Source organism: Pseudomonas sp. NFPP24 (assembly GCF_900112095.1).
GTDB classification, from domain to species: Bacteria; Pseudomonadota; Gammaproteobacteria; order Pseudomonadales; family Pseudomonadaceae; genus Aquipseudomonas; species Aquipseudomonas extremorientalis.
In genome coordinates this window covers 1-45,263 of the sequence record NZ_FOKD01000022.1, presented here as the reverse complement: position 1 = coordinate 45,263, position 45,263 = coordinate 1, and the positions used below count along the sequence as shown (strand labels likewise).

Sequence of the window (45,263 nt, the reverse complement as noted above, 5' to 3'; positions counted from 1 at the left end):
TATCCAGGCGAAGCGGCCCGTCGTCGGTCAGAACCGTCTTGCTGCTTTTGCCATTGCGCTGATTGGTCGACTCCTCAGGGCGCTCCGCGCCCTGAGGGTAACCAAGGTGGTGACCCAGCTCGGCGCCTAGCGCACGCTCGATCAGAGCCTTCTTGAACGCCATGGACGCGTCTTGAATGGCTTCGGCGCTCATCGGGCCTTTAACAAACTGCTCGATCAGCTCTTGGGGAATCGAGGGCAACTCCCTCGCTGTTGCATTGGCGGACTTCTTTTTGGTCGGCATACATGCACCTCTAGCTACATGTTATGCCCGAACACAAAATTTCTGACAGTCTCCTACGCAGCCCAACAGGAGCAAGCTCCCTCGCCACAGGCAAACCTAGACATACTCGGCCCTCCGTGAGTTGGGCCTTACCTCCAGCACACTTACCGGAACACGTGAGCCTTCGGACGCGAGTCGGTTGCGTCCTTTGAGAGAGCAACCCCAGCCACTAACTGGTGTTGCAAAAAAACCGCCCTACCAAGGCGGTTTTTTATTGCCCGCGATTTACCCCTCAGCCCTCGCCTTCCTCAACAAACACCAGCCGATTCCCAAACGGATCCTTGATGCTCATCTCCCGCGATCCCCAAGGCGTTTCCTCAACCCCTGGCTTGGCATACCGATAATCCTTGCCAACCAACTGCTGCTGATACGCGTCCACCCCTTGTGCCTGAATCCGCACCGCCGCGCCCGGCGACGCATCGCCATGGTGCTCAGTCAAATGCAACACGCATTCACCCAGCGATACCTGCAGGTACAACGGAAAATTCGCCTCGAAACGATGCTGCCAATCCACCTTGAACCCCAAAAAGTCCACGTAGAACTCCAACGCCTTGGCCTCGTCGAAAATCCGCAGGATGGGGGTGACTTTTCCTAAGTGCATGGCAATCGCTCCGTTCATAAGAGCGCCCACTATAGAGACGAAAATCCCCGACGCAAATCCCCACTGCGCGCCAGGAAACGACCCGGCCGCTGACCGTTCGCCTGCCCGTCGCTGTAGCTCAATACACCGTTGACCCACACCCCATCAATGCCTTCCGCCGCCCGCTGCGGTTGCTTGAAGTCCGCCACATCGCGCACGCGCAACGGGTCGAACAGCACCAGGTCGGCCCAGTGCCCTTCGCGGATTTCACCGCGCTCGGCCAAACCAAATCGCGCCGCCGACAAGCCGGTCATTTTGTGCACGGCGGTGTGCAACGGGAACAACCCGACATCCCGGCTGAAATGCCCCAGCACCCTTGGAAATGCGCCCCACAAACGCGGATGCGGGAACGGATCTTCCGGCAGCCCATCCGAACCGACCATCGACAGCGGATGCGCCAGGATGCGTCGCACATCCGCTTCATCCATTCCGTAATACACCGCCCCCGCCGGTTGCAGGCGACGCGCTGCGTCCATCAGCGAAACATCCCACTCAGCGGCGATATCCTGCAGGTCGCGCCCGCCCATCTCCGGGTAAGGCGTCGACCAGGTGATGGTGATGCGAAACGCGTCAGTCACCTGCTTGAGATCCAGGGTCGAAGAACTCGCGGCATAGGGATAACAATCACAGCCTACCGGGTGGGTTTTCGCCGCCCGCTCCAGCGATGCCAACAGTTGCGGACTGCGCCCCCAATTCCCGGCGCCGGCACATTTGAGATGGGAAATGATCACCGGGGCCTGGGCATGCCGACCGATCAAAAACGCCTCATCCATCGCCTCCAGCACCGGCTCGAATTCACTGCGCAAATGGGTGGTGTACACCGCGCCAAAATCCGTCAGTGCTTCACTGAGTTGCAGCACCTCATCGGTCTCGGCATTGAACGCGCTGGCGTAGGCCAGGCCTGTGGATAACCCCAGGGCGCCGGCTTCGAGGCTCTCTTGCAGTTGCATGCGCATGGCAGCGATTTCATCCGCTGAAGCGCTGCGATGCAGGTCTTGCATATGATTGCTGCGCAGTGCCGTGTGACCGATCAGTGCGGCAACGTTGACCGCCGGGTGAGCCTGTTCGACCGCCGCTCGATAGTCACTGAAACGCGGGTACACAAACGCCGAAGCGCTGCCCAGCAGGTTCATCGGATCGGGCGGATCACCGCGCAACGTCACCGGCGACGCGCTGATGCCACAGTTACCGACGATCACCGTCGTTACACCCTGGCTAAGCTTGGGCAGCATCTGCGGATGGCGGATCACCACCGTGTCATCGTGGGTGTGCACGTCGATAAAACCCGGCGCCAGCACACGGCCCGCAGCTTCGATTTCATGTTCGGCCACAGCCGTCGACAAATCGCCAATCGCCTCGATACGCCCGTCACGCACCCCCACATCAGCCACATAGCCTGGGGTGTTGCTGCCATCGATGATCAATGCCTGGCGTATCAGCGTGTCGTACTTCATATCAGTCTCCAAGCGGCAGGCTGTCAGGGCCGCCGCGATAATCGTCCAGGGCCAGCTTGATCCGGCGCAGGCGTTCCTGGTTGTCGTCCGGCGAGACCAGGGCCAGCTCGGTGGCGAGCAGATCGATGGCCAGCAGCATGCCGTAGCGGGCAGCGGTGGGCTTGTAGATAAAACTGGTTTCGGCCGGCTGCAGCGGCAGCAGCACATCGGCCAATTGGGCCAAGGGCGAGTCGGCCAGGGTGATGGCGACGATGCGCGCGTCGTAGTTGCGCGCCAACGCCACCACGTCCAGCAGTTCGGGGGTGAGGCCAGTCAAGGAACACACAATCAACGCATGCTCAGGCCCCAGCGTCGCCGCCGTGACCCGCATCATCACCGGGTCGTGGCAGGCCGCAATCGGATAGCCCAGGCGCACCAGGCGCACCTGCAACTCATCGCTGCACAGGCTCGACGGCCCGCCCATGCCAAACGCATGGATCATCCGCGCCTTGCCCAGCAGGCCCACCGCATCGACGAAACTGGCCTGATTGAAACCGGAGAGATGCTGACGCAACGTCGCCTCGATATCCCCCAGGATCTGCCGATGAAACGCCGACTGCTCCGGCAACCCCGCCGGGTCGAGGAAGCGACTGCCGACGCCGCTGGCCTGGGCCAACTGGAGGCGCAAGTCACGTAAATCCCGGCACCCCACACTGCGCGCAAACCGCGACAAGGTGGCCGTGCTGACCTCGGCCCGTTGCGACAATGCTTCCAGGCTGGCCGATGCGGCAAACCCCACGTCATCGAGCATCAGCTTGGCGATACGCCCTTCGCCGGCGCTGAAGGCGTCCTGGCGGGCGCGGATCTGGTAGAGGATGTCCATGGGCTCTCCGGGTTACAAGATGCAGGACAGACCATAGGTCAGACCGAAGGCGACCAGGGAAATCAAAGTCTCCAACACGGTCCAGGTCTTGAAGGTCTGGATCACCGTCATATTGAAGTATTCCTTGATCAGCCAGAAGCCGCCGTCGTTAACATGGGAAAAGATCACCGAACCCGCACCGGTGGCCAGCACCAGTAGTTCAGGGTGTGGATAACCCAGGCCCAGGGCGACCGGCGCTACAACACCGGATGCGGTGGTCATGGCGACGGTGGCCGAGCCCGTGGCAATTCGCATCAGCGCGGCGAACAGCCAACCCATCACCAACGGCGACAGGTGAAAGGCATGGGCCAGGCCGAGAATTTCGTGGGTCACACCTGCGTCCACCAGGATGCGGTTCAACCCGCCGCCCGCGCCCACCAGCAAGGTGATGCTGGCGGTCGGCGCCAGGCATTCATTGGTGAACTTGAGGATCGATTCGCGGTTGAAGCCCTGTGCGATACCCAAGGTCCAGAAGCTCACCAACGTCGCCACCAGCAGCGCAATCACCGAGTTGCCGATAAACAGCAGGAACTGATTGAAACCGGTGCCCGGTGTGGAAATCACGTTGGCCCAGCCACCGATCATCATCAACACTACCGGCAACAGGATAGTGCCCATGGTCAGGGTAAAGCTGGGCAAGCGGGTACGCGGTTCACGCTCGATGAACTGGCGCTCCAGCGGATTTTCCGCCGGCAGGTGAATACGCGGCACGATGAATTTGGCGTAGACGGGCCCTGCGATGATTGCCGTCGGGATACCGATCAGGATGGCGTAGAGCACGGTCTGCCCCACCGACGCGTTATACGCCAGCACCGCCATCATCGCCGCCGGGTGCGGCGGCACCAGGGCATGCACCACCGACAGGCCGGCGACCATCGGCAAACCCACCATCAGGATGGACACGCCCACCCGCCGCGCCACGGTAAAGGCAATCGGCACCAGCAACACAAAACCCACCTCGAAAAACAGCGGCAGCCCCACCAGGAACGCGATGCACACCATGGCCCAGTGCGCGTTGCGCTCGCCAAAACGGCTGATCAGTGTGCGCGCCACCTGCTCGGCACCGCCGGACTCGGCCATCATCTTGCCGAGCATGGTGCCCAGCGCCACCACCAGGGCGATATGCCCAAGGGTCTTGCCTACGCCCGCTTCGTAGGACCCCATGATGGTGTCCGCCGGCATCCCGGCCATCAGCGCCAGGCCGATGGACACCAGGGTGATGACGATAAACGGGTTGAGTCGGTAACGTGCAATCAGCACGATCAAAGCAATGATGGCAATGGCAGCGTATGCCAATAGCCCGAAGCCCGGTGATGCGGCCATGCGGTACTCCTCGGAAAGGGTCACGTCGAATTGGTTGTGAAACTCATAAATCATTACCGAGGAGTATTTTCAATTTTTATGAAAATAACTTTCGCCCACAGATAAGCGCTGTCGCGTTGGGATATGCCCGACAGGGGTGAATGAAAATTCGAGGGGTGTTCTTACATGAAGATCAGAGGATGCCGGAAACTCGAACGCTGCCGTTGAGTCATAGAATGCGCAACCCTTCATGACCAGGAAACCGACCATGATTCGCACATCCCTCGCCGCCGGCGCCCTGCTCCTCGCCCTCAGCGGCACCGCTTCTGCCGCCGACAACCCAGCGCTGAAGAAGTGCATGGACAGCGCCAACACGACCGCCGACATGGTCACGTGCAATACCAAGGAAGCCAAGGTGCAGGACACCCGCCTGAACCGCGCCTACAAGACCGCCCTCGCCGCCCAGGAAGGCCCGCGCAAGCAGCAACTGCAAGACGTGCAACGCCTGTGGATAAAGTACCGTGACGCCAATTGCGCCTTCGCCGGTTCCGCCACCGGCGGCACCATCGACCAGGTCAACGGTTCCGGCTGCATACTCGACATGACCCAGACCCGTGCCCAGGAGCTGGAAGACCTGGTCGGGCCTTGATCACTTACTCATGATGGACCCGCGCACGCTTGAGCAGCTTCTTGCAACGCTCCGACAGATGCAGCACCCGCAGGTGCTTGCCAGCCTTGCTGTAACGCTCGCGCAGGGTCATGAGCGCGGCAATCGCTGAGTAATCGACAAAGCTCAGGTGACGGCAATCCAGCGTCACCTGGGCCGGGTCGTTGGCCGGGTCGAATTGATTCAAAAACGGCGTGGTCGAGGCGAAAAACAAGGTGCCGTGCAGGCGGTAGAGCTTGCTGCCATCGGCCTCCAGATACTCATCGGCATACAGCTCCCGCGCTTGCTGCCAGGCGAAATTCAACGCCGCAATCACGATCCCGCACAGCACGGCGGTAGCCAGATCGGTGAACACCGTGATCACCGTCACTGCAAGAATCACCAGCACGTCATTGAACGGCACCTTGTTGATCACCCGCAGCGAGGCCCAGGCAAAGGTCTGCTGGGACACCACGAACATCACGCCCACCAGCGCCGCCAGCGGAATGCGCTCGATGAACGGCGACAGGAACAGGATGAACAGCAGGATCATCACCCCGGCAAACACCCCGGACAAACGCCCGCGCCCACCGGAGCTGAGGTTGATCACGGTCTGCCCGATCATCGCGCAGCCGCCCATGCCGCCGAACAGACCGGAGACCATGTTGGCCGCGCCGAGGGCCACGCTTTCACGGTCGGGGTAGCCACGGGTCTCGGTGATTTCGTCGGTGAGGTTCAGCGTCAGCAGGGTTTCCAGCAGGCCGACCATCGCCATCAGGAACGCGTACGGCGCGATGATGCCGAGGGTGTCCAGTGTCCACGGAATCTGCGGCAGCGCGAAAGTCGGCAGGCCGCCGGCGATATGCGCCATGTCGCCGAGGGTGCGGGTAGGCAGGCCGAGCAGGTATACCGCCAGCCCCACGCCGAGGATCGCCACCAACGCAGGCGGCACGGCGCGGGTGATGCGCGGCAGCAGGTAGACGATGGCCATGGTCACCAGCACAAGGCCGGTCATCACGTACAGCGGCGTGCCGCTGAGCCAGGTTTCACCGTTTTTGAAATGCTCCAACTGCGCCAGGGCAATGATGATCGCCAGGCCGTTGACGAAGCCGAGCATCACCGGGTGCGGCACCATGCGCACCAGCTTGCCCAGGCGCAGCACGCCGAACGCGACCATGATCAGCCCGCCCAGTACCACCGTGGCCAGCAGATACTCCACACCGTGTTGCACCACCAGGGCGACGATCACCACCGCCATCGAGCCGGCCGCACCGGACACCATGCCTGGCCGGCCGCCGAACAACGCGGTGAGGGTGCAGATGATGAAAGCGCCGTAGAGCCCCATCAACGGGTTGAGGTGGGCCACCAGGGCAAAGGCGATGCATTCGGGCAGCAACGCAAAAGACGTGGTGAGGCCGGCCAGGGCATCGGCGCGCAGACGGGTGAGGTTCATGGAGTACCAGGGTAATGCGGGGGATAAGGCGGGGAATGGTACGGAATTGAGGGAGATGGGGCTAGTCTCGGAGACCGAGTCGTGCCAATCGGGGGCAAGCCCCCTCCCACAGTTGACCGAGTTCCAACTGTGGAGTGCAGTCTAGTGTGGGAGGGGGCTTGCCCCCGATAGCAACACTTGCAGATCACGTGAACATCACACCATTGCGTTGCGAATCCACTCCACCACCGACGTACGCTTCGGCGCCCAGCCCAGCAGTTCACGCGCATGCTTGCCACGCACCCGGCTATTGGAGCCCAGGCCATAGTTGGCCATTTCATAGCCCCACTCGGCTTCAGCCTCGGCCAATGGCCAATCCTGCGGTTTGCCCAGGTCCAGCGCTTCGGCAATGGCAGTGGTCATGTCGATAAACGCGGCCTCGCCACTTTCCACGAAGTAGAAGGTACCGGGCACATTCTTGGTCAGCGCCAACAGGTACAGCGCCACCACGTCTTCAATGTGCACGTTGGACCAGATGTTCTGCCCGCTACCCACATGGCGTACTACACCACTCTTGCGTGCCTGCTTGAGCAGACGCGGTAGTTGCACGCTGTCGCGCTTCACGCCCAGGCTGTGGCCGTAGATCAAGGTGTTGCAGATCACCGCCGAGTTCACGCCGTCTTTGGCAGCCGCCAGAACCAGGTTGTCGATGGCCACACGAGCCGCCTTGTCGACCGTCGGTTCCGGCAGGTTGTCTTCGAAGTAGATGACATCGCTGGCCTTGCCGCCCGATGCATCCCCGACAATGCTCGAACCACTGGTGTGCAGGAACGGCTTGTTCGAGCCCTTCAACGCCGCGAGCAGGGTTTCCACGGCGGCACGGTGGTCGCTGCTGGCGGCGTTGATCACCGCATCGGCCTTTTGCGCTTGCTCGGTCAATACAGCCGCGTCATCCAGGGTGCCGATCATTGGGTTGATGCCCAGCGCGGTCATCTCGGCCGCCTGCTCGGCGCTGCGCACCAGGCCGGTAACGGTGTGGCCGGCCTTGACCAGGCCGGTGGCAATGGAACCGCCGATAAAACCTGCTGCGCCGGTAATGAATACATTCATGGAGGACTCTCCTGACTGGGTAAGTGATGAACCCAGTATCAAGCACTCATCCCTGACGAATAAGCCCCTACCGCCCAATTCACTCTTGCGCGCAGCTCACGAATCAGCAGGCATACCGCGCCAGCTTGGCCTGGATAAAGTCCAGGAAACATTGGATACGCAATGCCAGCTGCGAGTTGCGGTAGAACACTGCGTGGATCGGCTGGCGATAACCGCTGTTGAACGCCTCCAGCACCGGCACCAGGCGCCCGGCCTCGATATCGTCGATGGTCATGAAGTTCGACAGGCAACAGATGCCCTGTCCTTCCAGCGCCAACTGGCGCACGGTTTCGCCGCTGGACGCCGCCACGCCGGGCTGGATCAGCCAGCGATCGCCCTCCACATGGCGCAGCGGCCAGTGGTTGAGGGTTTCGGTCTGGGTGAACCCCAACAGCGTGTGATCGGCCAGCTCGGCCACCGTGGTGGGCACGCCGTATTGCTTGAGGTAGTCGGGGCTGGCGAGGATATGCAGCGGCGTACAGCCAAGAGACCGCGCATGCAGGGTGGAGTCGGCCAGGACGCCGATACGGATGGCGATGTCGGTGCTCTGCTCCAGCAGGTCGATGATCAAGTCATCGCTGTTCAGCTCCAGCTGGATGTCCGGGTAGAGGCCGCGAAATTCGGCGATGTAGGGCACGATCCCATGCAGCATGAACGGCACGGCAGCGTTGATGCGCAGGCGCCCCGCCGGTTTCTGCTGGCGTGATGACAGGCGCTCCTCCAACTCTTCCATCTGCGCCAGGATCACCTTGGCCTGCTCGAAGAAGTACTTGCCCTCTTCGGTCAGGTCCATGCGTCGTGTGGTGCGGTTGATCAGCGTGGTGTCAAGCTTGGCTTCCAGGCGCGACAAGGTGCGGCTGACAGCCGAGGGCGTCTGCCCGACTTGCTCGGCGGCGGCGGAAATCGAACCGCATTCAATCACGCTGACGAAGATCTGCAGCTCATCGGACCGGGCTTTCACAGGCGCTCCTCGTTATCGGTTCAGCGCAGCTTACACCGAGAAATTGAACACCTGCGCCAGATGCTGCTCGTAGCGCGCTACATCAGCGTCGATGGCCGGGCGTTTCATCACGTCCACGCACAGGAACGTCGGCAGGCCGGTCATGCCGAGGAACTCGTTGGCCTTGTGGAACGGAAAGTACACCGCGTCCACCCCCTTGGCTTCGAAGAAGTCGGTCGGGTCATCGAAGGCTTGCTGCGGCGCGTTCCAGGTCAGCGAGAGCATGTACTGCTTGCCGTGGATCAGGCCACCGCTGCCGTACTTCTGCGAGGCATCGGAACGGGTGCGACCGTCGCTGGCGTACAGGCTGCCGTGGCCTTCGGTGAAGACTTCGTCGATGTACTTCTTGACGATCCACGGCGCGCCCATCCACCAGCCGGGCATTTGGTAGATGATCACATCGGCCCAGAGGAATTTGGCCACTTCTTCGGCCACGTCGTAGCCTTCGTCGATGTGGGTGACCTTGACGTCGATGCCCGCACGGTCCAACGCCGCCACGGCGGTGTCATGCAGGGTGGTGTTGTAGCGGCCATCGGAGTGGGCGAATTTCTTGCCGCCGTTGAGCAGGAGGACTTTTTTCATGGGAGGGTATCCAGAGGGGTTAACAATGTCTGCCGGCAGGCTATCGACATCGGCCCCTCGGAATAAGCGGTGATGCGGCAAAATACATTTGACCAAAAGGCACGAATTACCTGCGCATTGTTAACCACTGATCAGCAGATGGGCGCCCAGCAACGCCATGCCGATGAAAAATACGCGCTTGAACAACACCGCACTGATGCGCTGACGCACCGCCTGGCCCAACCACATGCCCAGCAGCGCCGGCACCAATGCCAACAATGAAGCATTGATCTCCCCACCTCCGAGCGTGCCGTCCAACGCCATGCCGGCAGCGAGCGCCAGGGTCGACACGGTGAAGGACAGCCCCAGCGCCTGCACCAACTGATTGCGGTCCAAGCCCAGGGCTTGCAGATAGGGCACGGCGGGGATCACAAACACACCGGTCGCCGAGGTGATGATGCCGGTGATAACACCACACAAAGGGCCCAACCAGCATTCGGTTCGAGGCTTCACCTTGAACGTGGGCAGGAACAGCCCGCTCAGTGCATACGCTAGCAACGCCCCGCCCAACGCATGGCCTACCCATCGCCCTCCACTCAGGCCCAGCCACAGCGTGCCAAGCCCGGTACCGATAAAGATCAGCAACAGCATCGGCCACAGGCGTTTGAGCAACGCATTCAGATGGCCGCCGAACGCCAGTTGCCACAGGTTGGTGATCGTCGATGGGATGATCAGCAACGCTGCAGCCTGCGCCGGTAACATAGCCAGACCGAGCAAGCCCATGGAGACTGTCGGCAAGCCCAGGCCAATCACACCCTTGACGGTGCCGGCGAGCATGAAGGTGCCGATCACCAGCAGTGTCAGGGCTGGGCCGATATCTTGGTAAAACGCGAGGAATGTATTCATGGGGTGATAGTGCGGTTTTTCGATGAGGCCGAAAATTCGCCATATACTGAGGCAGACTCTTGTTTTGCCAGAGGCTGGCGCCATGCATTTTGACCTGATAGACCTGCGCCTTTACCTGCATATCTTCGACACAGGCAATATCACCGCCGGAGCAGCCCGCAGCCACTTGTCCCTCGCGGCGGCCAGCGCCCGCATCCGAGCGATGGAGGCTTCGCTGGGCATCGAGTTTCTTGAACGTGGCCGCCGTGGCGTTACCCCAACGCCCGCAGGCAAGGCCCTGGCCCGCCACGCCCGCCTGTTGCTGCAACAGGCCGAGCATCTGCGCCAGGACCTCGCGGAATACGCCAACGGCATCAAGGGCCAGGTGCGCCTGCTGTGCAACACCACGGCCCTCAGCGAATACCTGCCGGAGTTGCTGGCGGACTTTTTGCGTGAACACCCCAACCTCGACATCGACTTGCAGGAACTGCCAAGCCTGCGCATCACCCAGGCCTTGCGCCAGGGCACAGCGGACCTCGGGATCATTTCCGACGCGGTAGACACCCACGGCCTGCAGACCCTGCCCTTTCGCGATGACCCGCTGGTGCTGATCACCCCGCAGGATCATCCGTTCACCGCAGGGAGCTTTATCGATAGCCTGCAACACGACTTTGTGGGCCTTGCCTCCCACAGCGCGTTGACGGTTTACCTCGAAGAACAGGCATTGCACGCGGGTTTTCGCCTGCAAACACGCATCCGCGCCGAGGGGTTTGATGGGGTGATCCGCATGGTCGCGCGCGGCGCCGGCCTGGGTATCGTGCCCCAGGCGGCACTGGAGCGCTGGCCGCTGGAATCCAGCTTCAAGGTCCACCCCCTGCAAGAAGAGTGGGCCTGCCGGAAGCTGCTGTTATGCGCGCGCTCGTTCGAACTCCTGCCCGGTTACGCCAAGGCCTTGTTCGACGCCTTGGCCCTGCCCTTGCGGAAAAACCCGTAATACACCGCCGACAAGATCAGCAGGAACGGCACGCCAAACACCAGCGTCATCTTGAACGCCTCGGTTAAATACGTGGTGATCATCACCGCGCCCATCAGCACCAGGCCCAGCAGGGTGCTGTAGGGAAAAAATCGCAGTTGGAACGACAGCGTCGGCCCACCGTGACGCTGGCGGTAGCGACGGAAGAACAGGTGCGTAAGGAAGATCATGAACCAGGTGAAGATCGCGCCGAACATCGAGATCGCCATCATCAAGGTGAACGAGCTTTGCGGGTATACCACGTTGAGCAACGTCGCCAGGGCGATGCCCGAACTGGACAGCAGCAACGCATTCAGCGGAATGCCGCTCTTGCTCAAGGCGCCCATGGCCTTGGGCGCGAAGCCGGCACGGGACAGGCTGAACATCATGCGGGTGGTGATGTAGAGCTGGCTGTTCATGGCCGACAACGCTGCGATCAAAATCACGAAATTCATCACCCCGGTGGCGCCGGGAATGCCGATGGTCTGCATCACCGTGACGAAGGGGCTCTGGGTCTGCCCGGCCTGGTTCCACGGCACGATGGCCAGCATCAGCGCCAGGGTCAGCAGGTAAAACACCACCAGGCGCACGATGGTCGCACGGAAGGCTTTCTTCACCGCCTGTTCCGGGTCGGCCGCTTCACCGGCGGCCACGGCGATCATCTCCACGCTCAGGTAGCTGAAGATCGACACGATCACGGCGATCCACATGCCACTCAGGCCATGGGGGAAAAAGCCGTCGTGGGCCGTGTAGTTCTGCACGCCGTACTCCGGGTTGCCGGAGCCGAACACCACGTACACGGCGAGGAGGATGAAGCCGACGATGGCGCTGATCTTGATCGTCGAGAACCAGTATTCGAAGTTGCCGAAGGTCTTCACGCTGATGGCGTTGAGCAGGATCAGCACACTGGAAAACGATACGATCCACACCCATTCCGGCACGTTGGCGAACCAGTACTTCATGTACATCGCGACCGCCGTAACCTCCGCACCCACCGCCAGCACAATCGCCGCCCAGTAGGCGTAGCGCACCAGGAAACCGGCCAGCGGGCTGATGTAGAACTCGGCATAAGCGCCGAACGAGCCCGAGGTGGAATGCGCCACCGTCATCTCCGCCAGGCAGCCCATCAATAACAAGGTGATCAACGCGCCGATGGCATAGCTCACCAGCACACTGGGCCCGGCATACCCAATGGCATAGGCACTGCCCATGAACAGCCCGGTGCCAATGGCGCCGCCGATGGCGATCATGCTCATCTGGCCGGAAGTGAGCTGGCGCCGCAGGCCCAGTTCGCGGTGGGTGATCTCGGCAAAGCCGGTGTCTGGCGTGGTCATGTGGTGTGCCCCATTATTATTGTGATTGCACTATTTATTAACTGTTGTCACAAATTCCCTGTGGGAGGGGGCAAGCCCCCTCCCACATCTTTATCTGCGTTGTGGTCAGGTCACGCTGTTGCGGACTTTGAATTGCGGTTGGTCCCAGGTGCGGTTGTCGAGGATTTCGCCCAGGATTTCCACAGCGTCAAACACCTCGGTAAAGCTTGTGTACAACGGCGTAAACCCAAAGCGCATGATGCGCGGCTCGCGGTAGTCGCCGATCACGCCACGGGCGATCAAGGCCTGGATCACTGCGTAGCCTTCGGGGTGTTCAAAGCTCACATGACTGCCGCGCCGGGCGTGTTCACGCGGGGTGATCAGCACCAGTTCATGAGCAGCGCAACGTGCTTCGACCAATGCGATAAACAGATCAGTCAACGCCAGGGACTTGCTGCGCAGACTCGCCATATCGGTCTGGGCGAAAATCTCCAGCCCGCATTCCACCATCGCCAGCGAGGTGATCGGTTGGGTGCCGCACAGGTAACGCGCGATACCCGCACTCGGCGCGTAGTTCGATTCCATGGCGAACTGCCGGGTGTGGCCGAACCAGCCCGACAACGGCTGGCGCACCACATCCACCAACGCCGGGTTGACCCACACAAACGCCTGGGAGCCCGGGCCGCCGTTGAGGTACTTGTAGGTGCAGCCAATCGCATAATCGGCACCGGCCTGATGCAGGTCGATGGGCACCGCGCCCGCCGAGTGCGCCAGGTCCCAGATACTCAGCGCGCCGCACTCATGGCTCAGGGCGGTCAGCGCCTGCATGTCGTACATGTAGCCGGTCTTGTAGTTGACGTGGGTGAGCATCACCACCGCCACGTCCTGGTCGATGGCCTGGGGCAATTCGTCCGGACTGTTCACCAGGCGCAGGGCATAGCCCTGTTGCAGCAGCTCGGCCAGGCCTTCGGCGATATACAGGTCGGTCGGAAAGTTGCTCGCCTCGCTGACGATCACCTTGCGGTGCGGTTGGCGTTGACGCTGTACGGTCAACGCGGCGCTGAGCACCTTGAACAGGTTGATCGAGGTGGTATCGGTGATCACCACTTCACCGTGGCCCGCGCCGATCAACGGCGCCAGGCGGTTACCCAGGCGCTGGGACAGGTCCGCCCAGCCGGCGCTGTTCCAACTACGGATCAGGCCATTACCCCATTCTTCGGCAATCACTGCCTGGGCTCGTGCCAACGCCGTCACCGGGCGTGCGCCGAGGGAGTTGCCGTCGAGATAGATCACGCCCTCCGGCAACGCAAACTGGCGGCGCAGTGGCGCCAGCGGATCTTGTTCGTCGAGGGCTAGGCAGTGGCTTCGCTTGGTCATGGGCTGTCCTGGTTTTTATAGGTAAGAATGGACCAAATAATGAACGAACTTTTAGAGAATTTTCGTGCAAAGTGGCGGGCAACAGGCTAATTAAGCTGTAGGAAATTCGAATTTAACCCCCAAACACGCGGATTTATTCTAACCATGATTCTCGACGCCACCGACCTGCGCCTCCTGCATTTCCTGCAGCAGGATGGCCGCATCAGCAACCAGGAACTGGCCGAAAAAGTCGCGCTGTCGCCGTCCGCGTGCCTGCGCCGTCTGCGCCTGCTGGAGAGCGAGGGCATCATCAGCGGTTACCGTGCGGTGCTGAATGCGGAGCAGTTGGGGATTGAGCTGGAGGCCATCGTGCACCTGTCGTTGCGCCAGGATGTGGAGGATTGGCACGAGACGTTCATCAAGAAGGTGCAGGGCTGGCCGGAGGTCGCCAGCGCCTACGTGATCACTGGCGCCAGCAACTATGTGCTGCGGGTGCAGGCGCGCAACCTCAAGCACTTTTCGGACTTTATCGTGAACCATCTGAACCGCACGGCGGGGGTGATGGATATCCGTTCGGAGATTGTGTTGCAGAAGATCAAGGATCGGGATGAGGTGCTGGACTTGGTCGTACGCAAATAACCACGCCACCACAATACCCTGTGGGAGGGGGCTTGCCCCCGATAGCAATGGTTCAGCCAATTAATATATTGGCTTCACCGCCGCCATCGGGGGCAAGCCCCCTCCCACATTTTGAATCGCGTTTAATCTTCCAGAGCGCGGACTCGTTGCATGCGTTTCTGCTCCACCGGCGCATCCGCTACCTGCAACGCAAAGTCAAAATCAATCTGCGCAAACCGCCCCTCCACGCCAAACTCCCGCGCCAGTTGCGGGTCGTCACTGAAGCGAATCTCGGCGATCAACTCATCCCGCGTCGCATAGGCAAAGTCGTCATGCAGGTACGGGTCATCCGACAGGTTGATCTGTGTGGTCAGGTGCCGGTGCCCCGGCGCCGAAATAAAGAAGTGGATATGCGCCGGCCGCTGCCCGTGGCGCCCGAGCAGATCCAGCAGTTGCTGGGTCGGCCCGGTCGGTGGGCAACCGTAGCCCGACGGCACGATACTGCGGAACCGGTAGTTGCCCTGGGCATCGGTCTCGATGCGTCGGCGCAGGTTGAACTCCGATTGCGTCGGGTCGAACCACGAGTAAGTACCGCCCGTATTGGCCTGCCACACGTCCACAATCGCCCCGGCCAGCGGTTTGCCGTTGGTATCGCGCACCTGCCCGCGCATGAACAGCGGCACCGCATCGTCCTTGCCATCATCCAGCCGCGCCTCGTACTTGCTCAACGGCGCCCCGGCCACATACAGCGGGCCTTCAATGGTGCGCGGCGTGCCGCCGGATTTGCCGGCTTCCTCGTCGGCAGCGTCCATCAGCAAATCCAGGTAATGCTCAAGGCCCAGCCCGGCGGCGAGCAATCCGGCTTCCTGGTGCTTGCCCAGCTCGTTGAGGTAGTTGACCGCCTTCCAGAACTCTTCCGGGGTCACTTCCAGGTCTTCGATGATGTTCACGGTGTCGCGCAGGATCCGGTAGATCAGCGCCTTGGTGCGCGGGTTGCCAGCGTCGTTGAGGTTGCCGCTGGCTTCTTCGAGAAACTGTTGGGCATAGGCAGTCTGGGACAGTCGGATGGACATGGTGCATTCCTCATCTTGTAGTTATTGGTCTGGAAACCGGCCTAGCGGTCGTCGTCATGGATCGACGACGGGTGCCGGCACAGGGCGTTCACTTCGATGGCCATATAGGGGAACAGCGGCAGTTGCATCAGCAGGTCATGCAGCGCCTGCACGCTGTCGACATCGAACACGCTGTAGTTGGCGTAGTGCCCGGCGATGCGCCACAGGTGACGCCATTTGCCTTCCTGTTGCAGGCGCTGCGCCAGCGCCTTTTCATCGGCCTTGAGGCGGGCTGCGCGCTCGGGGTTCATGTCGAGCGGCAGGTTCACGGTCATTTTTACGTGGAACAACATGGCAGGCGCCTCTTAGTGTTTGTCACGACGCAAGAACGCCAGGCGCTCTTCATCGATGGCCAGGCCCAGGCCCGGTGCGGTGGAGATATGCAGCTGGAAGTCGCGGTACACCGGCGGCTCGGTGAGGATGTCTTCGGTAAGCAGCAACGGGCCGAACAGCTCGGTGCCCCACGCCAGTTTGTTCAGCGTAAGGAAGGCATGCGCCGACGCCAGGGTGCCGATGCCGCCTTCGAGCATGGTGCCGCCGTACAGGCCGATACCCGCCGCTTCGGCAATCGCGGCGGTGCGCAGCACGGCACGTGGGCCGCCGTTCTTGGCGATCTTGAGGGCGAACACCGACGCCGCGCCTTCGCGGGCCAGGTTGAACGCGTCCTCGACGCACTCGATGGATTCATCCGCCATGATCGGCGCCGGGCTCGACAGGTTGAGCCGTGCCATGCCGCCACGGTTATTGCGCGAGATGGGCTGTTCGATCAGGTCGATGCCGTTGTCGCCGAGCACCTGGCACGCCCGCAGTGCCACCGCTTCGTCCCAGGCCTGGTTGACGTCGACGCGCACGCTGGCGCGGTCGCCCAGGGCCTTTTTGATCGCGATCACATGGGCCAGGTCCTGGCTGACCTCACCGGCGCCGATCTTCAACTTGAAGAGGCGGTGGCGGCGCAGGTCGAGCATCTTTTCGGCCTCGGCAATGTCCTGCTCGGTGTTGCCGCTGGCCAGGGTCCAGGCCACCGGCAGCGCGTCGCGCACACGCCCACCGAGCAGTTCGCTGACCGGCAGGTGCAGGCGTTTGCCGAGAGCGTCGAGCAACGCGCTTTCGATACCGGACTTGGCAAAGGTGTTGCCACGGATGCTGCGCTCCAGGCGCAACATGGCAGCGTTGATATTACTGGCGTCCTGGCCGATCAGCAGCGGCGCGAAGTGGCGGTCGATGTTGACCTTGATGCTGTCGGGGCTTTCATTGCCATAGCTCAAGCCGCCAATGGTGGTGGCTTCGCCGATGCCTTCGATACCGTCGGCGCAGCGCAGGCGGATGATCACCAGGGTCTGGTTTTGCAGGGTGTGCATCGCCAGCTTGTGCGGGCGAATGGTGGGGAGGTCGACGATGATCGTGTCGATCGACTCGATGGCGCAAATCGGCATGGCTATACCCGTTGGGTTCTTTATAGGTTTTAGCCGATTCTGTGCCGTATTTTTCAAGGCTTCCAATATAGAATGGGTCTCGCACAATACCCTGAAGGTATGAAAGGAGCCGTCATGGAACTGCGTCACCTGCGCTACTTCCAGGTGCTGGGAGAGACCCTCAACTTCACCCGCGCCGCCGAACGCCTGCACATCGCCCAGCCGCCATTGAGTCGGCAGATCCAGCAATTGGAGGATGAACTGGGCGTCATTTTGCTTGAACGTGGCCGACCGCTGCGGCTGACCGAGGCCGGGCGGTTTTTTTATGAACACGCCAACGTGCTGCTGGAGCAATTGAACAAGGTCTGTGACAACACCCGGCGTATCGGCCAGGGCGAGAAGACATGGCTGGGCATCGGTTTTGCGCCGTCGACCCTGTACGGCGTGCTGCCCGAATTGATCCGCCGATTGCGTACCCATGAGGCGCTGGAGCTGGAGTTGGGGCTGTCGGAGATGACCACTTTGCAGCAGGTCGAAGCGCTCAAGGCCGGGCGCATCGACGTGGGGTTCGGGCGAATTCGCATCGATGACCCGGCCATCGTCCAGCGCGTGCTGGTGGAGGACCGGCTGGTCGCCGTGCTGCCTGCCGGTCACCCGTTGCTCGATGCGCCCGCCACCCTCGCCCAACTGGCCGCCGAACCTTTTGTGCTCTACCCCGGCAACCCACGCCCCAGCTACGCCGACCATGTGATCGCGCTGTTCGACGCCCATGGCTTGAGCCTCAAGGTGGCGCAGTGGACCAACGAGTTGCAGACCGCCATTGGCCTGGTCGGCGCCGGCATGGGCGTGACGCTGGTGCCCGCCTCGGTGCAAGTGCTGCACCGCGCGGACATCGGCTATACACCCGTTGTGGAGGCCACGGCGACGTCGCCGATCATCCTCAGCCGACGGGTGAATGACCAGTCGCCAGGGCTGAATCATTGCCTGCAACTGGTGGAAGAGCTCATCTGATTTATCCCAAACACTACAAACCCCTGTGGGAGCTGGCTTGCCTGCGATAGCGGTGGGTCAGCTGGCACATCATCTGACTGACACATCGCTATCGCAGGCAAGCCAGCTCCCACATTTGGATCTTCATTGTATTCAAAGGCTGCGCAGGCGCTTGCGCTGCAGGGTTTGGCTAGGGGACTCGTCGAACAATTTTCGATACTCCGCCGAAAACCGCCCCAGGTGGGTAAAGCCCCAGCCCAGGGCGATCTCAGAGATGGTACGGGTAGAGCCGTGTTCAAGGATTTCCTGGCGCACGACGCCCAGCCGGTATTTCTTCAAATAGGCCATCGGCGACAGCGCAAAGTATTTGCGAAAGGCATCGAACAGCTTGAACCGCGACACCCCCGCAGCGGCCTCCAGGTCCTCCAGGTGCACCGCTTCCCGAGCGTTGTCATGGATGTACTGCCGCGCACGGATCAGATAATGCGGCAGTTTCACGCCCAGGACATCGCGCAGTTCTTCGGAGTAGTTGTTCGGCTGGGCCAGGATCAGGCCCTTGATCAGCGAGCTTTCCAGGTCGCGGGTAAAAGCGGCCTGCTCGTATAACTCGCTGCCATGCTCAAGCTCGGCGATGAAGTAGCGCGCCATGCGCCACCACGACGCCGAAGCGCCGTCCACTGCGTCCATCACCGACTCAAAGCGCAGCGGCGCCTCAATCGGCCGTTGCAGCAAACCTTCCAGCGATTCACTCATCGCCGCCCGCGTGATCACCACCTGCAACTTTCGGCAATCGCCGGAGATCGCCAGCACCTGATGCTCATTGGGCGAGATGATCACGCCCTGGTCGCGGTTGGAACTCAGGCGCTCACCGTTCTTGCTCAACTCCTGTTCGCCCACCAGCGGCAGGCTCAGGCTGTAGCTGCTGAAATGCTCGGCGTCTTCGATGTCGATGGTCACGTCGGTGCCGTACTCGATCACCCCCAGGGTGGTGGCGCGGGACTTGAACACGTTGGCGCTGTGGTGAAAGCGCAGGCGCTCCGGCGTATTGGTGGCCAGGCGATGGGGCCCGCAAATGCCCGACATCCAGCTGCGGGCGCCTTCCAGGTCGAAGCGTTGAATCGTTTGGCTGCTCATCAGGGTGCACCCACGGCGGTTAGGCTGTTGCGCGCTCTGGCGGCGCGTCGTTGTTGTTCGACAGCAATTAATGCGCCACGCCGGCGCAATGGCCAGCGGGTGGATAGCAAGGGTCGACTAAGTGGATAAGACCCCGGCTTTTGCGACCACTGCCCTGCAAGACAGTAGCGCATCCCGTCACCGCTGCGCACCGGGTTGGGTATTTGCTGCCCAATTATCCGGCGCAGGTTCCCCCACTAAGCGGATAGCCCGCGTCCTGCCGCGCTGCCTCTAATAAACCACCGATCAGCCCCTATCAAAAAGGTGCCTCCCATGAGTGGTGCAAGAAGCGTCGAGCAGTGGAAAACGTTTATCGAAGGTTGCCTGGACTTTCGCCCGGTGGATGAAGTATTCCGCATCGCCCGCGACATGTTCACCGAGCCGGAACTGTTCGATCTGGAGATGGAACTGATCTTCGAAAAGAACTGGATCTACGCCTGCCACGAAAGCGAACTGGCCAACAACCACGACTTCGTGACCCTGCGCGCCGGGCGCCAGCCGATGATCATCACCCGCGATGGCGAAGGCCGCCTCAATGCGTTGATCAACGCCTGCCAGCACCGCGGCACCACGCTGACGCGGGTCGGCAAAGGCAACCAATCCACGTTCACCTGCCCGTTCCATGCCTGGTGCTACAAGAGCGATGGCCGGCTGGTGAAGGTCAAGGCGCCGGGGGAATACCCGGACGGTTTCGACAAGGCCACGCGCGGCCTGAAAAAGGCGCGCATCGAGAGCTACAAGGGCTTTGTGTTTATCAGCCTGGACGTAAATGGCAGCGACAGCCTGGAGGATTTCCTCGGCGACGCCAAAGTGTTCTTCGACATGATGGTCGCGCAGTCCGCCACCGGCGAACTGGAAGTACTGCCGGGCAAATCCGCCTACACCTACGACGGCAACTGGAAGCTGCAGAACGAAAACGGCCTGGACGGTTATCACGTCAGCACCGTGCACTACAACTATGTGGCCACCGTGCAGCATCGCCAGCAGGTGAACACCGAGAACGGCACAGGGGCCGGCAGCACCCTGGACTACAGCAAACTCGGCGCCGGCGACGCCAATACCGATGACGGCTGGTTCGCCTTCCACAATGGCCACAGTGTGCTGTTCAGCGACATGCCCAACCCCAGCGTGCGCTCCGGCTACGCCACCATCATGCCGCGCCTGGTGCGGGAGCACGGCCAGCAGAAGGCCGAGTGGATGATGCACCGCCTGCGCAACCTGAATATCTACCCGAGCCTGTTCTTCCTCGACCAGATCAGCTCGCAGCTGCGCATCATCCGCCCGGTGGCGTGGAACAAGACCGAGATCATCAGCCAATGCCTGGGGGTCAAGGGCGAGTCCGACGCCGATCGCGAGAACCGCATCCGCCAGTTCGAAGACTTCTTCAACGTGTCGGGCATGGGCACGCCGGATGACCTGGTGGAGTTCCGCGAAGCCCAGCGCGGGTTCCAAGGCCGGCTTGAACGCTGGAGCGACATCTCACGCGGCAGCCACCGCTGGGCAACCGGGCCCACGCCGAACAGCGAAGCCATCGGCATCCAGCCGGCCATGACCGGCACAGAATTCACCCATGAAGGCCTCTACGTTAACCAGCACCGCAACTGGCAGCAGTTCCTGCTCAACGGCCTCGATCAACAAGCGCTGAAACTGCGGGAGGTGAAATGATGAATGCCCCATTGCAGTACCGCATCGAACAGTTCTTCTACCGCAAGTCCGAGCTGTGCGACGCCCAGGACTGGGACGCCTATGTGCAGTTGTTCGACCCGCAGAGTGAGTTCCACTTGCCGCAGTGGGACTCGGAACACGTCTACACCCGCGACCCCAAGCGCGAAATGTCGCTGATCTACTACGCGAACCGTTCGGGCCTGGAAGACCGCGTGTTCCGTTTGCGCACCGGCAAGGCGGCGTCGGCCACACCGATGCCGCGCACGCTGCACATGATCAACAACGTGCGCGTTGCCGAGCAGGCGGATGGCACGCTGGAGGTGCGACTGAATTGGCACACGCTGTTCTATCGCCTGGCCACGTCGGAGCAGTTTTACGGCCACGCCACCTATACCCTCAAACCGGAAGGCGACAGCTGGTTGATCACCCGCAAGCATGCGCTGCTGCTCAACGACACCATTAACTCGGTGCTGGATTTCTATCACCTCTGACCACGGCTAAATCACCGAGATGCTGTTGTGGTGAGAGTGCTTGTTGTGGCGAGCGGGCTTGCCCCGCGTTGGGCTGCGTAGCTGCCCCTCTGGAAGACACCGGGTTTTCAGCTGGAAAAATGCGGTGGTCTTATTGGGGCTGCTTCGCAGCCCAACGCGGGGCAAGCCCGCTCGCCACAAGTTATGCGCACGTTATAAATATGCGGAGAGCAACACATGAATCACAAAGTGGCCTTCAGTTTTGCCGACGGCAAGACGCTGTTCTTCCCCGTCGGCGCCAATGAAATCCTGCTGGATGCAGCACTGCGCAACGGCATCAAGATCCCGCTGGATTGCCGTGAAGGCGTGTGCGGCACTTGCCAGGGCCGTTGCGAATCCGGCGAGTACAGCCAGGATTATGTCGACGAAGAGGCCCTGTCCAACCTCGACCTGCAACAGCGCAAGATGCTCAGTTGCCAGACGCGGGTGAAGTCCGATGCGACGTTCTACTTCGACTTTGATTCGAGCCTGTGCAATGCGCCGGGGCCGGTTCAGGTCAAGGGCACCGTGAGCGCGGTGGAGCAGGTGTCGGCCAGCACGGCGATCCTGCAGGTGCAGTTGGATCAGGCACTGGATTTCCTGCCGGGCCAATATGCACGCCTGTCGGTGCCTGGCACGGACAGTTGGCGCTCGTATTCCTTCGCCAACCTTCCGGGCAATCAATTGCAATTCCTGGTGCGCCTGCTGCCGGATGGGGTGATGAGCAACTACCTGCGCGAGCGTTGCCAGGTGGGTGATGAACTGGTGATGGAAGCACCCCTCGGCGCTTTCTACCTGCGGCACGTCTGCAAACCCTTGGTGCTGGTGGCGGGCGGCACCGGGTTATCGGCGTTGCTGGGCATGCTCGATGAACTGGCCGCCAACGGCTGCGACCAGCCCGTGCACCTGTACTACGGCGTACGTGGCGCAGAAGACTTGTGCGAAGCGGCGCGCATCCAGGCCTACGCCGCGAAAATCCCGGACTTTCGCTACACCGAAGTGCTCAGCGCGCCCTCGGACGAATGGCCCGGCAAGCGCGGTTACCTCACCGAGCATTTCGACCTGGCCGAATGGCGGGACAGATCGGCGGATATGTACCTGTGCGGCCCCCCTCCAATGGTCGAATCCGTCCAACAATGGCTGGCGGATCAGGCACTTGATGGCGTTCAGCTGTATTACGAAAAGTTCACGCAGAGTAATATCTGACCCTCAGCACTTCTGAGGGGTAGATGCGGCGTGCACTCCACCCTGAGAAAAACAAGTAGAAGGGAATGTTAATGGCGGATGACATGGTTAACCCGGTGGGCCTCAAGCGTGGCCTGAAGAACCGGCACATTCAGTTGATCGCCTTGGGAGGGGCGATCGGCACGGGGTTGTTCCTCGGCTCGGCCGGGGTACTCAAGTCGGCGGGGCCGTCGATGATCCTGGGCTACGCGATTGCCGGTTTTATCGCATTCCTGATCATGCGCCAGCTTGGCGAGATGATCGTCGAAGAGCCGGTGGCCGGTTCCTTCAGCCACTTCGCTCACAAATACTGGGGCGGCTACGCGGGCTTCCTGGCCGGCTGGAACTACTGGGTACTCTACGTGCTGGTGGGCATGGCCGAACTGACGGCGGTGGGCAAGTACATCCAGTTCTGGTGGCCGCAGATCCCGACCTGGGTCAGCGCGCTGGTGTTCTTCGTGGCGGTGAACCTGATCAACACCCTCAACGTGAAGTTCTTCGGTGAAGCCGAGTTCTGGTTCGCGATCATCAAGGTGGTGGCGATTGTCGGCATGATCGTGCTCGGTTGCTACCTGCTGTTCAGCGGCACCGGCGGCCCGCAGGCGTCGGTGAGCAACCTGTGGAGCCACGGCGGGTTCTTCCCCAATGGCGGCATGGGGCTGTTGATGTCCATGGCGTTCATCATGTTCTCCTTCGGTGGCCTGGAGTTGGTGGGCATCACCGCCGCCGAAGCCAGCGAACCGCGCAAGGTCATCCCGAAAGCGATCAACCAGGTGGTGTACCGCATCCTGATTTTCTACGTCGGCGCATTGACCGTGCTGTTGTCGCTCTACCCATGGGACCAACTGCTGCAAACCCTCGGCGCGTCGGGCGATGCCTACAGCGGGAGCCCATTCGTGCAGATCTTCTCGCTGATCGGTAACGACACCGCCGCCCACATTCTCAACTTCGTGGTGCTGACCGCGGCGCTGTCGGTGTACAACAGCGGCGTGTACTGCAACAGCCGCATGCTGTTCGGCCTGGCCGAGCAAGGCGATGCGCCCAAGTCGCTGATGAAGCTGAACAAGCAAGGCGTGCCGATCCGCGCCCTGGCGATTTCGGCCCTGGTGACGATGCTGTGCGTGGTGGTCAACTACGTCGCACCGAAGAGCGCCCTGGAGTTGCTGTTCGCGCTGGTGGTTGCCTCGCTGATGATCAACTGGGCGCTGATCAGCATCACCCACATCAAGTTCCGCAAGGCCATGGGCGAACAGGGCCTGACGCCGTCGTTCAAGACCTTCTGGTTCCCGTTCAGCAACTACCTGTGCCTGGCGTTCATGGTGATGATCATCAGCGTGATGCTGGCGATTCCAGGCATCAGCGAGTCGGTGTATGCGATGCCGGTGTGGGTGGGGATTATCTACATTGCCTATCGGCTGCGGGTTCGCAGAAGTCACGCGATAGTCAACGCGCAGTGATGCCTGTGGGAGGGGGCTTGCCCCCGATAGCGGTCTATCAGTACCCGATGTACTGACTGACACTGCCATCGGGGGCAAGCCCCCTCCCACATTTTGTTTACAGCGTGGAACGTACTCGCCACAGTTCTGGGAACAGCACGGTATCGAGCATCTTGCGCAAATACCCCACACCTTCCGTGCCACCCGTGCCCGGCTGGAAGCCGATAATCCGCTCCACCGTCGTCACATGGCGGAAACGCCACTGACGGAACGAATCCTCCAGGTCGATAAACTTCTCGGCCAACTGATACAAATCCCAGTAACGCTTCGGGTCGCGGTACACCTCACGCCACGCCGCCTCCACGGACTCATCGTGAACCGTCGCCGCCGTCGGGTCGCGCTCGGCCCGCTTTGGATCAATCGCCAGGCCCGCCTTGATCATCAGGTTGATCGCCTCGTCATACAGCGACGGCGTGGCAATTGCCACTTTCAACTCGTTCAACAGTTCCGGCCGATGGGCATGGGGCCGCAACAGCGCCGCGCTTTTATTGCCGAGGATAAATTCGATCTCGCGGTACTGGAATGACTGGAACCCCGACGACTGCCCCAGGAACGGGCGGATCGCTTTGTATTCCGACGGCGTCATTGTCGCCAGCACGGCCCAGGCGTGCACCAGCTGATCGAAGATCCGCGACACCCGCGCCAGCATCTTGAACGCCGGTGGCAGCTCGCCCAGGCGTACATGTTCGCGGGCGGCCTTGAGTTCGTGGAGCATCAGCTTCATCCACAGCTCCGAGGTCTGGTGCTGGATGATAAAGAGCATTTCGTTGTGGTCCGGCGACAGCGGGTGCTGGGCGCTGAGGACTTTGCCCAGGTCCAGGTAATCGCCGTAGCTCATGGACTCGGAAAAATTCAGTTCGGCGTTATGCCATTCTTCGGGCGGCTGATAGTCAACAGAGAAGGGACATTGGCTCATCGCGTGGGCTCCTTGAGCGGGCGGAGAATGGCGCGGACAGGGCTCGCGTCGAGGTTGGCAAAGCGCAGCGGCAGGGCGATCAGTTCGTAATCGCCCTCGGGGACGTCATCGAGCACGATGCCTTCGAGAATCGCCATGCCATGGCGCGCCACGGCGTTGTGGGAATCCATGGTCTTGGACTGCTGCGGGTCCAGCGAGGGCGTATCGATGCCGATCAAGCGCACTCCGAGGCTGGCGAGCAGCTCGATGGTCTGCGGGGCGATGGCGGTGAAATTCGAATCCCATTCGGTCAGCGGCGCTTGTGGATAAGTACGCAGTAACACGCGCTCCGGCAAGTTATCCACACGGCCTTGAAGTTGGTGCGGCTGTATAAGCGCACCGCTGTCCAGGCAATGCAGCACGCGGCAAGGCCCCATGTACACATCCAACGACACCTCACCAATGGCCACGCCGTCCGCGCTGTAATGCAGCGGCGCATCCACGTGGGCGCCGGTGTGCGGCGACAAGGTAATGCGTCCGACATTCACTGGACACTCCGGGCCCAACTGCCACACGCGCTCTTCCTGGAACGGCGTATCCCCCGGCCAGGTCGGGGTCGCCGTACTCAAGGGCGGGCTGATATCCCACCACGTTTTTATTGGGTTCATTTCAAGGCTCTCGGCGGTTACTGGGGTGAATGATACGAGGGCCGGCTGCGAATTTTCTTGCGAATTCTGGCGTGAAGCGGGAAATCTTTCGCACTTACTGCGAAGAACGGACGAGAAATCGCACAAATATATCGTCCGGATGCGTCACCGTGCCCTGTGGGAGCCGGGCTTGCCCGCGATGACGGTGGCACTGCTTGCATCTTCATAGCCTGACACTCCGCTATCGCGGGCAAGCCCGGCTCCCACAGGGGTTCGCGGTAATTTCCGGATCATCACACCGCTGCGCTTCTGGGCATCCCGATGTCGAGTTCAGACCACTGACGCAACGCCCTAGGCCTTAGGGTGCATCCTTCCATTCCCTTCCTCGGAGTCATCATGTCCAAGCCCATCACCGTACTGCGCGACACTCATCCCCTGCCGGTCCTGGACGCGTGCAAATGGGAAAAACTCGAAGGCGACCCGCACACCGTCAACCTCAACGCCTACACCAGCGAAGACGGCAGCAAGATCATGGGCACCTGGATCTGCACCCCGGGCAAGTGGTACGTGGACTACGTGAAGTGGGAATACTGCCACTTCCAGGAAGGCTACTGCATCATCACGCCGGAAGGCCTGGAGCCGATTCACTTGCGAGCTGGGGATATCTTCGTGGTGGAACCGGGGATGAAGGGGACGTGGGAAGTGGTCGAGACGGTGCGTAAATATTTTGTGTTTGCTTGAGCCGCAAAAACCCGGGAGCCCACTATTAGCAGGCTCCCGGAACCGCCCCTACTTGGGCTTGCGATAGCTATTGATAATCGCCGAGAAGTCCTTGCCCCCTTCCCCACGCTGGCTCATCGATTGATACAACTGCTGGGCCACAGCGCCCAGAATCACGGGTTGCTTGGCCTGACGTGCAGCCTCAGTAGCCAGGCCCAGGTCCTTGAGCATCAGGTCAGCACCAAACCCACCGGTATAACCACGGGACGACGGCGCGGTTTCAATCACACCCGGCCACGGGTTGTAGGTATCGGAACTCCAGCAACGTCCGGTTGAGCTGTTGATGATGCCGGCCAGCACCTGGGTGTCGATGCCCAACGCGTCGCCCAGCGCCATGGCTTCGCTGACGCCGACCATGCTGATCCCCAACAACAAGTTGTTGCAGATCTTGGCGATTTGCCCCGTGCCCACCTCACCGCAGTGCACGATGTTGCGGCCCATCTGCGCCAGAACCGGTTGCAGGGTGGCGAACAGTTCCGGGGTGGCGCCGACCATGAAGGTCAGCGTCCCGGCTGCGGCGCCGCCCGTGCCGCCGGAGACCGGGGCGTCGGCTACGGCCACACCTTGTTCGGCCGCCACAGCCGCTACGTCGCGGATGGTCTGCGGGTCAATGGTGCTGCAATCCACCGCCGGTACGCCTTTGCCGATGCCGGCAAGTACACCGTCTTCATTCAGCCAGACGCTGCGCACATGGGCGGCGGCGGGCAGCATGGTGATCACCAGCTCAGCGCCGGTGGCCGCATCACGCGGCGAATCGCTGATGGTGCCACCCAGCTCGGCCAGTTCCTTGAGCACCGCCTGGTTCAGGTCAAACAGGTTCAGCGCATGGCCGGCCTTGATCAGGTTGCGGGCCATGGGGGCGCCCATGTTGCCCAAGCCGATAAATGCAATCTTCATGGTCGTCTCCCGGAATCAGCGCAGGTTGATGGTGGTGTTGACGCCATCGTTGACCGTGTCGTCGTCGAACCAGCGGCTGGTGACGGTCTTGGTCTGGGTGTAGAACTGCACCACTTGCTTGCCATATGGGCCGAGGTCGCCAAGCTTGGAACCACGGGAACCGGTGAAGCTGAAGAACGGCACCGGCACCGGGATCGGGATGTTGATGCCGACCTGGCCTACATCGATTTCGCTCTGGAACTTGCGCGCCGCCGCGCCGCTCTGGGTGAACAGGCCGGTACCGTTGCCGAACGGGTTGGCGTTGACCAGGGCGATGGCCTCGTCGAGGGTCGCGACCTCCAGCACCACCAGCACCGGGCCGAAGATTTCCTGAGTATAGATCTGCATGTCGGTGGTCACGCCCGAGAACAGCGTCGGGCCGACAAAGTTGCCTTGCTCGAAGCCCGGCACCTTGATGTCGCGACCGTCCAGCTCCAGCTTGGCGCCTTCTTTCACGCCGCTTTCGATCAGCTCCAGAATGCGTGCCTTGGCACGCTTGGAAATCACCGGGCCGACATCGGTGCCGGCTTCGCTCCCCGCATTGACCTTGAGCTTTTGCGCCAGCGCTTTCAGGTCCGGCAGCCATTGCTTGGACGCGCCCACCAGCACCACCACCGAAGTGGCCATGCAACGTTGGCCCGCCGCACCGAAACCCGCACCGACCAGGGCATTGAGGGTGTGTTCACGGTTGGCATCCGGCAGCACCACGGCGTGGTTCTTGGCGCCCATCATCGACTGCACGCGCTTGCCATGTTTGCCGGCCAAGTCGTAGACGTGAGTGCCCACGGCGGTCGAGCCCACGAAGGACACAGCCTTGATGTCTTTGTGGGTGCACAGTGCATCCACCACGTCCTTGCCGCCGTGCACCACGTTGAGCACGCCAGCCGGCACGCCAGCTTCCAGCGCCAGCTCGACGAGCAGCATGGTCGACAGCGGGTCCTGCTCGGAGGGCTTGAGGACGAAGGTGTTACCGCAGGCAATGGCCATCGGGAACATCCACAGCGGGATCATCGCCGGGAAGTTGAACGGGGTGATACCGGCGCACACGCCGATGGGTTGGCGCAGGGTGTAGGTGTCGACGCCACCAGCGACGTTTTCAGCAAACTCGCCCATTTGCAGGGTGCCGATGGAGCAGGCGTGTTCCACCACTTCCAGGCCACGGAAAATATCGCCTTCGGCATCGGCAATGGTCTTGCCCTGCTCGTTGCTGAGGACCACGGCGATGCGCTTGGAATGTTCGCGGATCAAGGCTTGCAGCTTGAGCATGATGCGCATGCGCGCGCCGATCGGCGTCAGCTTCCAGGTCTGGAAGGCGCGGTGGGCAGCATCGATGGCAGCGTTGACTTCATCGGCAGTTGCGAACGGGACTTTGGCCAGCACCTCTTGGGTGGCCGGGTTGACGATGTCTTGCCACTCGGTGGTCTTGGACTCGACCCACTCGCCGTTGATCAGCAACTTGACCTGTTGCACGGAAATATCGGCAGATGCGTTCATGTGGTCTCCAATCTTATATTTATGCAGAGACAAGGCGCGTAACCGCCTTGGGAAATGAGGCGTTCGGACTGTTTTTGGAGTATAGATGTGCAAATCTCTAATAAGAACGCACATAAAAGCCGGACCAATATGCAAAAAAACATCACGTCCCTGGGCTCCCTGAACTGGGATGACCTGAAGTTTTTCCTCGAAGTGGCCCGCACCCGCAAGGCCAGCGTGGCCGCCAAGCGCCTGGCGGTGGACTACACCACCGTGTCGCGGCGCATCAGTTCGCTGGAAGTGTCCCTCGGCACCCTGCTGTTCGAAAAATCCCGGACCAACGGCTTCGTACTCACCAGCGAGGGCCAGCGTTTGCTGGGCTATGCCGAGTCCATCGAAAGCACCCTGCACATGGCCTGCGAACAAGTCTCCGGCTCCGGCGTGGCGTTGTCCGGCCACGTGCGCATGGGCTGCACCGAAGGGTTCGGCAGCTTCTTCGTCACCCCGCAACTGAGTCACTTCATCGACACCTACCCGGCCATCTCGGTAGACATCCTGCCCCTGCCGCACTTCATCAGCCTGTCCAAACGCGAAGCCGACATCGTCATCGCCCTGGAACGCCCGGAACACGGGCCGTATGTGTGCTGCAAACTGTGCGACTACAAATTGCAGCTGTACGCGACCCAGGAATACCTCGATCAACACCCGCCGATCCGCAAACCAGTGGACTTGGCCGAGCATCCGTTTATCAGCTATGTGGATGACTTGGCGTTCAGCTCGGAGCTGCTGTACCTGGCAAACGTAGTGCCCGGCGCCAGCGCCAGTTTGCGCAGCACCAGCGTGATTGCGCAGTACGTGGCGGCGCAGCAAGGGCGGTCGATGGCGATACTGCCGTGTTTTTTGGCGGCGCAGGATCCACGGTTGTTACCGGTGCTGGGGGAGCAGATTTCCATCACTCGCCAGTTCTGGATGTATTGCCGGGAGGATCTGAGGAAGTTGAAGCGGATTACGTTGTTGTGGGACTACATCAGGGAGGTGACGGAGCAGAATCAGGGGCTGTTGATGGGGGAGACCAGGGAGATCAGGTTCGCGGATTAAAGGGCCATCAACGATGATTCGCTTTAATTTGCAGGACGTTTCCTAGAGAATCTCCGGCCTATTGTGCCTTAGGGTTCGAGTCATTAGCCTCCGTACTTCGCTGACATCAGCGAACGGGTTTAGCGACCCGAACCCGGACACAGCCTCCAACGTCAAGCGCTTCATGCTTGTCGTTGTCGTGTTATGGCGGCTGTGCGTGGGAGACCTTCGGGTCTGCCGGGTCCTGGGTCCGGTTCGCTAACCTGCGTACAGCTGCCACCCTTTCATGTTTAGCGACATGAGTGGGTGGCTCCCTAAACTCCCAGGTATAGATCATGACTAAAATCGTCCCCGATCCACCGCTCTCCTCCATCACCACCCTCGGCGTCGTCACCTTCGGCGACTACGGCGAAAACGAAAAACCCCTGTTCCGCGTCAACGCCGGCATGCCCATTGAGGAAGCGCTGGAGCACGCCTCCACCCTGCTGTTCTACTCCAAGAAACTCGCGATGGAAGCCGCCATGGATTTACGCGGCGAGCAATACGCGTGGGCCGCGCATTACCTGTGTGAGATGGGCAAAGCCGTGGTCGATGACCTCACGCAAGCGATGACACCGGGCCGTTAAGCGAACACCGCTCGAATGAGGGAGGAGCCCTGCTCCTCCCAACATTTAAACGACGGTAGTCCCGGCTATTTGTGGATACCGAGCCCGAACTTCGCGCAGGAACTCACCCGCACGGTTTTTGAGCCATTCAATCAGACGCGCAATATCCGGCTCTGACTGCCGCCCATTTCGACAAATGATGTAGTAGGCCGCTGGGGACATCATCACGGGGCTTTTCAACGCAACCAATGCACCGTTTTCCAATTGGTCATACACCAACGCAGTCCTGCCCAGCGCAATCCCTGCCCCCTTTACCGCCAGACTGATCGCCAGGCTCGAATCCGGAAAGCGCGGCCCATGGTGATAAGGCGGCGTCGGCAGGCCCTGAAACGCAAACCAGCTTTCCCACCCCGGACACACCTGATCGTCCACCCTATGAATCAGCGGGTATTGGGCGACATCCTCCGGCGCAATATCCCCCTTCGGCCTTAGAAATTCCGGCGAGCAAACGGGGAACACCGCGTCACGCATCAGCAGTTCAACATGATGATCCGGGTAATCGCCATACCCCATCACCACCGCGACATCGTATTGATGCGCTTCCAGACTGGTGCTGTTGATGTCGGCGCTGGTCAACACCAGGTCAAGGTTGAACGAAGCCTCAGTGTGAGAGCCGTGCATCCTGGGGATCAGCCATGTCGAACAGAGCGAGGACGTGCATGAGAGGTACAGCGGACGGGACTTTGCGGGGTTGAGTGAATGCAAGACCCCATCCAGCGCCTTGAAAAATCCGTCGGTGACCGGCAACAAAGCCTGCCCTGCGGACGTCAGCTTGACGCCGCGCGAATGCCGCTCAAACAACTGCACGCCCCACCATTCCTCCAGGCCTGCAATTTGATGGCTGATGGCGCTGGCGGTGAGGTTAAGCTGCGACGCCGCACGCGCAAAGCTACCGGATTGCGCAGCGCTGACGAACGCTTGAAGCATCGGAGTGGGAGGCGGACGCTGGGCCATCAGGTGCTCACTTTGATCAAGATGATCCCGCAAACAATGACGAATGCCGACAGCATCCGTCGCCAACCGAACTGTTCGTGAAAGAACAGCGCGGCAACAATGGCGCCGATAATAACACTGGTTTCCCGCAGCGCTGAGACCTTGGCCACCGCGTCCAGCGACAACGCAAACAACACCAATCCGTAAGACGCCAGGTAAAAAACACCGCCCAACAGGCCGACTCGCCAATGCCCACGTATCGCTCGCATCAAGGCCAAACGCTCCCTGGAAAACGCCAGCACCGGAATCGGAATGCTCTGGAATACCGTCAGGTAGATGATGTATTGCAACACCGTTTCACTGGCTCTCACGCCTTTGGCGTCCACCACCGTGTAAGCCGCGATAAACGCCCCGGCACACACCGCCATCAGGATCGGCTTGAGCATCTGCGCCGTCATCCTGCGCACAAAGGTCAGGCTGATAATGCCAACACAAATCAACACCACACCCGCCAGCGCCTCGCGTGATAACTGCTCATGCAACAGAAAGTAGGAAAATAACGCGACCAGTACCGGCGGTATCCCACGCATCACCGGGTACACCTGCCCGAAATCTCCCGCTTCGTAGGCTTTGATCAGAAATAGCCGATAGACCGTATTGAGTCCCACGGAGACGAGGATGTAGCCCCACACCTCCAGGCTCGGCACGCTGACAAACGGCAACGCCAAAAGGCATATCACCAGGGCGGTGCCATCCACCATGGCCAAGGTCATGAAGCGACTGCTGCCGGCGCGGACGACAGCGTTCCAAGTGGCGTGCATGAAGGCTGAGATCAAGACCAGCGTGATCGCGATATCGGAGTTGTCCATGGGGCTCGGCTTTATTGTTTTGGAGACAGGGGGAAATGGAGTGGTTGGCAAGCCGCGTCTGAAACCTTGTACATCTCAATACGGAGATAACGCTCAAGAAAAATCGAAATGCACTGCTCGGGGAGCTTTTTTCGAGAGAGCTAGTCGTTCGAGCTGATCAACCACCATTGCATTGCGGAACGTAACTTGGCTCTTCGAATCCCGAGCGGCTATTGCCTGACTATCACGTTGCAACGCCGAGAACATCGAAGAATCCACTGTTACATCAGCACCGGAATAAATCAGCGCCAATACCTCGGGATTACTGATCGACATTTTCTGCTTTCCCTGCGGGTCAGTTTGCTCGCCTGCCAACTCATCAAGCAGAGTCGTTGAACGCTTGATTTTAGATGCCTCTTGGCCAACGACACTGACATTGATGTTCATCGCAATCCTTCACGGCTCTTAGTTAGAGCGGCTATTTAACTAAGCCCAACAGATGCAAAAAAGCAAAACCTCATCAGCCTAGCCATCAAGATTCGTCATGCCGGACCTTTCCTAGAGTCAAAAATTTATAGCTTATGCAGGCGGCTGGTCATGAACACACCTCAACCCCTGCAGTTTTGCCTCAAGAAACTCACCATGGAAGCCGCCGTAGATATGCACGCAGGATCGTTAAGCGCACACCGTTCAAATGTGGGGGCCTGCCTTCGATGGCGGTGGGTAAGGCAATAGACTCTCAACTGAATGACCGCATTCGCGAGCAAGCCAGCTCCCACAGTTGATTGGGTTTCAAGTTGAGATGGGGGTAGTGACTCAGTCCGCAATCACCACAATCGACACCCGCCGATTCTCCGTGCGCCCTGCCGCCGTATCGTTGGAGGCCACCGGCTCGCTGCTGCCCAACCCGCGCAGTTGGATGTTTTCTTCTTTCATGCCCACGCCGGTCAACACCGCCGCCACGCTTTTCGCGCGGCGCAGGGACAGTTGCTGGTTGTAGGTTTCCTTGCCGGAAGCGTCGGTGTGGCCGTCAACGCGCACGCGTTCGATGCCGACACCCAGCAGGGCCTTGCCGATGCGTTGGACGATGTCGGTGCTGGGTTGGTTGAGCGTCTCGACGTCGCTGCCAAACAGCACTTTACCGGACAGGCCGAAGGCCCAGCCTTCGTCGGTCAGTTCGAAGCCTTGCTGCTTGAGGACCGCGACTTGTGCCGGGGTGAGGCCTTTGGGTGGAGCGGTCTGGCAGCCGCCAAGGGCGAGCAGGGCCACCAGCAAGGTGATAAACATGAAACGCGCGGTCGTGAACAAGGGGTCAACTCCTGTGTTGAACGTTGACGACGGAATTCTCCGACTCCGCCGTTTGCTGGCCGCCCGAGGACAAACGCTTGGCCTGGTACATCGCCGCGTCGGCGGCATTGAGCAAGGTGCCGGGTGTGGCGCCATGATCAGGGTAGATGGCGATACCGATACTGAGTGAGGTCAACACCTGGGTGTTGCCGGGCACCGGAATCGGCAGGTCCATGCTGGCGATGATTTTGTCGGCGATGCGCTCGGCGTCTTCCACCTTGTGCAGCGGCGCCAGCAGGATGGCGAACTCGTCACCGCCCAGGCGCGCGACCAGGTCATCCTCACGCAGTTGCGCACGCACGCGCTCGGCCACCGCTACGAGAACGGCATCGCCGGCGGCGTGGCCAAAGCTGTCGTTAATCTCTTTGAAACGGTCGCTGTCGAGGTAGAGCACCGCCAGTTGTTCCTTGGCCTTGGCCGCACTGCGCAGGGCACGGATCAGACGGCCTTCGAAGTACGCACGGTTAGGCAGGCCGGTGAGGCTGTCGTGATTGGCCTGGTGGGCGAGGGATTCGTTTTCGCTTTGCAGATGGTTTTGCCAGGCTTCCATCTCGCCGAGCAAAGCGTTGAAGTCGCTGCCCAGGCTGTCCAACTCGGCGATTCGCGCCGGCGGCACACGGCGATCGAAGTCGCGTTCGCTGCGGGCGGCGTGGGCCACGGCGGCGAGGCTTTGCAGTGGGCCGGTGATACCGCGCAATAAGCGTCGCGCCAGGTGCAGAGCGATCCACGCGCTGAGCGCGGTACAGATGAGGATCCCGGCCAGGCCACTGAGCAGGAAACGCAGCAGGCTACCGCCGTGACCGGTGAGGTGAGTGCTGCCGATGACTCGCCCTTGGTGGAGGATAGGCTGGCTGATGGGTTGTTCGAGCAGGGTGTGCGCCAGCTCCAGTTCAACTTGCGAGAGCATGCCGGTATCCGGACGTATCCACTGCGCCAGCAACTTGCCATTGGCGTCGAAGACTTCGGCCTGGGCCACTTCTTCGGTGGAGGCGATCAGGCTGAGCGCTTCAGTGGCTGCCGCGCTGTCGTTGAACACCACTGCCGCTTCCACGGTGTAGTTGATGGAGCGCGCGATCAGGTGCAGGTTGTGTTCGGCATACACCCGCAGCGCCAGCACACCCAGCAGGGTCAGCGAGATGCTGGCCAGGGTCACCGCCACCAGAGCCAGGATCAGGTGCCCCCTGCCGATGACCGAGCGCAGGGTAGGTCGCACTTTGGTGACAGTCATGGCGCAGGCGCTCGCCGACGGGACAACTGCAGCACGCTGGGGTGAATGCGCACGCCGCTGCGCGCCACGGAGTCGAGGTTGACCTCGAAGGACACTTGCTCATCACTCACCCGCAGGCAGAACAGGCTGCCCACGGTGCACTGGTCGCCGCCTTCGCTGATGCTCAGCACCGGGTGACCGATCAACGAGGTAAACAACTGGCTACGCTCATCGGCACTCAGTTTGCCGATGTACACCGCATCGCACGCGTTGACGATATCGGGATGGTTGGCCAGCAGGCGCTGCACCACCACCGGACGACCGGTGGCCTGGGTGGTGCCTTTGATCAGGTCGTCGGTGTATTGGGTCGGGCCGACGACGCACAGGCGCAATTGCGCAGGCTCGACCGGCCAGCGCGCATAACTGAGGATACCGAGTACCACCTGAGTGACCGCTTGGGCGCGCTGGGCGGCAAGATCAGCGGGGTCGGGCGCCTGGGCGAAGGCGCGCGGCGCGAGTATGCACAGCAACGCCACCAGCAGCATGCGTCTCCAGCTCAAACTGCGCTCTGTGGGCGAGACAGCCACGTTCATGCAGCGATTCTCTCAGGTGTTTTTTAGATGATGCCGCAACGATAGCACAGCGGCGCAAAACCCCGCGAAGAGTAGGTCTTCACGGGGGCCGCTATTTTTCCAGAAAAATCAGTCGACTGAATCAGAAAAATGGCATGACCTGTCAGTCAGTTTTTTCCGGTTCGTGGCCCAATTCCAGCATCAGCCCACTCAAGCGCTTGACCTTGCGCCTGACCGCCTCTTCAAACACACCACCACGGGGCTCGATCAGGCTGAACCAGCGCTTGGCCCGCGTGATGCCGGTATAGATCAATTCTTTGGTGAGCACGGGGTTCAACGCATCCGGCAGGATCAATGCGGTGTGGGTGAACTCGGAGCCCTGGGATTTGTGCACGGTCATGGCGTAAACAGTTTCCACATCATTCAGACGGCTAGGCAGCACAAATCGCACACCGCCCTGGCCATCGTTGCGTGGGAAGGCCACGCGCAACACCTGGGGGCCGCCGTCGCTTTCGGGCAATTTGAGGGCGATGCCGATATCGCCGTTCATCAGACCAAGACCGTAATCGTTGCGGGTCATCAGCACCGGGCGGCCTTCGTACCATTGCTCGTCGCCTTCGATCAAACGTACCTTGCGCAGGGCAGCAGTGATGCGCAGGTTCAGGCCTTCCACGCCCCAGGGGCCTTTGCGTACCGCGCAGAGCAGTTGGAACGCATCGAAGGCCTGCAGCAGTTGTTGCGCCCAGTGGGTCCAGGCGTCGCTTTCCCGTGGGGTATCAAGTGACGGGCGGGCGCTGTGCAGCAGGTTGAGGTAATAGCGATAACCGTGGGCGCCATCACCCTGCCCGTCCAGCACCAGACGCTCCAGGGCGTGGTCGTGCTCGCCCTTCAGGCTGACGCAGAACAGATCATCGTGACTGCGCGCCGCCAGCAGCTTGCGCGCCTCTTCGGCATTTTGCTGGTTGACCCAACGCGCCAGTTGGCCGATGCCACTGCCCTCGCCGAAACGCCGCGAGTAACGCAGCATCACCACTTGTTGGGCCAATGGGTGGCTGGCGTCGGGGTCTTCCTGCAGGCCGCTGGCACTGAGGTCTTCGCCGCTGACCGCTTGCAACCATTGGCGGGTCTCGGTGCTGTAGAAGCCGGCTTCGGCGTCGCGACACAAGTCACCGAGCACTGCACCCGCCTCTACCGACGCGAGTTGGTCCTTGTCGCCCAGCAGCACCAGGCGTGCATGGGGCGGCAAGGCGTCGAGCAGGTTGGCCATCATTTCCAGGTCGATCATCGAGGCTTCGTCCACGACCAACACATCCAGGGGCAATGGGTTGCCAATGTGATGCCGGAAGTGCCGCGTGCCCGGGCGACTGCCCAGCAGGCGGTGGACAGTGGTGACCTGGGTCGGGATTTTTTCCTTCACGTTGTCCGGCACTTTCAGCGACAGCACTTGCTGGCTGATGGACTCGGTGAGGCGTGCGGCAGCCTTGCCGGTCGGTGCGGCCAGGCGAATGCGCAACGGACTGCCGGCTTCCACGGCGGGCGCCTGTAACAGCGCGAGCAGGCGCACCACGGTGGTGGTCTTGCCAGTGCCAGGGCCGCCGGTGACGATGCTGAATGCGCCGCGAGTGGCCAAGGCACAGGCGAGTTTTTGCCAGTCGATCACGCCGTCGGGCGGCGGTTGGTCAAACAAACGACTCAGGCGCTGCGGCAGATCGGCGGCGACGTTTTCCTGGGTGGCGAGCCTTAGACGCAAGGCGGTATCGATGCGCCGCTCGTAGGTCCAGTAGCGGCGCAGATACAGGCGTTTGCCGGATAGGACCAACGGACGGCTTTGGGCGGGCTCGCTGCCATCGACGGCCAGGGCGACCAGATGGCTGGCGGCGAGCGCGTGGCACCAGTGGGCGCCGTCGAGGCCGTCGAGCAACTGCGATGGCAGCAGCATGGCGCCGGTTTGCAGGTCGCCTTCAGGCGGCAGCGACAGGGCGAAATCGGGCGCCTTGAGGGTTTCGAACAAATCGAGGCAGACGTGACCATGACCCAATTGATGGCTGGTCAGCGCGGCGGCCAGCAGCACCAGCGGGTCAGCCTGTGGATCGAGCTCGTGCAGGAAGCCGACGAAGGCTTTGTCCAGGGCACGCAACCAGCCACGCTCCACCCAACGCGCCAGCAATTGCACCAGGTCGGCGGCGCGGCTGAGGGGTGACAGCTCCTCCAGCGGTAATGGCGACAGGCTCATAACAACACTCCTTGTTCCCAGGCGGGCTCAACCCTGGGCGGGATCGGCTTGCCCTGGAACAGCAGGTCCAGGCCTTCGATCAGCTCTCGTGGCGGCCGGGTGAAATACGCCCCCTGGCTCGCGGACTGCGTACCACGCAGGAAAATGTACAGCGCACCGCCGATATGGCGGTCGTAGTCGTAGTCCGGCAGGCGCGCCTTGAGTTGGCGGTGCAGGGCCAGCAGGTAAAGTACGTATTGCAGGTCGTACCGATGCTCGAGGATCGACTGTTCCATGGCGTCCGGGGTGTAGGCCGAATCGTCGGGGCCAAGCCAGTTGGATTTGTAATCGGCGACGTAATAGCGTCCGTCGTGTTCGAAGGTCAAATCGATAAAGCCCTTGAACATGCCGTTGAGCAGCACCGGTTCGGCAGCGACGCGGGAGACGCCGTTATGGGTGTATTGGCACACCAGTTTGTCGAGGGCGAGTACGTCGACTTTGTGGCTGGCGAACCAGAACTCCATTTCAATCTGGTACTGCTGCAACCGGCTGAGGGAAACGTGACCGTTTTCCACCGGCAATGGTGTTTGCAGCAGGTGGCCGAGCCAACTGCCGAGGGTGGTGATCCAGCCCTCCCAGTTGCGCCGATTGCAGCGGGCGCCCACGGCTTTTTCGATCGACTCGGGTGTGACGTTGAAGCCCTCCTCCCCGGCCCACTCCAGCAGCCCGTGGAGAAAGGTCCCGGGGTTGGGCCCACGTGGGAAGCGGTGAATGTCACCGCCGGACGCCGCCACTTCGCGGGGTGCGTCGGGGTCGAGGCGTTCGTCATCGAACAGCTTTTGGGCCTGTGGGCTTTCCGGCGCTTCGAGCGTGGCAGCGCTCATGCTGTCGCCGATGCGCAAGGCGCTGTAGGAGGCAATCCACCAGTTTTCCGCCGCCTTGCGCTTGGGCAGCAGGGGCGCGCGCAGCGTGGCTTGGTTGCGCGGTGGGTGGAAGAGGATGTCTTGCGCTTCGGGCACTTGGGCGTAGTTGATTGCCGTGCAACCTTCTTGAAGGTCCAAGAGCCAGCGCGCCAAACCGGCGGACTTTCCCAGCGATGCGCCTGCGCCAAGCAAATAGCCCAGTGCCGAAAGGTGCAGTACGGAGCTGTTGCTGTTGCCGCGCTTGAGGTCGGCAATGCCCAGCCAACACGCATGTTTGGCACGGGTCAGGGCGACGTAGAACAGGCGCAGGTCTTCGGCGAGGCGCTCGTTGTCGGCCTGGGCGATCAACTCGGGCGTTGGGCGCAGGCTGACCTGGGATTTGCCGTGTTCATCGTGGTAGTGCAGCGGCAAGCGGCTGCCGTCCACCGGTTTGGCCGAGCAGATGAACGGCAGGAAAACCAGGTCGTATTCCAGGCCTTTGGATTTGTGGATGGTCACGACCTTGACCAGTTGCTCATCACTTTCCAGGCGCAGGATCTGTTCTTCACCCGCCTGGCCCGAGAGCGCCAGGTGTTCGGCAAGGTGGCGGATCAGCGCCTGTTCGCCGTCCAGTTCCGAGGCCGCTTGTTGCAGCAGTTCGCTGAGGTGCAGCAGGTTGGTCAGCACACGCTCGCCATCACTGCGCGCGATCAGGGTTTGCGGCAGTTTGAAGTCGTGCAGCAGGCGCCGCAGCATCGGCAGCACGCCTTGGGTGCGCCAGATTGCGCGGTAGCCACGGAACTGCATGACGCGGCTTTCCCACGCGAGTTCGTCCTGGTTCAGACGCTCCAGTTCCGGTAAAGACAGGTTCAGGGTGACGCAGGCCAAGGCGGCACGCAGAGGGCGCTCCACGTCCGGCTCGGCGCAGGCCTTGAGCCAGGCCAGCAGGTCGTGGGCTTCCTGGGCGGCGAACACCGAGTCCTTGTCGGACAGGTAAACGCTGCGCACACCACGGGCGGCCAATTCGGTGCGTACCGCCTGGGCTTCCTTGCCGTCGCGCACCAGGATGGCAATATCTGACGGCAGCACGCCTTTGAAGCTCGCGTCCGGTTGCAGGAAACCGGCCCTGCCCTGCTGGCCGCCGTTGAGCAATTCAACAATGTGCGTGGCACAGGCCGCCGCCAGCTGCTGACGATACAGCACGTTGGAAATCGGCTGGTCGGTGGGCAAGTGCCAGAGGTTCAATGCCGGCAACGTTTGCCCATCGACCTGCAAGTGTTCCTTGCGGCCTTGGGACAGCACCGAGTGGAACGGTACGGGGTTTTTGCCATCCGGCTCGCGGAACAGGAACGCACCCCGGCCCGTTTCCGCACGCTGGAACACATGGTTCACCGCCTCGACCATCGCATGGCTGGAGCGGAAGTTGGTACCCAAGGTGTGATGGCGGCCGGTGGTGGACTGGCGGGCGCGCAAGTAGGTGTAGATGTCGGCGCCACGGAAGGCGTAGATCGCCTGCTTGGGGTCGCCGATCAGGAACAGGCCGCTGTCGAGGTGGTTTTCTTCAATGCGGTAGATGCTGTCGAAGATGCTGTATTGCACCGGGTCGGTGTCCTGGAACTCGTCGATCAACGCCACCGGGAACTGCTCGCGGATCACGCTCGCCAGACGCTCGCCTCCCTCGGATTGCAGGGCGGCATTGAGGCGGATGAGCATGTCGTCGAAACCCATTTCGGCGCGTCGACGCTTTTCCTCTTCGAAGCGTTTGCCGACCCAACCGGCCGCGTGTTGCAACACGGCGGCGTCGGGCGTCGGCAAGGCATCCAGGGCAGCCTTGAGGCCGGCCATGGCATCGATACCGGGATGCTGCGGCGGCTCGCCCTTCCAGGCTTCGGCCATGCCGTCGGGTGTCAGGCGAGTGAAACCGGTGCCGATATCGAGTTGTTCGAGGGTGTCGTCAGCAGCCCACGCGCTGATCTTCTCGAACCAGGGCTCGAAGTAGCGGGCTTGCATCTTGCGGCCATCGACGGCCTTGGCCGCCACGGCTTGCAGGCAGATATCACGTAGCTCGGCGGCCCACTGCTGCCACGGTGCCTTGAGTTGCATCAGCGCTTCACGGCGTTCTTGGAGGCAGGCGTCGATCAGCTCGGCGGGCTCGCGGGTCTCTCCGACAGGCCGTTCGCTGCCGAACAGCGCACGGACTCGCGGCATCAACGCGGCAGGCCCGCCCCAGTTATTGCGCACCCAATTGAGCGCATCGTCATGCATCGGGTAGCAGAACAGCCGCCAGTAGTCGCGCAGCACCTCGCCGAGCAGATCGCTGTGGTCGGTTTCCAGAGTCTGGGTGAACAAGCTGCCACTGTCGAAGGCGTGCTCGCGCAGCATACGCTGGCACCAACTGTGGATGGTCGAAACGGCGGCTTCGTCCATCCATTGCGCAGCGATGTCCAGCCGGTTGGCGCAGGCCGGCCATTGGTCGGCGGGATATTCGGCACGCAGATCAGCGATAAGGGCGTCGGGCTGTTCAATTTCTGTGCGGAAAAAGCGTGCGGCTTCGGCCAGACGGATACGGATGCGTTCACGCAGCTCTTTGGTGGCGGCGTCGGTAAAGGTCACCACCAGGATTTGAGGCGGTAGCAGTTCGCGGCCAAAGCCAGACCCTTCACTACCGTGACCGAGGACAAGGCGCAGATAAAGGGCGGAGATAGTGAAGGTTTTGCCGGTGCCGGCGCTGGCTTCAATCAGCTGGCTGCCGTTGAGCGGGAAGGCCAGGGCCAAGGGTTTGTGGTTCATGCGCCGGCCTCCTCGCTTGTGAGTGATCGCCAGGGGGCGTTGAGCAGGGGGCGATAAAGGGTTTCGCACCAACCTTCGAATTCTTCGCTGGCAATAAGTGTGGCGTAGTCCGGGAATTGCCGGGTGAGCGCTGGGGTTTCGCGGCGCTCGCCTTCGTTATTGAGCCCGTCACCCTCGTAGGCTTTACCCGCAGCGGCTTCGGCCTTGGCCGGGTCAGTTTGGCCGAGCCAGGCAAACGCGGTCTTGACGGCGATGGGCAACGGTTTGCTCATCCCGGTGTGCCAGGCGAGCAGCAAGTTGCAGAGAATTTCCTGGGCATTGGCTTGATCCAGCGGTGGCAGCAGCAGAGTGTCATCACTGGCCACCAAGCCGGTGCTTAACGGCAGACCGCAAGCGCAGGCAACCACGTGATTGACCCAGGGCCGAATCAGGCGATGCCACTTGCGGGTCTTGATCGAGCCGATGCTGTTGGGGATGGTGGTGACGCTGAGCAACCCACCATCACTGCGTCTATGCAGCCCGCTGATCCAGCCTTCCAACTGAATGCCGCGATGCTCAAAACTGATCGGTTCGGCGCCGGGGTGCGGGGTGGGCCAGAGGGCCAATAATTGTTGGTAGCGTCGCAGCAGATCGGGCAATGGCTCGATCAGTTCGTTGCGAAGGCACTCGCCGAAACCCACCATCGGCAACAGGCCACTGCTTTGCAGGCGCAAAGCCTGGGCGTTCAACGCCTGGTCGAAGTGATCGGGCGCGGTGAGTGCTGCACTGAGCAGACTATCGCTCAGGCTGTAGCGTTGCAGTGCGTCGAGCACGAAGGGCTCTTCGTCGGCCAGCGGTACTTCGGCGGCCTCGAAGAATACTTTCAAGCGTTGGCTGAAGAAGTGTTTGACGGGGTTGCGCAGGAAGTCTTGTAGCTGGCCGAGGGTCAGGGGCTCGTCCTGTTGATGGGGCGCCAGGTCGTGTTCTGTCGGGGTGGTATCGGATGCTTCGTGGAGCAACTGCCATTCGCGCGCATAGCTGAACAGCGAGTCGCCCTCATGGAAGTAGCGAGCGCTGAACGGTTGCAGCGGATGCTCCTGGGTCATGGCTTCGATCAGCGGCTCGTCACTGTCAGCGCAGTGCCAGCCACTGGCCAGATGGTCACGCAGTTGGCCGATTAACACCGAGGCCGGGCGATCGCTGTTGTCGCGGATGCTGCGGCCGACCCAACTGATATAGAGCTGGTCGCGGGCTGAAAGCAGCGCCTCGAGCAGCAAGTAGCGGTCGTCTTCGCGGCGTGAGCGGTCGCCGGGGCGGTAGTCACTGCCCATCAGGTCGAAGTCCAACGGGGGCTGCGCGCGCGGGTAGTCACCATCGTTCATACCGAGCAGGCAAACCAGCTTGAAAGGGATCGCACGCATAGGCATCAGGGTGCAGAAATTGACAGCCCCGGCGAGGAAGCGTTGGGACAGGCGCCCTTGGTCCAAACCCGCTAGCCAGGCTTCACGGACTACGGTGAGAGGTAAGTCGTCGTTAAGGCCGACGGACTCGCAGGTTTCCAGCCACGCTTCTCTGAGTTGTTCGAGTTGGCCCAGCAGGTAGTCGTCGTGTTCGCTACTCGGCAAGAAAAACAATTGCATCAAGCGTTGCAGGCGTTCGCCCCACTCCTTCGCGGGAGCGGGTTGAGACAGGGCTTGATGCGCATCGTTGAGTGCGTCGAGCACGGCGACCAGGGGGCCGATCAGGACAGCGTCGAGTCCACCGATTTCGTCATAGGGCTCGATACCGTCACACGCTGCACCTGTGCCTACGGCGTAACCAAGCAACATGCGGCGCAGGCCGAAACGCCAACTGTTTTGTTCCAGCCCTGTTGGCAGGCCGAGGTCGGCACGTTGTTCGGCGTTGAGCCCCCAGCGGATGCCGGCGCCTTCTATCCAGCGGTGCAACGTGGGCAGGTCGCGCTCCTTGATGGCAAAGCGTTCGCGCAAGGCTGGAACGTCAAGCAGGTCTAGAATTTCGCTGACGGGAAAGCGGCTGTCGGGGAGTTTCAGCAGGTGCTCGACAGCGATCAGCAGAGGGTCGCGGCCGCGTTGGCCTTGGTCGGTCAGGGTGAAGGGGATGAAGCGTGGGTCATTGCGCTCGAGCTGCCCGAACACGGCGCGGATGTGCGGCGCGTAGCTGTCGACGTCAGGGACCATGACAATAATATCCCGGGGGCGCAGCGTGGGGTCGGCGCTGAAGCGTTGGAGCAGTTGGTCGTGGAGGATTTCCACTTCGCGTTGGGCGCTGTGGGCGATGTGGAAGCGGATTGAGGTATCACGCTCCAAATCCACAGCGGGCCATAGTTCGCGGGTTTCATTGAGTGGGCGCAGTTCGAGGATATCGTCCTGGAGTTGATTGAGCAGTGTTGTCGGCTCGCTGTCGCTGAACAGGTCGATGCGGCCGTCGCGGAAAGCGGCGCGGTAGCTGTTGGGGTCGTCGTAGCTGTCCAGCAAGCTGATGTAGTCACGACCTTGCTTGCCCCAGGCCGCCAGTAACGGGTGGGCGTGCTGGTGCAGGGTTTGTGGGTCGATGGTGACCGGCATGCCCGCTTTACGCGCCTGACGCTTGTATTCGTTACGCAGCAGGTCTTTGTCGGCGACGATGTCGGACCAATGGTGGCGGCAAGGGTTGTGCACACAGAGCAGGACTTGGCTGAAGCGCGCGAGGCCGGCGAGGGCCTCCAGCGCCTGGGCGGGCAACGAGGAGATGCCAAAAACGATGACGCGGGATGGCAGGCCCTCGGGCGCTTTTTCCAGTGTATTGATGCGCTCGATAAAACGTTGGTGAACGCCGGCGCGGCTTTCGGCCATGCCTTCTTCACCAACATCCAATAGCAGCGCGCGCCATAGTTCGGCTTGCCAGCAGTTGGCTGGGTTAAGGGGTTTGGATTCACCTCGACCGTTACGCAATTGGTGGCGGCCGGCGGCCCAATCTTCCAGCCAGTCGGCACGGTAGACCTGGTATTGGTCGAACAGGTCAGCCAGGCGCTCGGCGAGTTGGTAGCGTTTACGCAAGTCGGTGTCGTGGGTGAGGAAGCGCTGCAGCGGTTCGAAGTGCGGCTGATCGATAAGCTCCGGAAGCAGGCGCATCAGGCGCCAGGTCAGTGGGGCTTTATCGAGCAGGGATTTGGGCGGGATTTCGTCACGGCCCAGAACCATACGGTAGAGCTGCCACATGAAACTGCCAGGGAGCTGCACATCGATTGCCGCCGCGATGCCGCAACCGCCCATGTCGTCGTCTTCCGGGTCTTCGGCCAGAGCCAACTTGAGCCACTGGGCGATACCGTTGCTTTGTACCAGGGCGATTTCGTTTTCCAGGGGTGCCAAGGGGTACCGGCGCATCCAACTGACCACCAGGCTGCGAAGTTCGTCCAGGCGGTTGCCGTGAACCACCATGAATCCAGCACTGAGGGACGTCGCATCCGGCATAACGGCTTCCTTGGGAAAGGCAAAATCGAGGGTGCGACTTTAGCACTGTGGGCAGTTGTTGGCCGAATTGGGATGTTAGCTGGCTTTTCGACCGCCCAAAACAAAACCCCTGACTGCGTTAGCAATCAGGGGTTCTGGAATTTAATCTTGACGATGACCTACTCTCACATGGGGAAACCCCACACTACCATCGGCGATGCATCGTTTCACTACTGAGTTCGGGATGGGATCAGGTGGTTCCAATGCTCTATGGTCGTCAAGAAATTCGGGTACTGAGTCGCGGCCTGGGCCTCGCTTCAGCAAATTGGGTATGTGACAGCTTTCGGTGTTTTGTGAACGTCGAACTTTCGGTTCATTT

Annotated in this window: 40 protein-coding genes and 1 rRNA gene; 11 read left to right on the top strand and 30 right to left on the bottom strand. The window is 61.3% G+C overall.

What is annotated here, in order from left to right; translation table 11 throughout:
* The 5 genes from BM026_RS28560 to BM026_RS28540 form a co-directional block, all read right to left on the bottom strand.
* On the bottom strand, positions 1–283 hold a 283-nt coding region (locus BM026_RS28560; protein WP_031595967.1), incomplete at its 3' end, for an IS256 family transposase.
* Positions 284–554: 271 nt separating this feature from the next.
* A complete protein-coding gene (locus BM026_RS28555; protein WP_058425714.1) occupies positions 555–923 on the bottom strand; it encodes a glyoxalase superfamily protein in 369 nt (122 codons plus the stop codon).
* Between the two features lie 29 nt (positions 924–952).
* The gene (locus BM026_RS28550) at positions 953–2,416 is read right to left on the bottom strand and encodes an N-acyl-D-amino-acid deacylase family protein (RefSeq protein ID WP_093530892.1); all 1,464 of its coding nucleotides are present in this window, start codon (positions 2,414–2,416) and stop codon (positions 953–955) included.
* Between the two features lies 1 nt (position 2,417).
* The gene (locus tag BM026_RS28545; RefSeq protein ID WP_093530890.1) at positions 2,418–3,278 is read right to left on the bottom strand and encodes a MurR/RpiR family transcriptional regulator; all 861 of its coding nucleotides are present in this window, start codon (positions 3,276–3,278) and stop codon (positions 2,418–2,420) included.
* A 12-nt stretch (positions 3,279–3,290) separates the two neighbouring features.
* Positions 3,291–4,640 (bottom strand): GntT/GntP/DsdX family permease, encoded by a 1,350-nt coding sequence (locus tag BM026_RS28540; RefSeq protein ID WP_256575433.1) that lies wholly within the window; start codon positions 4,638–4,640, stop codon positions 3,291–3,293.
* 247 nt (positions 4,641–4,887) lie between these two features.
* On the opposite strand from BM026_RS28540, the gene BM026_RS28535 reads away from it, so the two are divergent.
* On the top strand, positions 4,888–5,268 hold the full coding sequence (locus BM026_RS28535) for a lysozyme inhibitor LprI family protein (protein ID WP_071489170.1): 381 nt from the start codon (positions 4,888–4,890) through the stop codon (positions 5,266–5,268).
* Between the two features lie 4 nt (positions 5,269–5,272).
* Here the strand turns inward: BM026_RS28535 and BM026_RS28530 are convergent, their stop codons facing one another.
* From BM026_RS28530 to BM026_RS28510, 5 genes are all read right to left on the bottom strand, one after another.
* Entirely contained in the window at positions 5,273–6,718 is a 1,446-nt protein-coding gene (locus BM026_RS28530; protein WP_093128265.1) for a SulP family inorganic anion transporter, read from the bottom strand.
* 195 nt (positions 6,719–6,913) lie between these two features.
* Positions 6,914–7,807 carry an NAD-dependent epimerase/dehydratase family protein gene (locus tag BM026_RS28525; RefSeq protein ID WP_093513850.1) on the bottom strand — a complete coding sequence of 298 codons (894 nt, stop codon included), beginning with the start codon at positions 7,805–7,807 and terminating at the stop codon, positions 6,914–6,916.
* Positions 7,808–7,910: 103 nt separating this feature from the next.
* Positions 7,911–8,807, bottom strand: coding sequence for a LysR family transcriptional regulator (locus BM026_RS28520; protein WP_092249402.1), 897 nt, complete (start codon positions 8,805–8,807; stop codon positions 7,911–7,913).
* A gap of 30 nt (positions 8,808–8,837) precedes the next feature.
* Positions 8,838–9,428 carry an NADPH:quinone oxidoreductase MdaB gene (locus BM026_RS28515; RefSeq protein WP_071489166.1) on the bottom strand — a complete coding sequence of 197 codons (591 nt, stop codon included), beginning with the start codon at positions 9,426–9,428 and terminating at the stop codon, positions 8,838–8,840.
* A 120-nt stretch (positions 9,429–9,548) separates the two neighbouring features.
* Positions 9,549–10,313 (bottom strand): sulfite exporter TauE/SafE family protein, encoded by a 765-nt coding sequence (locus BM026_RS28510; RefSeq protein ID WP_093530888.1) that lies wholly within the window; start codon positions 10,311–10,313, stop codon positions 9,549–9,551.
* An 82-nt stretch (positions 10,314–10,395) separates the two neighbouring features.
* Here BM026_RS28510 and BM026_RS28505 point away from each other — a divergent pair, with 82 nt between their 5' ends.
* Positions 10,396–11,286 carry a LysR family transcriptional regulator gene (locus BM026_RS28505; protein WP_093128257.1) on the top strand — a complete coding sequence of 297 codons (891 nt, stop codon included), beginning with the start codon at positions 10,396–10,398 and terminating at the stop codon, positions 11,284–11,286.
* Here BM026_RS28505 and BM026_RS28500 read toward each other — a convergent pair.
* Both BM026_RS28500 and kynU read right to left on the bottom strand, forming a co-directional pair.
* Positions 11,232–12,638 carry an amino acid permease gene (locus BM026_RS28500; RefSeq protein ID WP_093128255.1) on the bottom strand — a complete coding sequence of 469 codons (1,407 nt, stop codon included), beginning with the start codon at positions 12,636–12,638 and terminating at the stop codon, positions 11,232–11,234. The genes BM026_RS28505 and BM026_RS28500 overlap by 55 nt on opposite strands.
* A 105-nt stretch (positions 12,639–12,743) precedes the next feature.
* Positions 12,744–13,994 carry a kynureninase gene (gene kynU / locus BM026_RS28495; protein ID WP_093530886.1) on the bottom strand — a complete coding sequence of 417 codons (1,251 nt, stop codon included), beginning with the start codon at positions 13,992–13,994 and terminating at the stop codon, positions 12,744–12,746.
* 144 nt (positions 13,995–14,138) lie between these two features.
* Between kynU and BM026_RS28490 the strand changes: the two genes are divergently transcribed.
* Positions 14,139–14,612 carry an Lrp/AsnC family transcriptional regulator gene (locus BM026_RS28490; RefSeq protein WP_003176072.1) on the top strand — a complete coding sequence of 158 codons (474 nt, stop codon included), beginning with the start codon at positions 14,139–14,141 and terminating at the stop codon, positions 14,610–14,612.
* A gap of 122 nt (positions 14,613–14,734) precedes the next feature.
* Here BM026_RS28490 and catA read toward each other — a convergent pair whose 3' ends face one another.
* Genes catA through BM026_RS28475 form a run of 3 tightly spaced genes read right to left on the bottom strand, consistent with a single transcriptional unit; the run spans position 14,735 to position 17,136 of the window.
* Entirely contained in the window at positions 14,735–15,664 is a 930-nt protein-coding gene (gene catA / locus BM026_RS28485; RefSeq protein WP_093530884.1) for a catechol 1,2-dioxygenase, read from the bottom strand.
* Between the two features lie 41 nt (positions 15,665–15,705).
* Positions 15,706–15,996, bottom strand: coding sequence for a muconolactone Delta-isomerase (gene catC / locus BM026_RS28480; RefSeq protein WP_071489159.1), 291 nt, complete (start codon positions 15,994–15,996; stop codon positions 15,706–15,708).
* Between the two features lie 12 nt (positions 15,997–16,008).
* Positions 16,009–17,136 (bottom strand): muconate cycloisomerase family protein, encoded by a 1,128-nt coding sequence (locus BM026_RS28475; RefSeq protein WP_093513846.1) that lies wholly within the window; start codon positions 17,134–17,136, stop codon positions 16,009–16,011.
* 114 nt (positions 17,137–17,250) lie between these two features.
* Here BM026_RS28475 and BM026_RS28470 point away from each other — a divergent pair, with 114 nt between their 5' ends.
* Positions 17,251–18,126: a LysR family transcriptional regulator gene (locus tag BM026_RS28470; RefSeq protein WP_092249426.1), complete on the top strand. Its 876-nt coding sequence runs from the start codon at positions 17,251–17,253 to the stop codon at positions 18,124–18,126.
* A 132-nt stretch (positions 18,127–18,258) separates the two neighbouring features.
* Here BM026_RS28470 and BM026_RS28465 read toward each other — a convergent pair whose 3' ends face one another.
* Positions 18,259–19,239 (bottom strand): AraC family transcriptional regulator, encoded by a 981-nt coding sequence (locus BM026_RS28465; RefSeq protein WP_071489157.1) that lies wholly within the window; start codon positions 19,237–19,239, stop codon positions 18,259–18,261.
* 312 nt (positions 19,240–19,551) lie between these two features.
* Between BM026_RS28465 and antA the strand changes: the two genes are divergently transcribed.
* The 4 genes from antA (at position 19,552) to BM026_RS28445 (ending at position 24,133) form a co-directional block, all read left to right on the top strand.
* Positions 19,552–20,943: an anthranilate 1,2-dioxygenase large subunit gene (gene antA / locus BM026_RS28460; protein WP_093513844.1), complete on the top strand. Its 1,392-nt coding sequence runs from the start codon at positions 19,552–19,554 to the stop codon at positions 20,941–20,943.
* Positions 20,943–21,434: an anthranilate 1,2-dioxygenase small subunit gene (gene antB / locus BM026_RS28455; protein ID WP_092249435.1), complete on the top strand. Its 492-nt coding sequence runs from the start codon at positions 20,943–20,945 to the stop codon at positions 21,432–21,434. Before antA ends, antB begins: the two co-directional genes overlap by 1 nt.
* A gap of 216 nt (positions 21,435–21,650) precedes the next feature.
* Positions 21,651–22,658 carry an anthranilate 1,2-dioxygenase electron transfer component AntC gene (gene antC, locus BM026_RS28450; protein ID WP_092249438.1) on the top strand — a complete coding sequence of 336 codons (1,008 nt, stop codon included), beginning with the start codon at positions 21,651–21,653 and terminating at the stop codon, positions 22,656–22,658.
* A 71-nt stretch (positions 22,659–22,729) separates the two neighbouring features.
* A complete protein-coding gene (locus BM026_RS28445; RefSeq protein ID WP_071489153.1) occupies positions 22,730–24,133 on the top strand; it encodes an amino acid permease in 1,404 nt (467 codons plus the stop codon).
* A 97-nt stretch (positions 24,134–24,230) separates the two neighbouring features.
* Here BM026_RS28445 and kynA read toward each other — a convergent pair whose 3' ends face one another.
* Together kynA and kynB are read right to left on the bottom strand one after the other, a co-directional pair.
* Positions 24,231–25,088: a tryptophan 2,3-dioxygenase gene (kynA, locus tag BM026_RS28440; RefSeq protein WP_092249444.1), complete on the bottom strand. Its 858-nt coding sequence runs from the start codon at positions 25,086–25,088 to the stop codon at positions 24,231–24,233.
* Positions 25,085–25,735 (bottom strand): arylformamidase, encoded by a 651-nt coding sequence (kynB, locus tag BM026_RS28435; RefSeq protein WP_093530882.1) that lies wholly within the window; start codon positions 25,733–25,735, stop codon positions 25,085–25,087. Before kynB ends, kynA begins: the two co-directional genes overlap by 4 nt.
* Positions 25,736–26,110: 375 nt before the next feature.
* Here kynB and BM026_RS28430 point away from each other — a divergent pair, with 375 nt between their 5' ends.
* Positions 26,111–26,455 carry a cupin domain-containing protein gene (locus BM026_RS28430; protein WP_010206533.1) on the top strand — a complete coding sequence of 115 codons (345 nt, stop codon included), beginning with the start codon at positions 26,111–26,113 and terminating at the stop codon, positions 26,453–26,455.
* A gap of 48 nt (positions 26,456–26,503) precedes the next feature.
* On the opposite strand, the gene mmsB is transcribed toward BM026_RS28430, so the two are convergent.
* Both mmsB and BM026_RS28420 read right to left on the bottom strand, forming a co-directional pair.
* Positions 26,504–27,391 (bottom strand): 3-hydroxyisobutyrate dehydrogenase, encoded by an 888-nt coding sequence (mmsB, locus tag BM026_RS28425; protein ID WP_092249450.1) that lies wholly within the window; start codon positions 27,389–27,391, stop codon positions 26,504–26,506.
* Positions 27,392–27,406: 15 nt separating this feature from the next.
* On the bottom strand, positions 27,407–28,924 hold the full coding sequence (locus BM026_RS28420; RefSeq protein WP_016974890.1) for a CoA-acylating methylmalonate-semialdehyde dehydrogenase: 1,518 nt from the start codon (positions 28,922–28,924) through the stop codon (positions 27,407–27,409).
* A 129-nt stretch (positions 28,925–29,053) separates the two neighbouring features.
* Here BM026_RS28420 and BM026_RS28415 point away from each other — a divergent pair, with 129 nt between their 5' ends.
* Entirely contained in the window at positions 29,054–30,001 is a 948-nt protein-coding gene (locus tag BM026_RS28415) for a LysR family transcriptional regulator (protein WP_092249456.1), read from the top strand.
* Between the two features lie 314 nt (positions 30,002–30,315).
* Entirely contained in the window at positions 30,316–30,606 is a 291-nt protein-coding gene (locus BM026_RS28410; RefSeq protein ID WP_093530880.1) for a DUF3077 domain-containing protein, read from the top strand.
* A gap of 45 nt (positions 30,607–30,651) precedes the next feature.
* Here the strand turns inward: BM026_RS28410 and BM026_RS28405 are convergent, their stop codons facing one another.
* From BM026_RS28405 to rrf, 10 genes are all read right to left on the bottom strand, one after another.
* Positions 30,652–31,599: a LysR substrate-binding domain-containing protein gene (locus BM026_RS28405; protein WP_093128237.1), complete on the bottom strand. Its 948-nt coding sequence runs from the start codon at positions 31,597–31,599 to the stop codon at positions 30,652–30,654.
* Entirely contained in the window at positions 31,599–32,447 is an 849-nt protein-coding gene (locus tag BM026_RS28400) for an EamA family transporter (protein ID WP_093513840.1), read from the bottom strand. Before BM026_RS28400 ends, BM026_RS28405 begins: the two co-directional genes overlap by 1 nt.
* Before the next feature lie 93 nt (positions 32,448–32,540).
* Positions 32,541–32,873, bottom strand: a complete 333-nt coding sequence (locus BM026_RS28395; RefSeq protein ID WP_093530878.1) for a hypothetical protein — start codon at positions 32,871–32,873, stop codon at positions 32,541–32,543.
* Positions 32,874–33,242: 369 nt separating this feature from the next.
* Entirely contained in the window at positions 33,243–33,734 is a 492-nt protein-coding gene (locus BM026_RS28390) for an outer membrane lipoprotein YfiB (RefSeq protein ID WP_071489144.1), read from the bottom strand.
* 4 nt (positions 33,735–33,738) lie between these two features.
* Complete coding sequence (locus BM026_RS28385) at positions 33,739–35,001, bottom strand: diguanylate cyclase DgcN/YfiN (protein WP_093530876.1); 1,263 nt, start codon at positions 34,999–35,001, stop codon at positions 33,739–33,741.
* Positions 34,998–35,573 (bottom strand): regulatory sequestration protein YfiR, encoded by a 576-nt coding sequence (locus BM026_RS28380; protein WP_093530874.1) that lies wholly within the window; start codon positions 35,571–35,573, stop codon positions 34,998–35,000. Before BM026_RS28380 ends, BM026_RS28385 begins: the two co-directional genes overlap by 4 nt.
* A gap of 142 nt (positions 35,574–35,715) precedes the next feature.
* Entirely contained in the window at positions 35,716–37,785 is a 2,070-nt protein-coding gene (recD, locus tag BM026_RS28375; RefSeq protein WP_093513838.1) for an exodeoxyribonuclease V subunit alpha, read from the bottom strand.
* Positions 37,782–41,456 carry an exodeoxyribonuclease V subunit beta gene (gene recB, locus BM026_RS28370; protein WP_093530872.1) on the bottom strand — a complete coding sequence of 1,225 codons (3,675 nt, stop codon included), beginning with the start codon at positions 41,454–41,456 and terminating at the stop codon, positions 37,782–37,784. Before recB ends, recD begins: the two co-directional genes overlap by 4 nt.
* Positions 41,453–44,905 (bottom strand): exodeoxyribonuclease V subunit gamma, encoded by a 3,453-nt coding sequence (recC, locus tag BM026_RS28365; RefSeq protein WP_093530870.1) that lies wholly within the window; start codon positions 44,903–44,905, stop codon positions 41,453–41,455. Before recC ends, recB begins: the two co-directional genes overlap by 4 nt.
* 145 nt (positions 44,906–45,050) lie before the next feature.
* Positions 45,051–45,166 (bottom strand): 5S ribosomal RNA (gene rrf / locus BM026_RS28360).
* Between the last annotated feature and the right edge of the window lie 97 nt (positions 45,167–45,263).

Excerpts from the sequence above, each read along its gene's own strand:
- BM026_RS28525 (WP_093513850.1), bottom strand. The coding sequence starts at position 7,807 with ATGAATGTATTCATTACCGGCGCAGCAGGTTTTATCGGCGGTTCCATT.
- recC (WP_093530870.1), bottom strand. The coding sequence starts at position 44,905 with ATGCCGGATGCGACGTCCCTCAGTGCTGGATTCATGGTGGTTCACGGC.
- BM026_RS28465 (WP_071489157.1), bottom strand. The coding sequence starts at position 19,239 with ATGAGCAGCCAAACGATTCAACGCTTCGACCTGGAAGGCGCCCGCAGC.
- antB (WP_092249435.1), top strand. The coding sequence starts at position 20,943 with ATGAATGCCCCATTGCAGTACCGCATCGAACAGTTCTTCTACCGCAAG.
- BM026_RS28420 (WP_016974890.1), bottom strand. The coding sequence starts at position 28,924 with ATGAACGCATCTGCCGATATTTCCGTGCAACAGGTCAAGTTGCTGATC.
- BM026_RS28550 (WP_093530892.1), bottom strand. The coding sequence starts at position 2,416 with ATGAAGTACGACACGCTGATACGCCAGGCATTGATCATCGATGGCAGC.
- BM026_RS28545 (WP_093530890.1), bottom strand. The coding sequence starts at position 3,278 with ATGGACATCCTCTACCAGATCCGCGCCCGCCAGGACGCCTTCAGCGCC.
- mmsB (WP_092249450.1), bottom strand. The coding sequence starts at position 27,391 with ATGAAGATTGCATTTATCGGCTTGGGCAACATGGGCGCCCCCATGGCC.
- kynU (WP_093530886.1), bottom strand. The coding sequence starts at position 13,994 with ATGACCAAGCGAAGCCACTGCCTAGCCCTCGACGAACAAGATCCGCTG.
- catA (WP_093530884.1), bottom strand. The coding sequence starts at position 15,664 with ATGTCCATCCGACTGTCCCAGACTGCCTATGCCCAACAGTTTCTCGAA.
- recD (WP_093513838.1), bottom strand. The coding sequence starts at position 37,785 with ATGAGCCTGTCGCCATTACCGCTGGAGGAGCTGTCACCCCTCAGCCGC.
- BM026_RS28490 (WP_003176072.1), top strand. The coding sequence starts at position 14,139 with ATGATTCTCGACGCCACCGACCTGCGCCTCCTGCATTTCCTGCAGCAG.
- BM026_RS28415 (WP_092249456.1), top strand. The coding sequence starts at position 29,054 with ATGCAAAAAAACATCACGTCCCTGGGCTCCCTGAACTGGGATGACCTG.
- catC (WP_071489159.1), bottom strand. The coding sequence starts at position 15,996 with ATGTTGTTCCACGTAAAAATGACCGTGAACCTGCCGCTCGACATGAAC.
- recB (WP_093530872.1), bottom strand. The coding sequence starts at position 41,456 with ATGAACCACAAACCCTTGGCCCTGGCCTTCCCGCTCAACGGCAGCCAG.
- BM026_RS28380 (WP_093530874.1), bottom strand. The coding sequence starts at position 35,573 with ATGAACGTGGCTGTCTCGCCCACAGAGCGCAGTTTGAGCTGGAGACGC.
- BM026_RS28410 (WP_093530880.1), top strand. The coding sequence starts at position 30,316 with ATGACTAAAATCGTCCCCGATCCACCGCTCTCCTCCATCACCACCCTC.
- kynB (WP_093530882.1), bottom strand. The coding sequence starts at position 25,735 with ATGAACCCAATAAAAACGTGGTGGGATATCAGCCCGCCCTTGAGTACG.
- BM026_RS28400 (WP_093513840.1), bottom strand. The coding sequence starts at position 32,447 with ATGGACAACTCCGATATCGCGATCACGCTGGTCTTGATCTCAGCCTTC.
- BM026_RS28445 (WP_071489153.1), top strand. The coding sequence starts at position 22,730 with ATGGCGGATGACATGGTTAACCCGGTGGGCCTCAAGCGTGGCCTGAAG.
- BM026_RS28405 (WP_093128237.1), bottom strand. The coding sequence starts at position 31,599 with ATGGCCCAGCGTCCGCCTCCCACTCCGATGCTTCAAGCGTTCGTCAGC.
- BM026_RS28470 (WP_092249426.1), top strand. The coding sequence starts at position 17,251 with ATGGAACTGCGTCACCTGCGCTACTTCCAGGTGCTGGGAGAGACCCTC.
- BM026_RS28475 (WP_093513846.1), bottom strand. The coding sequence starts at position 17,136 with ATGCCGATTTGCGCCATCGAGTCGATCGACACGATCATCGTCGACCTC.
- BM026_RS28385 (WP_093530876.1), bottom strand. The coding sequence starts at position 35,001 with ATGACTGTCACCAAAGTGCGACCTACCCTGCGCTCGGTCATCGGCAGG.
- BM026_RS28510 (WP_093530888.1), bottom strand. The coding sequence starts at position 10,313 with ATGAATACATTCCTCGCGTTTTACCAAGATATCGGCCCAGCCCTGACA.
- BM026_RS28555 (WP_058425714.1), bottom strand. The coding sequence starts at position 923 with ATGCACTTAGGAAAAGTCACCCCCATCCTGCGGATTTTCGACGAGGCC.
- BM026_RS28515 (WP_071489166.1), bottom strand. The coding sequence starts at position 9,428 with ATGAAAAAAGTCCTCCTGCTCAACGGCGGCAAGAAATTCGCCCACTCC.
- antC (WP_092249438.1), top strand. The coding sequence starts at position 21,651 with ATGAATCACAAAGTGGCCTTCAGTTTTGCCGACGGCAAGACGCTGTTC.
- BM026_RS28430 (WP_010206533.1), top strand. The coding sequence starts at position 26,111 with ATGTCCAAGCCCATCACCGTACTGCGCGACACTCATCCCCTGCCGGTC.
- antA (WP_093513844.1), top strand. The coding sequence starts at position 19,552 with ATGAGTGGTGCAAGAAGCGTCGAGCAGTGGAAAACGTTTATCGAAGGT.
- BM026_RS28530 (WP_093128265.1), bottom strand. The coding sequence starts at position 6,718 with ATGAACCTCACCCGTCTGCGCGCCGATGCCCTGGCCGGCCTCACCACG.
- BM026_RS28505 (WP_093128257.1), top strand. The coding sequence starts at position 10,396 with ATGCATTTTGACCTGATAGACCTGCGCCTTTACCTGCATATCTTCGAC.
- kynA (WP_092249444.1), bottom strand. The coding sequence starts at position 25,088 with ATGAGCCAATGTCCCTTCTCTGTTGACTATCAGCCGCCCGAAGAATGG.
- BM026_RS28535 (WP_071489170.1), top strand. The coding sequence starts at position 4,888 with ATGATTCGCACATCCCTCGCCGCCGGCGCCCTGCTCCTCGCCCTCAGC.
- BM026_RS28500 (WP_093128255.1), bottom strand. The coding sequence starts at position 12,638 with ATGACCACGCCAGACACCGGCTTTGCCGAGATCACCCACCGCGAACTG.
- BM026_RS28395 (WP_093530878.1), bottom strand. The coding sequence starts at position 32,873 with ATGAACATCAATGTCAGTGTCGTTGGCCAAGAGGCATCTAAAATCAAG.
- BM026_RS28540 (WP_256575433.1), bottom strand. The coding sequence starts at position 4,640 with ATGGCCGCATCACCGGGCTTCGGGCTATTGGCATACGCTGCCATTGCC.